Raw genomic sequence first — 57,433 nt, forward strand, 5'->3', positions numbered from 1 at the left:
GATCCATTTGAAAATGAACAACATCAGGCTTTTCTTCCATACAAATACCTCACCAGTTTGAATTGATGAGGTAAGTGTAGCGCGCTAAATTGTTGCTGAAAATCCGTCATTTGGTTGGGTGCTTACGCCCGCACTTAGCGGTGGATGATATAAGGCGAGATGACGTTTGGGCGGTTTATGCCCAAGCGGCGTCACGACTTATATCACGCTGCGGCAAGCACGGACTTGTTGGCAAGGCCCGGCCAGGTGCTGCTTCGGCGCGTGGTGCGGCAAGCCGGCGCAGGCTGTGCGGCCGGCTGCAACCGCGCTGAGAAACGCGCGTTTTCCGCCTAAGTTTGCAGCCCCGCATCGCTGCGCTCAACGCGGGTCTGCAAACTTGCCGCGTGTGGTGTCGAGAAAGCCTCGCATCTAGCTGCGCTGCGCTTGCGTCGACGCGAGTCTTCCTAGACACCACACGTTTCACGGCCTGACCGGCTTGCCGTACCGCGCGCCTATGCAACACCTGGCCTACTGTAGCTGAATCAGTATAGTCAGTGGGGTAAACGGGATAGCGGCGGGTATTTGTTGCCAGCGGATCAATTGCTAAGCGACACGATGATTGCTGGCCTGCTAATCGTGATTCAAACAACAGCTACTTGATTGAAACGCCAGGTCGCATGCAGTTACGAAATGATTGCGATATCGTGGTCTGATTTTTTTAAGTTTAAACAATGACTTTTTTGTGCGCTGAAGACGCGACGGTGTTGATCTTACATGGTGTTTTCATTCAGGCGGGGCTTGCTGTTACAGTATCTGACAGGGGTCGCGAAAAAAAGCATGAAAACATGTCGCCAGTTTTCATAAAATATGACTATACCAATATGTTTAAGAAATACTATACCAATAATTTTTTTCTTTGACAAAACCCCGTCAACTGGATATAGTTATAAATGTTCTACAAAGTACCAATAAAAAAATAAGGTCTATTCCAATATTGGGATAGCGTGAAAAGGATGTTAAATTTATGTGTGGAATTGTTGGTGTGATCGGTAAAGCTGATGCGACACAAGTGTTGTTGAACGGGCTGGATAAGTTGGAATACCGCGGCTACGATTCTGCAGGTATTTATGTCAATGACCAGCAGGGGTCTGATTATTTGATCAAGCGCGTTGGCCGCATCCAAGCGCTTAAAGATGCCGTTGGCCCTGAAGCGCAAGGCACGATGGGCATCGGCCATACGCGTTGGGCAACCAATGGCGGCCCAACTGAAGCCAATGCGCACCCGCATGTTTCAAACGACAAGCGTTTCTATTTGGTGCATAACGGGGTGATCACCAACGCGGCTGCTTTGCGCAACAAGTATTTAACGGATGTTGAATTACATTCCGATACCGATACGGAAATCGTGGTGCAATTGATTGCCCTTTTTGCCAAGCAAGACCACCTCGATGCCAAGGCAGCACTGCACAAGACCTTGAAGCTATTGGACGGTTCTTATGCCTTCTCCTTGGTTGACCGCGAGCATCCAGATGCTTTATATGTGGCGAAGAACAAGAGCCCATTGTTGATTGGTAAAGGCGATGGCTTCAATGTGGTTGCTTCTGATGCATTGGCCATGATTTCTGAAACCGATCAATACGTTGAACTCAAGGACCAAGAAGTGGTGACCTTGACTAAAGACGCCATCGAAATTGAAACCATGGATGGCACGCCGGTTTCGCGCGACCCATTCAAAGTCGTGATCGATGACGCGGATTTAGGCAAAGGCACGTATCCGTTCTATATGCTCAAGGAAATCGACGAACAGCCAGTCGTGATGCGCCGCTTGGTTGAGAAGTATACCGATGGCCAAGGCAATGTGGTGCTGCCAGATGACTTGATGGCCGCTTTGCAAGCAGCCGACCGCTTGTATATCGTCGCTGCTGGTACCAGCTACCACGCCGGCTTAGTCGGCAAGCCGTTGTTTGAACAGCTTGCCGGGGTGCCAACGGAAGTGGAATTGGCCAGTGAATTTGGTTATCACATGCCGCTGTTGTCCAAGAAGCCGTTCTTTATTTTCCTGAGCCAAAGCGGCGAAACCGCCGATATTCGGCAGGTGCTGGTCAAGGTCTTGGCCAAAGGCTACCCGACTTTGACGATTACCAACGTCGGCAGCTCGACGTTAGCGCGTGAAGCAGACTTCTGCTTGGAACTGCATGCCGGCCCTGAAATCGCCGTGGCTTCCACCAAGGCTTACACCGGCCAAATCGGTTTAGAAGCGTTAGTCGCACAAGCGTTAGGCATCAACAAAGGCATCGACAAAGCCAAGCACTTTGACGCCGTGCATCAACTTGGTTTGGCCGCAACTGGCCAACAAGCGCTGATCGATCAGAAGGATCGCTTGCACGAATTGGCCACGGATATGTTCAAGACGACCCGCAACGCCTTTTATATCGGGCGGGGGACGGATTACTATGCCAGCTTGGAAGCGGCTTTGAAGCTCAAAGAAATCTCTTATGTGCAAGCTGAAGGCTTCGCTGCCGGCGAATTGAAGCATGGCACGATTTCCTTGATTGAAAAGGATACCCCAGTGGTGGCTTATATTTCCGATCCGGTGACAGCTGCGCACACGCGCTCTAATGCCGACGAAATCGCCGCTCGTGGCGGTAAAGTGCTGCGTATTGCCAGCGCTAGCCAAGCGGAAGCTGAAGATCAACTGGTGGTTAACGATATCGATCCGCTGTTATCCCCACTGTTGACGATTGTACCAGGCCAATTGCTGGCTTACTTCACCAGCTACGATCGCGGTTACGACGTCGACAAGCCGCGCAACCTGGCTAAGTCCGTCACGGTAGAATAACCCCAGAGCGAAGTGGCGCGTATTTAGCGGTGGATATAAGGCGGGATGACGTTTGGGCGATTTGTGCCCAAGCGGCGTCACGAATTATATCACGCCGCGTTGCGCCACGCAGCTCGACGATACCCAAAGCGAAGCAGCCCGCATTTAGCGATGTGTATAAGATGGCCTGAGCTAATGGCGGTCTTTGCCATAAGCTCGGGACAGCTTATACGCAATCACGTTGGGCTGCGCAGCTCGACGATACCCCAGTACTGTTTAATCACCTCTGCAGTGACGACTGCAATGCTTAACGGCTGACGAAGATGTCAGCCGTTTTGTTTTGTGGTAAGCTGGAGGCTACGTGAAAGGGGCAATCATCATGTTACAAACTATTCGTCGTTACCGGTGGCTGTTATTGGCACTGGTTGTGATTGCGACGTTATTCGTCAGTTCGAGCATGACTTATCAACAGCAAACCAGCGTGCCATTCCTCGAACGGTATCTGCCAAATCAACCATTCAAGCAGGCATTATCTGCTATTTCCTTCAGCTATGCTGGTGACGTGGTGAGCGTGGCCCACAGCGGCTATTTTGCTTTCGTTGAGTTCTTCATGCGCAAAGCCGCGCATGTGGGGACCTATTTTCTCATTGGGGTCTTCGCTAGCTTAGGACTGCGCGAGTTTGTTAAGCCGACTTGGCTGCGCAGCGTTTTGGTGATCTTGTCGACCTGCGGCTTAGCGGCGATGGACGAATTTCATCAGATGTTGACCGGCGATCGACAGCCGACGTTCGACGATGTGATGCTTGATACTTGTGCGGCAACGGTGGCAGTGGTGTTGGTTTTGCTGGTCAGCTGGCTCAAACACCGCAAGCACTAGCGAAAAAACCGGTGTCAGCGTTGTTCTCAGCCGGTTTTTTTGGTACACTGTTAACGTTTATGAACTGCTACAAATCAGAAAAGAGGGTTTAAATTATGTCAGGACATTCCAAATGGCATAACATCCAAGGGCGTAAGAACGCTCAAGATGCTAAGCGCGGAAAAATTTTCCAAAAAATCTCCCGTGAGCTTTTCATGGCTGCTAGGCAAGGTGGTTCTGACCCCAACAACAACCCGTCGCTTCGTTTGGTCATGGACAAGGCCCGCGCGGCTAACATGCCTAAAGACAACGTTAAGCGCGCTTTAGATAAGGCTGATGGCGGCGACGCTACCAAGTATGATGAAGTGACCTATGAAGGTTACGGGCCTGCTGGGATCGCGATCTTGGTTCATGCTTTAACTGATAACAAGAACCGCACCAGCTCCAGCGTCCGCGTGGCGATCACCCGTCACGGCGGCACCATGGCCGGCGCCGGTGCCGTCGCATACATGTTCGATCGCAAAGGGATGTTTGTGATCGATCGCGAAGGCCTCGATGTGGATGAAGATCAAATGCTTGAGGCTGTGCTTGAAGCCGGTGCAGAAGATCTGCAAACCACCGATGAAGAATTCACGATTTACACAGATGCCAAGGACTTCACCGCTGTGCGCGATGCCTTGGAAGCACAAGGTTTCACCTTTACGACCAGCGAATTAACGATGGTGCCTGAAAACAAGGTGCCGATTCCTGAAGATAAGCTTGAAACCATGCAAAACATGCTCGACGCTTTGGAAGACGACGATGATGTGCAGAATGTTTACACCAACGCCGAATGGCCTGAAGAAGAAGACGCCGAATAATCATGAAGAAGACGCTTGCGAAATGTCGCAGGCGTATTTTTTTTGCCCAGAGCGCAGCAAAGCGTATTTAGCGGTGGATATAAGATGGGATGACGTTTGGGCGTACTTTGCCCAAGCGGCGTCACAGCTTATATCACGCCGCGTTGCTTTGCGGAGCTCGACGAAAAAACCAGAGCGCAGCAAAGCGCCTTTAGCGGTGGATATAAGGCGGGATGACGCAAAGGCGGTTTGTGCCTTGGCGGCGTCACGACTTATATCACGCCGCGTTGCTTTGCGGAGCTCGACGAAAACCAAAGCGGAGCAGCCCGCCTTTAGCGGGTGACAGGAACCTTATCCACAAAAAATTCCTTGTGTTTGATGAAATTTGGCATTTTATGGCGAATTCATTATACAGGAGGGGATGCTTGTGGATGAACTGATGGATTGGCTTAAACAAGCCCAAGCTAAATTGGCCAGTGATGTGTATTTTCTGCCGCAAGCAGAAGATTACGCCGTATATTTCCGAGTTGCGGCGCAGTTTCAACTGCAGCAAAAAGTGGCAAGCGCTGATGCCATCCGCTGGATCAATAACTTGAAATTCTCGGCAGGAATGAATGTCGCAGAGCATCGCCGGGTGCAGCTTGGTGCCTTGCGCCTGCCTGAAGCAAAGCTGGAGTTGCGCTTGAGCAGTGTGGGTGACGTCAATAACCGCGAATCGCTGGTGGTACGGCTGCTTTATGGCATTCCACCATTAGACGCGGCTGCCGCCCAAGTGGTCGCGCGGCTCAAGGCTGTGATCCAACGCCGCGGGATGTTAGCGCTAAGCGGTGCTACCGGCAGCGGCAAAACGACGCTGCTTTATCAATTGGCCGATCAACTGGCGGCATCAAAGATGGTGATGACCATTGAAGATCCAGTTGAGATTTTACATGCGGCATTCTTGCAACTGCAAGTTAATCCAGCGGCTGAAATGACTTATGCGGCGTTGTTAAAAGCGGCCTTGCGCCACCGCCCAGATGTGTTGTTGATCGGCGAATTACGCGATCAAGAAACGGCGCAAGTAGCTTGTGAAGCGGCGTTGTCTGGCCACATCGTGTTAACGACAGTGCATGCGCGAGAAGCAGCGTTGGTGCCAACGCGCTTGATCGCCATGGGTGTGCCGCGGGCCTTGGTGCAAGCAGCGCTAACTGCCAGTGCCCAGGTGAATTTGGTGTGGAAACCGCAAGTCCATGCTGATATTGAGCTGGTTGTTTGGCAACAAGCGCAAGGAGGCAACGCATGAAGCGTCAGTTGAAGTTGGCTGCCCAGTTGCGGGCATGTCGGTTACTTGCGGAATTGTTAGCGGCAGGTTTTTCGTTTAATGACGGCTTGCGGTATTTGCAAGTGGCGATGCCGGCTAACACCCGGCAATGGGCGCACCTGCAGCAAGTATTGGCTGCAGGCGGTGGGTTGGCGCAGGCGCTGCAGGAAGTTGGGTTTCACCCGTTGATCGTCAGTCAAGTCCAGCTGGCTGAGCTGCACGGCCGCTTGGCTGCCAGTTTGCAACAAGCGGCGGATTATTTGCAATTACAGGCGCAAAATCGCCGCCGGTTGCAGCAGCTCATGGTGTATCCGGCGGTTTTACTGAGTTTGCTGGTGATCGTGCAGTTGGTGTTGTGGTTTGCGGTGTTGCCGAGTTTGATGATCGCGCCTAGTCAAACTTGGCGCTGGCAATTGCTGGGGCTTGCGGCGATAGGGATTGTTAGCGCAGGCGCTTTGCTGGTGTATGCCAAAGCCTCTTGGCACCTGCGCTTTGCCTTAAGTCGCTTGGTCCCAGGCATCCGCGGTTTGGTGATGTTGTATTATCAATATCAATTTGTCGCCGGGGCGAGTCATTATCTGGCGGCAGGCTTGGAGTTAAGCGCCTATTGTCAGCGCTTGGCCAAACAGCCGCCAAGTGTGTTGCAACATCTTGGACGGCAGATCACCCAGGCGCTGGCTGATGGACAAGAACTCACGGTCGCCATGCAGCAGAAGCTGGTGTACCCGCCATTAAGCGAACTGTTGGCATTAGGTCAAAGCGAAGCCATCGTGCGCACCGGGGCGAAGCTGTTTGCGCAAAGTCTGTTTGCTGAATTACAGGCGCGTTATCAGCGCTTGTTGAATCTGGTCCAACCGGTGATGTTTTTGTTGATTGGCGTGCAAATCGTAATGGTATATATGGATATCTTAGGGCCGCTGTATAACAGCGTAAGGAGTTAACCATGACAAAAGGCAAAACCCGCAAGCGCGGCTTCACGCTGATTGAGGTGTTGGCGGCGTTAGGAATCATTATTGTGTTAACGATGACATTGTTGGTGACGATCAAAAGCCAGCTGGATCGCGCCAACGCCGAAAACCGCTCAGCGATGTTGGAAACGGTGAATATGCAAATTGAAGTGTCTTTTGATCAACCGAGTAAGAAGGCTGGTGATTTCAACACGGTGGACAACTTGGTGAAGGCCGGGATTATTTCATCTGCTCAGCTTGATGGATTGGGGGCTTTTGAGTTTAAACCCGGTAGTCCGCCAGCTTTTGCGTTGAAATGAGGCGGCGGGCCGGCTTCACCTTAATCGAGGTCATGGCTGCTGTGCTGATCAGTGTGGCCAGTTTATTGATGGCGGCACAATTAGGGCGGCGGTGGTGGCAATATAATCAAGAAGAGCAGTTTTTCACTGCTTTTGAAGCGCACTGGCATGCTTTGATGCAAGAAGCGCAAGAAGCGCAAGGCGCATTTAAGTCAGTGACAATGATTTATTGGGACAACACGCGCACGCTTGAGTTTCGCCGCGGCAATCTGGTGACGGCAGGCAAGCGGGAAATACAGCTGCCTAAGGGCATGATTTTCAATATCAATGACGTTGAATCAAGCAGCGAGCAGTCACTGAATCAAACGTCGGTGACATGGGATTTTGTCAATGATAAGCACTTTACGCAGATGCGCACGATGACCTTCACGCGAAACAACGGTGATCAAGTGCACTTCACCACACAACTAGGCTGGGGGGTGTTGATACGACAAAACGATTAAGCGGTTTGGTGCTGGCTGAACATTTGGCGGCGCTGTTGGTCGTGGCCTTGATCGTGGGCTGGATCACGGTGTTGGCGCGGGTGTATCAACAAACTGTGTTGCCCAAGCGCTTGGCAGCCAGCGCCTATTATGCGGCAAACGTGGCCTTGGTCACCCATGATCAAACGGTGGTGGTGGGCCAAAACACCTGGCGAGTCACAATTACCAATGAACGAATCGAGGTGGTGGGCAATGGGCAAACCTACACGTTTACGCCCAGGCACGACGCTGATTGAAACCCTGGTGGCCTTGGCTTTATTGGTTGGCTTGTTGGCCATGCTACACGCGTTAGGAAAAGCGGCTTTGAAGTATCCAGCCACCGATTCGCAACAACAAGCGGCATTTGTGTTCAACCAAGCTTTGCAACAAGAAGCAGCGTCGGCCATTCGCATGGGGGTGAGTACTAATGGTGAAGAACTGACCTTGGTGTATGCGACCAAAGCCGGGGAGCAGTCCTTTCTAGTCGAAGAATATCCCAAGACAATCGGCAGTCGCTCGATGATCCGCTTGACCAAACTGGTAAAAATTAACAATCAGCTCACCAAACAAGGCCATGAGCCGATGTTGGATTGGGCTTATGCGTTGCGCTTTGAAGCACATGTCGGGTATGTGGTTTATCACTTCACAATGGGTGCGCAAGGTTTGAAGTATACAGGGGTGATCTTAGGTGAAACGAATAAAAGGTAGTGCGCTGTTATATGCATTAATCGTGTTGGGGTTAGTAACAATGGGCTCAGTGTTGACCTTGCAACAATATGCGCAATGGCGCGCCGGCTATGTGCGCGAGATCCGTACCCAAGAAACGCTGATGCAAGCGCGTTATGCACGCTGGCTTGACGAGTCATCAGATTAAAACTTACTGAAAAGCACCAGGGATAAGTTGAAAGTCGGCCCTTTGATGAGTAGAATTGAGAGAACATTAACAAGGGGGCAGACTTTTTTTGGCAAATGAGCAATTAAAGCAATTATATGACGGCTTGGAAGAATCCACGACGCTTTTGCGCCAAGCCTTGAACAGCAGTTATTTGGATGCGGCAATCGAGTCTGGTGAGAACTTAATGGCCAATGCGGTCCATCAAGAAGACGGCTTGCCTAGCGACACCGCTAAAGCCAAGCTGGAAGCAATTTATGCGCCGCTGGACTGGCACGCTTATTCGGCAGAAGAGCTGCGCCAGGCGTTACAGTTGTTGCTGGTTAAAGCGGTGCAAGTCGACGTCATTGAAGCCAATAAGCAGGTGACACCAGATGCCATGGCCAGCTTAGCGACTTTTGTGGCGACGACTTTCCACAAGCAGATGCCCAAGGAACTGCTCATCGCCGATCCGACGGTGGGCAGCGGCAATTTGTTGTACGCGGTGATGAATCAGCTGCACAATGCCACTAACGTTGAAGTCAAAGGCGCTGGGATCGATAACGACGAACGCTTGTTGGCGTTTGCCGGGATGTCTGCGGCGCTGCAGCAGCTGTCAGTGCAACTGTATCACCAAGATGCCTTGGATACGCTGTTGGTGCATGATGCAGATATCGTGGTGGCTGATTTGCCCGTGGGTTATTATCCCTTGGATGAACGGGCCAAGAGCTTTGCTACAGCGGCCAAGTCCGGTCATTCTTACGCACATCATTTGCTGATCGAGCAAAGCCTGAAGCTGCTTAAGCCAGGTGGTTTAGGGCTGTTTTATGTGCCGGCTGGGGTGTTTCGCAGTGAAGAAGCCAAGGGGTTGACTGAGTGGATGACCAAAGCGGCGATGTTCCAAGGCCTCTTGAATCTGCCTGAGAACTTCTTTGCCAATAAAGCCGCGCAGAAGGCCTTGTTGGTGCTGCAAAAACCTGGGGCAGATGCCAAACAAGCCACCAAAGTCTTGTTGGGGACCTTCCCGGATCTTAATGATCGCCAAGCCTTCACCGAATTCATTGCCTCGGTGCGAGACTGGGCGAAGCAGAACCTGTAGGAGCCGCTTATGCCGAAAATTCTAGCGATCAATGCAGGCAGCTCCACCTTGAAATGGCAGCTTTTTGAAATGCCGCAAGAACAAGTCTTGGCCAAAGGGTTGATCGATCGCATGGGGATGCGGCAATCGACCATCACCATGCAAGTGGCAGGGCAAACCGTCATTAACCGGCCGCAAGATCTGCCGACGATTTCAGCCGCAGTGGCGGCGGTGATGAACGCCTTGAAAGAATCTGGTGTGGTGCGGCATCTTTCTGAGATCCAAGGGGTCGGCCACCGAATCGTGGCTGGCGGGGAAGCTTTTGCCGACTCTGCGGTGTTGACTAAGGCTGCCTTGGCCAAAGTCGATGCCTTGGCGGAATTTGCGCCATTGCACAACCCGCCAGAAGCTGCGGCGGTGCGCGCTTTTGCCCATCGCTTGCCGAATGTGCCGCAAGTCGGTGTGTTTGATACGGCGTTTCATCAAAGCATGCCAGAGTTGAATTATTTGTATGCGATCAAGCACGAATATTATGAACAATATGGCGCGCGCAAGTACGGTGCTCACGGCACCAGCCACCGCTATGTGGCAGCGCGGGCGGCGGCGGTATTAAACCAGCCGCTTTCAAACTTGAAGCTGGTGTCGATGCATCTGGGTTCAGGTTCTTCGGTGACCGCCATTGCCCATGGCCGCTCTTATGACACGTCCATGGGTTTTACGCCGGTAGCTGGGGTGGTGATGAGCACGCGCAGCGGTGATATTGATCCCAGTTTAGTTGCCTTCTTGATGCAGAAGCTGCATCTGCGCGATCCGCAGAAAATGGTTGATTTACTCAATCGCGATTCGGGCTTATTGGCGTTGTCCGGCTTGTCGCCTGATATGCGCGAATTAGAAGCTGCTGCCAGCAGCAATCACCGCGCGCAGTTGGCCTTAGATGTGTTTGCCAATCGGGTGGTGAAATACGTCGCCGGCTATATCGCTGAAATGCAAGGTGCTGATGCGTTGATCTTTACCGCCGGCATTGGTGAAGCAGACGCGGCGATGCGCAAGCGGATCATTGATGGTTTGGCGGTATTTGGCGTGACACTTGATGAAACAGCCAACGCTTCGGCTCATGGCGAAAGCGTGTTGTCGACGCCAGATTCGCGCATCAAGGTGTTGATGATCCCAACCAATGAAGAATTGATGATTGCCAGAGACGTTATGCGTTTGACGTAGTGTATGATCAGCCGGTTCCTGAAACCGCAGTTGTGGTTTCAGGAACCGGCTTTTGCTTGGCATCATCAACAAGGCGACAGCGCAGCAACGGTGATTGTTGTGCTGGCAGATAAATGCGATAATTAATCAAATAATACGGGAGGATTAGAGATGAGTATACTCAGTGTGGTTTATATCGTGATCGTGATCGCGGCTTTTGCGGCCAGCTTGTGGGTGCGGCATTTGATCAAGGTACCAGCGGCGACCAAGTGGTTCTGGCGGCTGTTTTATTTGGCGGCGGCCATTATGGTGGCGGTAGTGATCACCATTGGCACCCGCGACTTGAATGCGATGATCTCTGGGTATTTCATCGCCGCGATGTTTGTGGTATTTGCATTCTGGCAAAGCGGCTTGAGTGAAACCAGTGTCATTAATAAACTATCCAGCGTGCGGCAGTTTCAAACCCTGAGTGCGATCCAATTGGTGCCGTTGGCCAGCGGCTGTCAACTGCAGGCAATGGTCGGATCGATCGTGGTGATCCGGTTGCGCTTCATGCAGTCACCGACTGATGTGGCGCAGTTCTTGCAAGCGCGCATGGAGCCTAAGCGTGTGGTGATCGTGCAGTGATCGTTCGGAATCTCATGCTTTTGCACAGTGGTATACCATGTTTGCGGAAAATGTGTTTTAAATACGCGAACAGTCGTGTATAATTCTTGGTATGTCTGGAGGGCGATCATGCAAGAAGAAACAAAACAAGAATTAGCACGGCACTTAAAAAGCCGGCACATTCAGCTCATGGCCATTGGCGGCACGATTGGGACGGGTCTGTTTCTAGGGGCCGGCCAATCGATCCATTTGGCTGGACCATCGATCCTGTTGGCCTATTTGCTGGCAGGGTTGATGTGTTTCATGCTGATGCGGGCGTTAGGCGAATTGTTGATGTCAGATCTGAGTCAACATTCTTTCATCGATTTCATTCGCCAATACTTAGGCCGCGATTGGGCCACGGTAACTGGTTGGACATATTGGATCTGCTGGGCCGCTTTGGCAATGGCAGAAGTCACCGCTGTGGGGACTTATATTCGCTTCTGGCTGCCTGGCGTGCCGCAGTGGATCCCAGGCTTAGTGACTTTGGTGGTCTTGTTGTTGGTCAATATGATTTCTGTGGGCTTGTTTGGTGAAGCAGAGTTCTGGTTTGCGCTGATCAAAGTGGTGGCCATCGTGGCTTTGATCGCCATTGGGGCGGTGTTGATCGTCACCGGTTATCGAACGGATCATGGCCATGCGAGTTTGATGAATCTGGTCAATTATGGCGGTTTCTTTCCCAGAGGCGCCAGCGGGTTCTTCATGGCGTTTCAAATGGTGGTGTTTTCCTTTACCGGCATTGAGCTGGTGGGGTTGACCGCCAGCGAAACTGCCGATCCGAAGACGACGATCCCAGATGCAATCAACAAGCTGCCGGTTCGGGTGATCTTATTCTACATTGGGGCTTTGCTGGTGATCATGGCGATTTATCCATGGAACACTGTCAGCCCAAGTAACAGCCCGTTTGTGACGGTGTTTTCAAATATCGGGATCAATGCCGCAGCAGATATCATTAACTTCGTGGTGTTGACTGCAGCCGCTTCGGCATGTAATTCAGGCTTATATTCCACCGGCCGGATGCTGTTCACCATGGCTTTGGAAAGCGACGATCCAAAGCTGCATCGCTGGTCTCATTTGTCTCGGCGGCAAGTGCCTGCCCGGGCGCTGATTGCTAGTGCGGCGGTGATCGCCGTGGCGGTGGTGTTGAACATTTTCTTGCCGTCATCAGTGTTCACCTTGGTGACTTCGGTGGCCACGATCAGTTTCTTGTTTGTGTGGGTAATGATCACCTTGACGCATATGCGCTTTCGCAAAGCCCATCCACAAGGCGCTGACTTCAAGGCGCCGCTGCATCCGCTTGGGGATATCTATGTGCTGGCATTCTTGGCCATGGTGGTGGTTGTGATGCTGTTTAGCAAGGAAACTGCGATTGCAGAAGGCTTAGCCGTGATTTGGATCGGCGGCCTTTATCTGAGTCAGCGCCGGCGCAAGCATCAAGCGAAGGACTGACGAGCCATCAAGCAGTACTGGTTGGAATTTGCAACCGGTACTGCTTTTTACGTTCAATCGTTTGACGCCAAGTGGCACAGCGGCGTTGCGCCACGGTTTTGGCGCTTGAGCGTTTCAGAAAATGATTTCCCGGGCAATGTTGTTGATTGGCTCATCAGCCTTGAATTGCGCTTAACACCTAAACCAGCCAGTGCTTGAGCTGCTTTGACCGCTGCCAGATCCTGCAGTTAAAGTCGTTTGCTCAAGGCCTAGGGTCAGTGAGGGCGCAACAGAATGAGGATCAATCCAGCGTCGACTTCAAGTCGGCGCATTTTTTTGTACCAGAGCGCAGTGGCGCGCATTTAGCGGTGGAGATAAGACGGGATGACAGTTGGGCGGGCTTTGCCCAATTGGCGTCACGGCTTATATCATACCGCTTTGCGCCGCGGAGCTCGACGACCAGAGCGCAGTGGCGCGCATTTAGCGGTGGAGATAAGACGGGATGACAGTTGGGCGGGCTTTGTCCAATTGGCGTCACTGTGCGTTGTGCAGGCCGCGCAGGTAGGCCTGCATAGCCAATTTCTGGAATACTGACGCCGACGTCGTAGGCAAACCACCCAAGTTGTCATAAATAATTTAATTTCTCACACCAGAATGCTTATGAAACGGCAAAATTTGCACAATCAGAATATTAGAGTTAACATAATCTTGTACAGATTTTTCTGAAAGGGGCCTCGTATGAACACTGTCTCGTTAAAAGTCACTGATGACGCAATCATGATCACCAATCAAGCGGATCACAATTCACCGCAGCATGTTGCCATCGCATATGCACCGGATCAAAGTATCGGTGCCAACTTAGAAAACATTCGTGTGCACCTGGTGGGCATCGATTTTGACGCCATCATCATCAATAATCCTTTGCAATATCCGTTCTCTGATACGGTGGTGGGGCTCAACCATCAGCGCATTGACATCGGCTTGGCGCTGATGAACATGTTTAACAAGCCTGTTGTGGCTTTGCCTACCGTGCAACGCAAAGGGCTGCAGGCGGCCGTCGCACAAAAGCGCGACTATGCAGCGTGGCATTTGGATTATTACGGGCAATATCAAGGCAAGCGCAACTTCGGTCAAGAAGCCATGTTGACGATCGGCAATGGGTTTATGGCCCTGCGCGGCGCTTATGTTGAAGCGCATGCTGATGCGGATAATTACCCAGGGCTTTATATCGCCGGGATGTATAATCAAAACACCACCCCAATCAATGGCAAAGCGGTGGTGAATGAAGATTTGGTCAACTTGCCTAATGCCCAGTATTTGAGCTTTGGCATTGATCACGGCCAGCCGTTTACCATCGACAAAGCTGATATCAAAGATATTTATCGCAGCTTGGATCTGCATACCGGCCAGGTGACTACAACGATGCTGGTGGCATTAGGCACAGGGCATCAGTTGTTGATCGAAACCACTAAAGTCGCCGGTATGACGCAGTGGCATCATTTGGCGATCCGCTACCGCTTGACGCCGCTGAATTTTGCCGGCAGTTTGCAGATCTATTCCGGCATCGATGCCACGGTGCAAAACCACAACGTGCCGCGTTATGACCAATTTGACGCCCAGCACATCACCGTCAGCGGCATGAGTTCCGACCGTGCCCAAGCGGCGGTGTTCGGCAAGTTGCGGCACAATGATTGCCGCTTTGCCATTGGGACGCGCTTAGATGGGGTCGATCCCAATCTGGTGAAAACGACCACGCACAATCAGCGGCTGATTCAAACTGTTGACTGCATCGCCAAGCCGCAACAGCCGATCACACTCGACAAGCGCATTGTCGTGTACACCAGCCGCGAAACCGCTGAGCCAAATACGGCAGTGTGGCAAGGCCTTGAAGCAGGCGGCTTTGAAACGGTTGCACAAGATGCCAAGCACTTTTATGCACAAGTCTGGCACGACGCTGATATTCAAGTGGCTGATGATTTGATCAGTCAGAAATTATTAAGAGTCAATATTTTCCAGATGTATGTGGCTGGTGCCGCTTTGGCTGACGGCACCTTGGATGCGTCAGTGGGCGCCCGCGGGTTGCATGGCGAAGCCTATCGCGGCCATGTCTTCTGGGACGAAATGTTCATGATGCCGTTTTATGCCCAACACACGCCAAAGCTGGCCAAAGCGATGCTGATGTATCGCTACAAGCGCTTGCCGCAAGCCCAAGCCGCGGCTAAGCAGCTGGGCTTGGCTGGGGCAATGTATCCTTGGCAATCTGGGGCCAGCGGCGATGAACAAGCGCAAGCACTGCATCTGAATCCGTTGACGAATCATTTTGATCCAGATGAATCACGGCGTCAGCGGCATGTCAGCTTAGCCATTGCTTATGACATCTGGTTATATGACCACTTCAACGCTGATCAGCAATTCATGCAAGACGCTGGCATGCCAATGTTGGTGGCGATCGCGCGCTTCTGGTTGAGCTTGGCGACCAAAGATGAAGCCAGCGGTCGTTATCATATCGCCGGCGTCATGGGCCCGGATGAATTCCATGAGAATTATCCCAACGCCAAGACCAAAGGCTTGACGGACAACGCCTACACCAACTTGATGGTGGCGTGGCTGTTTAAGCTGTTGACCAAGCTCAAGCCTGAGGCGTTAAGCCAACAAGAACTCACCCAGTTGGATGCGGTGCGGCGGCACTTGAGATTGGATATCGATGATGCCGGCATTATCGGCCAATTTGCCGGCTACTTTAAGCTGCCGACTTTGGACTTTGAGCAATATCGCAAGCAATACGGCGATATTGCCCGGATGGATCGGATCTTGAAAGCTGAAGGCAAGACACCTGATGCTTATCAAGTGGCTAAACAAGCCGATACCTTGATGGCTTTCTACTTGCTTGACGAGCCGACAGTCACGACCTTGATTTCGGAAATGGGTTACCACTTGCCGGCAGATTATTTCAGCCAGAACTTGGCTTATTACTTAGATCGCACCACGCATGGCTCAACGCTGTCACGCATTGTGTATGCGGTGTTGGATGCGCGAGCTAATCACCGCGATCAATCTTGGCAGCTGTATCACCAAGCTTTGTTGTCAGATTATTACGACATTCAAGGCGGCACCACCGCCGAAGGGCTGCATCTAGGCGTGATGGGTGCGACCTTAGACGTGGCGGCACGGGTGTATGCCGGGGTGGATGCTTTAGGCGACACGCTGGTCGTCAAGCCGCAAATGCCTGCACATTGGCACACGATGCACTTGCGCCAGCATTATCGCGGCATCACTTATGATTTTACGATCGACAAGCATGTGTTAGTCGTGCAGGCCGATCATGATACCACGATTCAAATCGGTGCCAAAAAACAGCAGCTGATCGCGCATCAGCAAACACGATGTGCCATATAAGAAAGGATGACGAAGATGGCAGAAATCACAGGTTTCTTGTTTGATTTAGACGGGGTGATCACCGACACGGCGCGCTTGCATTCCCAAGCTTGGCAACAAGTGGCCCAACAAGTCGGCGCCACTTGGACACCTGAGTTGCAAGCGTCATTAAAAGGCGTCGATCGTACGGAATCGTTAGCCAGGATCCTCCAAGCTGCCGGCAAAGCGGATGCGTATTCGCAAGCTGAGAAGGACGCCTTAGCCGCCACTAAGAACCAGCATTACTTGGCACAAGTCGCCAAGTTGACCCCAGCTGATATTCTCCCAGGCATCAGCGATTTCTTAACAGATGTGCGCAACCATGGCTATCAACTCGCCTTGGCATCGTCTTCTAAGAACGCGCCGACAGTGTTGGCGCATTTGGGATTAGCGGACACTTTCAAAGCCATTGTGGATCCGGCAAAGCTGCAACACGGCAAACCAAACGGTGAGATCTATCGCCAAGCCGCAGCGTTGTTGAACTTGCCGCCACAAGCCTGCATCGGCGTGGAAGATGCCGCCTCTGGGGTGGCTGCGATCAATGATGCACATGCCACAGCTGTTGGGATCGGGGATGCGAGCGAATTACACGATGCGGCGCTGGTCCTACCGAATACTGAAGCATTAACGCTGGCGAACTTGCAGCCGCTGTTAGCAGGTGTGGCCATTGGTTAAGGCAATCGTGTGTTTTGACCTAGATGGTACCTTATTGCAAGATGACAAAACTGTGGCCAAAGATTCCTTACAAGCCATTGCGACGCTTGCCGCCAATGGCAGCTTGCCGGTAGTGGCAACTGGCCGCAACCGCTTTGAAGTGGCGGATATTTTGGCGCAAACCAACATCGATACCGTCGTTGCCGCTAACGGCAGTGAAGTCGTGTTTCGCGGTCAAACCCAGCAGCAAGTCGTCTTGCCAACTGAACTCGTCGCGGCGTTCACGGCGTTTGCTGCTGCGCATCACGATCCAGTTGGCTGGTACAATGCCAACGGCTTTGCGTTAAGCGCTGAGAATGCTGACACCAAGGAGAACTATCAACTGCTGCATCTGAATGCGCATGTTGAACCAGACTGGTATCAACATCACCCAGTCAACTTCATGTTTGTCTTTGATCGCGGCAATGAAGGGTTGTTTCAACAGCACTTCGAGCGCGACTTGAGCTTGGTGCGCAACAATGTCCGCGGGTTAGATGTGATGAAACGCGGGGTGTCGAAGCAAACCGGCTTGGCTGACTTGATCAAAGGAGCGCATTTAACTGGCGTGCCGACTTATGCTTTCGGGGATGCGGCCAATGATCTGCCGATGTTTGATTTTGTGGATCATCCCATCGCCATGGGCAATGCGACCCCAGCCGTCAAAGCCCAAGCTGAATATGTGACCACCAGCAACATGGCGCATGGCATCAGCAACGGGTTGATGCAATATGGGCTGATTTAATCACAAGCTGACAATGGGAATGAGACATAATCCCCATAGTCGCGAGACATAAAGCAACGCCAAGTCACACAAACGCCCAGATACCGCGATTCAAAGTGCAGAATCGTGGTATCTGGGCGCTTGTGCGTTTGGCTAAAAGCGCTTTATGTCTCAGCCTAATTTTTGTTATGGTCAATCTTCAGTTAGGAACACGAACTTGGTTGGGGTGGATAAGTCAGCGGCGTAATGATAGCGCGGGTGATCAAAGTTGACGATCGAAGCCGGATCGCTAAGTTGGTGTTCAGCGATATAGCGCACCATGGCACCGCGCGCCAGTTTGGCTTTGGTGGCGCGCGTCTTCACCACGCCATTGACAAGATGGCCAAACACCACATCGATCATGGTTTCTGCCGGGGTCAAGTAAGGGCGCACAGCTTTGGCGTATTCGACTGAAGCCAAGTTTAACACTGGAAACGTCAATGCATCATGCAAGCGCGGGCCCCAGAATTCATATAAGTTCGCCGCTTCGCCAATGGCCAGTTTGGCGCCCATTTCCAAGCGATAAGGCATGATGCCGTCAAACGGACGCAACACCCCATAAAAGCCGGACAAGATCTTCAAATGGGCGCTGATGTATTGTAAAGCCGGCTCGGTGAATAAGTCAGGCGCCATGGCTTGATATTGCACGCCGACATAAGCTAATACTGCCGGTGTCAACGGTTGTTTGAAGTCAATGGCAGCCAGTTGCCCTTCGGCTTGAGCGCTTAGCTTGTCGCTTGCGGCCCAAAGTTTCTGGCGGTCCTCAGGCGAAAGCGTCTTAAGCGCAGCCAGCAAGGTTTTGGTTTGAGGCAGAAACTGCGGGTACGCTTCAGGGTAGAAGGTATCATAGTCGGGTTTCATTTGTTTGGCAGGCGAGATAATAATATCCATGATTCACTCTTTCATAGCGAAGGCGGCGACATGTCAAATAATCTAACGAGTTTTACTAAAAATATGATGTGATATAGCAAGGAACTATGTTAGAATTCAATTAAAATACGGTGATGAATCACTGCGTTTTGAACATGATACCAGCTTCTGAAAGGAGCGAATGCGAATGGCTAAAGAATTATCAGGCGATGAATTACGGATCCGCAGTCATGTCTATGATGGCATCGTCAAATCGTCCAATCGGGCGATGATGCGCGCCACTGGAATGAAAGATGAGGATTTCAAGAAACCGATCATCGGCGTCATCAGTACCTGGGCGGAGAACACGCCTTGTAACATGCATTTGGATGGCTTAGGCAAGCAAGCCAAGAAAGGGGTCCAAGAAGCAGGCGGCTGGCCGGTACAATTCGGCACCATCACCGTGTCTGATGGGATCTCCATGGCGACCCCTGGGATGCGTTATTCCTTGCCTAGCCGCGATATCATTGCCGATTCCATGGAAGCGGCAGTAGGCGGCCATAACGCCGATGCCTTTGTGGCAGTCGGCGGCTGCGACAAGAACATGCCAGGCAGCTTGATTGCCATGGCCAACGCCGACATCCCAGCCATTTTTGTTTATGGCGGCACGATCATGCCAGGCAAATTAGACGGCGAAGACATCGACTTGGTGTCAGTATTTGAAGCGGTTGGCGCCATGAACGCCGGCAAAATGTCTGAAGCGCAAGTGCGCCGTATTGAATGCAATGCCTGCCCTGGCCCTGGTGCATGCGGCGGCATGTATACGGCTAACACCATGGCTTCGGCGATTGAAGTGATGGGCATGAGCCTGCCAGGTTCAGCATCGCATCCAGGTGATTCTGAAGCCAAGCGCCAAGACGTGGAAGCTGCTGGCAAAGCGGTGGTCAACTTGTTGAAAAAAGGCATCTATCCGCATGACATCTTAACGCGTGAAGCCTTTGAGAACGCCTTGACGGTGATCATGGCCTTAGGCGGCTCCACCAACTCGGTATTGCATCTATTGGCCATTGCCCATGCGGCTAATGTTGACATGACCATCGACGACTTCAACACCTTCCAGAAGAAAGTGCCACATATCGCCGACCTTAAGCCATCAGGCAAGTATGTCATGTATGACTTGTATAAAGCCGGCGGTGTTACTGCCGTGGAGAAATTGTTGTTGAAAAACGGCTATTTGCATGGCGATTGCCTAACCGTCACTGGCAAAACGGTGGCGGAAAACCTTGCCGATTTCCCAGATCTGACGCCTGGTCAGAAAGTCATCATGCCGCTGGAACATCCGCTGCGTGAAGACGGGCCTTTGATCATTTTGCATGGGAACTTATCTACTGAAGGCTGTGTCGTTAAAGTTTCCGGCTTAAAGGCGCGCCGGCATGTGGGTCCGGCGAAGGTCTTTGACAACGAGCAAGCTGCCATTGATGCCGTCATGGCTGATGAAATCGTGCCAGGCGACTGTGTGGTCGTGCGCTATGTGGGGCCAAAAGGCGGACCTGGCATGCCTGAAATGCTGACTTTGTCTGGCTTGTTAAGCGGCAAAGGCCAAGGCGAGTCTGTTGCGTTATTGACTGACGGACGCTTTTCCGGCGGCTCGCATGGCTTTGTGGTGGGCCATATCGCCCCAGAAGCCCAAGACGGTGGCAATATCGCGTTGTTGAAAACTGGCGACACGATCATCATCGATCAAGACACCCGCGAATTGACCATGGATGTGTCTGATGAAGAACTTGCCGAGCGCCGCAAGCACCTGGTGATCCCGCCACTGGAAACCCGCGGGGTCTTAGGCAAATACGCGCATTTGGTTTCATCTGCGGCCACTGGTGCCACCACTGATTTCTGGAAGAAGTAACCCTTGGAAAGGACAACACATATGCGAGACGACATTAAAGTAAACGACCAAGCCCAAGCGCTTGGTGACCAGTTGCAAGCGCGCTTTGAAACGATCATGGAACCGGAATTAGGCGTGGATATTTATAACCTTGGCTTTATTTATGCCGTTGATGTGAACGACCAAGGGCATTGTGATGTGGTCATCACGTTCTCGGAAATGGGTTGTTCCTGCATCGCCGACGTCCCAGAGCAAATCGTCAAGGAACTCAAGACGATCGATGGCATCGATTCCGTCAAAGTTGAGGTGGTGTGGGCACCATCTTGGCAAATGACGCGGATCTCGCGCGTCGGGCGGATGATGCTGGGCATCAGCGTTCATTGACTGAAAGCCCGATAACAGTCGCCAGTATTGCGATGTTGCATACTGGCGGCGGTTTATCGTACCACTATTTGTGGACATGCTTTTGCTTTTCGTTAAGCATGGCTCGATGAACACAAGTCATTAGGTCTGCGACATTCCTAGCGGTTGGCACCACGGGCACAACGTTCTTGCAGACGTTGTGCCTTTTGATTGCACAAAAATACCGCATAGCTTGCAGACTATGCGGTAGACGATAATGAATACTCTCGATACTCACATCGTATCATGATCACTCAGAATGTCAAAACCACCGCCATAATCTAGATGTGGCGCAGTTTGTAATGGCGTGAAGCAGGACAGGTACAAAAAAACGCGGTGCCACAAGCTTGCTCAGCTCGCACACCGCGTGAAATGGGACTTTCTGGAGGTGAGGAGAATCGAACTCCTGTCCATCAACCCCGCTACATATAGCTCTACACGTTTAGCTCCACTATTTGAATTTCGCCCACCAGCCGCGCCGTGAATCAAGGCTAACGCCAATGGACTAACCTACTGTCTCTTAAGTGACCCTCAGGTGGCAGGCCGCTTCGTAGCTCAATTAGTTTGAGACCGCTGAATATCCCTTGAGCGAAGATATGGCGATCACGCTAAGCTGTTATTAGGCAGCTAAAGCGTAAGAATTGTTGTTTTTTGCAGTTAAATAAACTGTTTTGCGTTCTTGACGGAGCCGACCCTCCGGCGTGCACCACATGCGCGAGCGTCAATGTCGAGACCATTACACCCCCGTAGTCCCTAAATAATAGCATGAAAGTCAAAACACGTCAAACCAACCACACCGTCACCAGCCCGGCTAATACCAATCCGGCGATCAGACAAACCATCCCAATTTGCCGCTTGCGCCTAAGCGGTTGCGGCGGGTCATCAGAATGGTCTTCAGCGACATAGAACTGATTATCGTCATAGTATGCCATTTTTACCCTCCTGATCCATTATAGCCCGCAAGCGCTTTATTTACGATGCAAGATTCGTAAATAATCGTGACAAAATATCGTCACAATTAATGCGACTTTCGTTCATTGTCAAAGGGCAAGTTGCGTGATACGCTGAACATAGCCGATGTTTAAGCTGATTTTATGGTCGGCGGGGTACACTCGTTATACTAACTACGCGAGGATGATAACAATGAAAATTTTAATGATCGAAGATAATGAAAGCGTCGCTCAAATGATGGACATGTTCTTTAAGAAAGAACAGTGGGAAGTAGTCAACGCCTATGATGGCGAATCCGGCTTGGCGGACTTCAAGCAGGCGCCGAATGACTATGATATTATCACGCTGGACTTGAACTTGCCGAAGATGGATGGCATGCAAGTGGCTCAAGAGATCCGCAAATTGTCTAAAACCGTGCCCTTGATCATGTTAACGGCGCGCGATACCGAAAGCGACCAGGTCTTGGGTTTGGAGCTTGGGGCAGACGATTACGTCACGAAGCCGTTTTCACCGATCACCTTGGTGGCACGGATCAAAGCCTTGCACCGGCGCGCGGAAGTCGAACCGGCTAACAATGAGGCGCCGGCAACGAAGGTAGATGAAGACTTTGATGTGGTCACCAGCCACTTCAAATTGTCCACCAAGACACGTGAAGCATACTTAGACGATACGCCGATCGAAGGCTTGACCCCTAAGGAATTCGACTTGCTGCACACCTTGGCGCAAAACCCCAAGCAAGTCTTCTCGCGGGAACAGTTATTGCAGCTGGTGTGGGATTATGAATATTATGGTGACGAACGCACCGTTGACGCCCACATCAAGAAACTGCGTCAGAAAATTGAAAAAGTCGGCCCGCAAATCATTCAAACCGTTTGGGGGGTCGGCTATAAATTCGACGACACAGGATTGGATCGTAAATAATGAAACTCCTTTACCAACAAATGTTGGCGTTTTTTGGCGTAATCGCGGTGACCTTGTCGATTGTCACAGTCTTGTTCATTCGCAGCACCACCAACACCGTGTGGCAAAACAGCTTCGATCAACTGGAAGAATATACCGATGTGCTTAAAGACCGTGCTGTAGACAGCGACACGTATTTGATCAACACGCAGTTCATCCAGCATGCCGAAGAGATCTTGACCAAGCAGAATGTCCACTTCATGATCTATGACGCCACTAACACCGCGCGCTATCCTAACATGCCAGGTGCCGCCCCGCAAGCCATTGCCAGCAAGTATTGGAAACTCCTAAAAGCCGGCAATACTGTGGCTTTGCCAGAGCTGACCACCAACCCGCAGAATGGCAAGCAGCAGCGCATGACGATTTATTACAAGCCGGTGTTCTTAAGCCAGAAGCTGTTATTTGTGATCGCGGCTTTTGCTCCGGTGGAGAATATTCAAAGCTCGATCCAACAAACCGAAAAGAACCTGGTGGTGGCGTTCTTGCTGTCGCTGTTGGCGGCGATCGTGGTGTCGTATTTCCTGGCGCGCTTTCAAGTCAATCGCATTAACCGCTTGCGCCAGGCGACGCATCAAGTGGCAGAAGGCGACTACTCAGTTGAAGTCAAGTTCGACCAATCCGGCAAAGATGAAGTCGCTGCTTTGGCCAATGACTTCCAAGACATGGTCGATTCCCTGCGTGCTTCACAAAAAGAGATCCACCGCCAAGAAGAACGGCGCCGCCAATTCATGGCCGACGCTGCTCACGAAATGCGCACGCCGCTGACCACCATCAATGGCTTGCTGGAAGGCTTGGCTTATGATGCGATTCCAGAAGAGTCCAAAGGCGAATCCATTGCCTTGATGCAGAAAGAAACCAAGCGCTTGATCCGCTTGGTCAATGAAAACTTGGATTACGAGAAGATCCGCACCAATCAGATCTTGTTGAACAAGCAAACCTTTAACGCCACCGAAGCGCTGCATGATATCAAAGCACAACTGCAGCAGAAAGCCGAAGCCTCTGGCGATACGCTGGTGCTTGACGCTGAAGCTGACGTGCCGGTATTTGCCGATCACGACCGCTTCGTGCAAGTGCTGTTTAACGTCGCGCAAAACGCCATTCAATTCACGCAAAATGGCACCATCACCCTCAGCGCCAAACAAGGCTATCACGAAACTGAATTCAAAGTCCAAGATACCGGCATCGGCATGAGCGAAGACCAAGTCAAAAACATTTGGGAACGCTACTACAAAGCCGATCCGTCGCGCAAGAACACCAAATACGGTGAGTCTGGCCTCGGTTTGGCCATCGTGCATCAGCTGGTCACGCGCCATGGCGGTACCATTAAAGTTGATTCGACGCTGAACAAAGGCACAACGTTTACCATCACCTTCCCAGACGAAGAAACCGCGCCTAAACAAGCACCGATCACGCACACCAAATAAAAGTCTTCAAGATCCAACAAGGTCCCGTACAGGCTCAGAATCATGTCTGTACGGGACCTTGTTGTCGTTGCGGCTAGGAGTTCGATTCTCCTCATCTCCAGCGTGTCATCTTTGGTGTTGCGAATGCGCCGCGACTGTTGAACATTTGATGCTGATCGCGGCAAGTTCAAAGACAGGCAAAGTGAGCAAAGCGAGCGCCTGGCTTTGAACTTAGGCGTAAAACACGCGCACTTTGCGTGGTTGAAGTCGGCCGCACCGCCTGCGCCGTCTTGCTGACCCCCGCGCGCCGAAGCAACGCCTGTCCGGGCCTGTCCAAGCCTCTTACACTGTGGTCTTCGTCGAGCTGCGTGGCGCAACGCGGGTGCAATTAGCCTAGCCCCCGCACTCGCGGCAAAGTACGCCGCAAATACGAGGGCTAGGCTAATTGACCCGCTAAGTGCGCGCCACTCCGCTCCTGGTTATTGTCGAGCTGCGCAAAGCAACGCGGCGTGATATAAGCTGTGACGCCGCCAAGGCAAAGAACGCCTTTGCGTCATCCCATCTTATATCCACCGCTAAACCCGCTTTGCTCCGCTCTGGGGTTATCGTCGAGCTGCGCAAAGCAACGCGGGTGCGGTTAGCTACGCCATCGAACTCGGGGCAAAAAGCGCCCCAAGCCCGATAGCTAGGCTACCCGACCCGCTAAGTGCGCTTTGCTCCGCTCTGGGGTTTTAGTGCGGCAGGATGTTGTGGTTATTGTGAAACGGCAGCATCGCGCCGACTTTTTCCATGAATTCTTCGTTGATAAACGACACCGTTGACCCAATCAAGATGATCACCACGCCGATCACTGTTGTTACAGCGATTTGTTCATGCAAGATGATCATCGCCATGATCGGCGCCAGGCCTGGCTTGATGAAGAACACCAAGCTGGCAGTAGACACATCAGAATGTTCCATCGCCAAGAAATAAAAGGCAAAGCCCAAACCGGTCACGCCAATGCCGATATACGCCAGCAGCGGCAAGTGGGCCAAGTTGATCCCGGCAGTGACTGGAATATTGGCGAAAGGCGAACGGCTGCCTAACGCTTGTGCAGCAATCGGCAAATGCGACAAACCGATCAGCACCAACAACTCCAAAGCACCAGCCAAGAAGGTGCCGGCAGTCATCACGATGCCGTTATAGCCATAGCGTTGTGAGCCAAAGCGCGACACGATGCTGTACAAGCCGAACGTGATCGCCGAAGTCAACGCCAACACCAAGCCCATGGGATGGCTGAGGTGCGCTGGATTGATGATCACCAGCAAGCCGATCACTGAAATCACCACCGAAATGATACTGGAGCGCGACAGCGACTCATGTAAGATCAGAAACGAGAACAATAAAGCGAACACTGGATTGATCGAAAACACCACCGCGACTGTGGCGGCTGGCGCGGTAATGACCGCCAATTGATACAAAGTCATGCTGACAACCACACAGATCGCACCAGTTGCTAGGAACAGTGGTGTGTGGGCAAATAATGGCAAGTGGTGCTGGTGCATGAAGCTGATCGCCAATGGCGTCAGCATCACGCCGCCAATCAAGAACCGCAAGAAATTCAACTGCAGTGCCGAGAAGCTGGCACCGGCCAACTTCAAAGCGATTTCCATCGAGCTGAAGAGCAACGTCGAGAATAAGACATAGCCGAGGGCTTTTTTCACAAGATTCATCTCCAAAATGTATAACAGATGTTTCGTATTATACCACTCGTCAAAGATGAGAACACGATTAAAGATTAGTGAGCGCTTTCTTTTTTGGAGGATTCTACTGTATGCGAACACCTGTCCATGTTACAATGAATGCATTGAGATTGAAGGAGGCTGTTGCGTGGATAAATATTATATTGTCGATCGCTCGATCTTGCCAGACGTTGTCGCTAAGGTGATCGAAGCGCGGAGCTTGATCGAAAACGGCCAGGTGCGCCAAGTATCAGAAGCCGTCAAGCAAGTCGGCATCAGCCGTGGCACCTATTACAAGTACAAAGACTACGTGTTCTTGCCTGACACCGGCGTCAACCAGCGCAAGGCCGTGATCGCGTTGATGCTGCATCATGACCGCGGAATTTTGTCAGAAGTGCTCAACACGATTTCCGAAGCCAACGCCAGCATCATCACCATCAACCAGAACATTCCGATCCATGATTGGGCCAGCGTGGTGATTTCGTTTGATATTTCCAACCTCAACGGCTCGCTGGACGATTTGCTGCAGGCGCTGAAACAATCCCGCGGCGCCACAGACATTCACCTGGTTTCTGTCGAATAACGAAAAAAATGCGCCGTCATCGCGATTTGCGATGGCGGCGCATTTTGCTAAGCTCCGAAATACGGTTCCGGCGCGTTTCTGGTGTGCAAGAAATTCTGGTAGATCGCATTCAAAGCGCGCGAGTAGTCGGTTGTGGCCACGCCGATCAACAAGTTGGAATCCCCAGAGTTTTGGCTGACTAAGCGCACCGGGATGTTGTTGTCGTCTAAATAAGCCAACAAGCGCCCGGCAATGGCCGGCCGGGTGGTCAAGCGCTGCGAGATCGTAGAGATTAAGGCGATGTTGCATTGGATCGCCAAGTCATCGGGTGCACAGGCGCTGACCAGCTCTTCGGCCAGGCGGCGGCGTTCTTCTGAGTCGATGGTGCCATGGGTGATCAGATTCAACGTATCGATCGACGTGGGCATGTAGGCGACTTTGAGTTGATGCTTGGCCATCACGGTTAAGGCTTGTTGGATCACGTCCAAATGCGCGGCCAATTGATATTTCTTCAAGGTGATCACGGTGTAATGCCGCCGCCCTGCAATGCCAGTCAGCGGCCCGTCTAAATTCGTGGCCCGCACCACCAGCGTACCGGGATCTTGCGGCCGGTTGGTGTTTAAGATGCGGGTGGGGATGCCTTTGGCGCGCACCGGCTGTACCGCGTCGGCTTGAAAAACGCCGGCGCCCATGAAGGTCAACTCGCGCAACTCAGCATAAGTCAGCTGGGTGATCGCCCGCGGCGCATGGACGATGCGCGGATCGGCCATTAAGATGCCGGACACATCTGTCCAGTTCTCATATAGCGTCGCGTTGAGCAAGTTAGCCAGCCAAGCGCCGGAAATATCCGAGCCGCCGCGAGGCATCAAGTGAATATTGCCGCAACCGTCGCCGCCGTAAAACCCTGGCATTACAAAGCGGCTTGGCGCATCGGCAAAAGCCTTAAGCGAAGCTTGGGCATCGAAGTTATCGGCACTAAACAGCATATGATCTGCCGCGTCGATAAACGGCCAGCCTAAGAATTCAGCCAGCATGCCGGCGGTGAGGAATTCACCGCGTGACACTAAATAGTCATGGTCATGGTGGGCTTGCCACTGCTTTTGGATGTCATCAACGGCGCCGCTGACATCATAGGTCAGGTTTAATTCGGCTTGTAAGGGCTGCAGACGGGCTTTAACTTCGGCAAACAACGACTGATCGTCACTGGCGGCGATGCGCAACAAGAGGTCAGTCAACTTCACCGGGTGCGCTTGGTCTTTGCCTGCGGCTGATACTACGACGTACTGCCGCTTGGGATCGGCTTGCAGAATCGCTTTGACTTTCTTGAATTGCTCAGCGTTGGCCATTGAGCTGCCGCCGAACTTGCAAACTTTTGTCATTAAACACGACCTCCTTTCCGATGCGTAAGGCACAAGCAGTTGGATCTTGCGCCAAACGAATGGCGATTTCACCATTAGTCGCGTTAGGGATAATAGTGGTGTCAGCACCTGAACGCCAAACGTAATCGGCGCGCAGCAACTCAGCATCGTTGATCAACTCGCGGTTGAAATGCCGCGGCAGGTGGCCGACGTGATCGACGATGTCCAGCAAATCTTGCACAATGGCATGCGCCGTCGGCAATTGGCCGGCGCCTTGCCCGTAGAATTGCAAGGCACCGATGGTTGGCCCCACTAAGCGGATCAAGTTATTGTTCGCCAAGCAGCCGGCTTCCAAGCTATGGGCGGGGACTAACGTTGGGGCGATCACTGCCGCAAAGCGCTGGCCTGAACGCACCGCAGTGCCAAGCAGGCGAATGGCCAAGCCTTGCGTTTTGGCCCAGGCGATGGCAGCGGCGTCAACGTTGCGGATGCCAATGGTGGGCAAAGCAAAGTTTGGTGCGGTGTTGTAAGCAATGGCACTGGAAATGCGCAATTTGTTAGCAACATCGATGCCGTCGATGTCGGCAGTCGGGTCGCGCTCGGCGTAACCCAGTGCTTGGGCTTGAGCCAAGGCTTGAGGGAATTCATCGCCGGTTTGCATCATTTGATCCAAGATATAATTGGAGGTGCCATTGAAGATCCCGCCTACTTCAGAAAGGTCGTCGACGCGCACGGCATTCTCCAAATTCTTCAGCCACGGGATCCCGCCGCCAGTAGTTGCTTCATAGTAGAAATGCACACCGTTGGCTTCGGCGGCTTCGGTGAAGTCGCGCAAATAACGGGCAACGACGGCTTTGTTGGCAGTGACCACGTGTTTATGTGCTGCCAAAGCTTGCATGATATAGGTGTGCGCAGGTTCAATACCGCCGATGGTTTCCACGACGGCATCAAGCTTTGGGTCGTTGAGGAGCGTTGCAAGATCGCTGGTCGCTAAAGGCGAGAGGTTGGTGTCGGCAGGCCGCGTCAGCAGGTGGGTCACCGTGAGTTGTTTCGTTTGGTTGGTTTGGCGGGCAATGATCTTAGCGACGCCACTGCCGATGGTGCCATAGCCTAGGATTGCGATTTGCATACGAGCCTCATTTCTGTGTTTTTGAACAATAAACACTTGTATTTGAATACTGAACAGATTATCATAGCAAGTATTCAAATGCAATGAGAAATCGCCATGTGATTTTAACTTACGCGATATTCTCTCAGAAATTGAGGCGAAACCTATGTATACCAGCACCCGCAACTCCGATCTTTCCTTAACCAGCCAACAAGCGCTTAAAGCAGGCTTTGCCTCAGACGGCGGTTTATATGTGTTACCAGAATTCCCTAAATTAGACTTGGCCGCCTTGTTGACGCAAACTTATCAACAACAAGCCTTGAGTGTGCTGTCGGCTTTGCTGCCTGACTTTACCCAAGCTGAGCTGCGCGATGCCATTCAAGCGGCATATGGCAAGCAATGGGATGATGCGGCGATTACGCCGCTGCATACCGTGGGCGCAACGCATTATTTGGAGTTGTTTCACGGGCCGACATCAGCGTTTAAAGACATCGGTTTGCAGCTGCTGCCGCGCTTGTTGGCTAAAGCCTTAGGGGCTGATGATCGCCTGTTGATCTTAGCCGCCACTAGCGGCGATACTGGCAAAGCGGCGTTGGAAGGTTTCAAAGACGTGGCGCAAACTGGGATCGCGGCATTCTATCCAGCCGGCGGCGTCAGTCCCATTCAAGAAAAGCAAATGACCACCACCGGCGGCAACAACACTGCAGTGGCAGCAATCAAAGGCAACTTCGATGATGCGCAAACCGCGGTGAAGCAAATGCTCAACAACGCTGAATTAGCCGCCAAACTCGGCTCGGTACAGTTGTCAGTGGCCAATTCCATCAATATCGGCCGCCTGGCCCCACAAGTGGTGTATTACTTTAATGCTTATCAGCAATTAGTTGATGGCAAGGTGATCAAAGCCGGGGAAGCGGTGAACTTCACTGTACCGACCGGGAATTTCGGGGATGTGTTGGCAGGTTATTACGCCAAGCAATTAGGCTTGCCGGTGCGCAAGTTCATCGTGGCGACCAACAGTAATTCTGAAGTCGCTGATTTTATCAATACCGGCGTATATGACCGCAACCGGCCGTTCTTAAAGACCGTGTCGCCTTCGATGGATATCCAGATCTCATCAAATCTTGAGCGGTTGTTGTTTTATAAGAGCCAAGGCAATAGTGCCTTGGTGGCAGACTTGATGCAGCAGCTGCAAGATGTGGGGCGCTATCAGGTGCCAGCGGACTTGTTGGCGGCGATCCAAGCTGACTTTGTGGCGGGTGCAGCCAGTGATGAAGCAGCAGTCGCAGCCATTGCTGCAGTTGCCGCTGATCACGGCTATTTGATGGATCCGCACACCGCCAATGGTTATGTGGTGCAGAATGCCTTGGCAGAACCTGGCGTGACGGTGCTGTTAAGTACCGCCAGCCCGTATAAGTTCCCACAGGTGGTGGCCCAAGCTGTGTTGCATGAGACTTATGCCGATGGCTTTGCGGCAATGCAAGCCTTGGCGCAATACAGCGCCCAGCCGCTGCCTAAGGCTTTGGCGGCTTTGCCAGGCTTGCCGGTGCGCTTTGATGACGTGATCGCGCCAGAAGACATGCCAAGGTATGTGGCCGATCTTGCAAAGAAGGTGTTGTGATGTTTAAGTTATCAGTTCCAGCAACCAGTGCCAATCTTGGCGTGGGCTATGATGTGATGGGCTTAGCGCTTGATTTGTACCTTAATGTCACTTTTGAAGCGATTGATGATGGGGTGCAAATTGTCGGCGGCGATCCGCGGTTCCATAATCCTGACAACTTGATTTACCGCGCCTTTAAACAAGGCTGTGCGGCGCTGAATGAAGCCGTGCCTGGCGTGCGGTTAACCGTCGCTTCACAGATCCCAGACGCGCGCGGGTTAGGCAGCTCAGCGGCGTGCATCGTGGCTGGCTTAGCCGGGGCGAATCGCTGGTTTGGCTCACCCTTGGATAACACGGCGCTGTTGGCCTTGGCTACGGCGATGGAAGGCCATCCGGACAATGTTGCCCCAGCGATCTTCGGCCAACTGACGGCGACGATCATGTGCGATGACATGCCGGTGGTGGCGCATTATCATTTGAACGACGCTTGGCAATACGCGGTGGTGATTCCAGATACGCCATTGGCGACTGCTGAAGCCCGCGCCGTTCTCCCAAAAGAAATGACTTATGCGCAAGCCTCATACCAAATGGGCCATTGTACCTTAGCCTGCACGGCATTAGAGCGCGGTGATATGACCATGTTGCAAGCTGCCGTGCAAGACAAAATGCAAGAGCCATACCGCGCCAAGCTGATCCCTGACTTCACCAACTTGAAGGCTTTAGGCAAGCGGTTAGGCGTGCTGGTGATGATCTCTGGCGCCGGCTCGACGATGCTTGCCATCACCCAAGACAAGCGCGCCTTGCAGCGCTTCTTGCATGAAGCCCGCATCAGCCATCCCCACTGGCAAGCTCAAGCGCTGGCGATCAACAGCCAAGGTGTGGTGTTTGACCGCGCTGAAGCCTTAGCAGAATAACCACAAAGCCCGCAATCACTTGTTTTACTCAAGTGACTGCGGGCTTTGTGGTTAGTCAAGCAATTTGACATAGAAGTGATCCATCACGGTGTGGGGACCGGGATGCAGCGGTTGGGCAATGCGGGTGTAGCCGGCAGTTTCATACAAGTGAATGGCCACTGGCAAGTTGGTATGCGTTTCTAAATACAATTGCCGCCAGCCCAGATGCTTGGCTTGTTGTTCGCAATATTCAAGCAGCTGCCTGCCGCGGTGCTGGCCGCGGGCACTAGGCAGCAGGTAAAGTTTCTGCACCTCACAAATGCCCAAGGTCCGGTCATAATCGCCAATGCCGATGCCGCCGATCACTTGGGCTTGTTGGGTAGCGACGAAATACGCACGATCAGGCGCCGCAGCATAATAGGCGCTTAGGTGGTCGAGTTCTGGGTCATAATAGGCGGTGCCAGGCTGATCTAAGCCGGCCGCTTGCAAACAACTGCGTACGATGCCGGCTAAAGCGGCATCATCGGCAGGGGTGATGGGACGAATGGTCATGAATTGTGCCTCCAACAAGCAAGATTGCGCCTAGTGTACCACCACCAAGCGCCTAGCACAATTACACGCTGATGCGGCTGAACAATTCCGGCGGCGTGCGCCAGCTGGTGGCGGGGTTGGCTGCGATCAGTTGCGCATCGGTAGTCAACACGATCAAGCAAGCATCAGCTTGGGCCACGGCGGCTTTGGCGTAATCTAAGAAAATGCGCCGCTCTTGCAGCGTCATCGCCGCCGGAAAATCACTCATCACCAAATATGTTCGCCCGGCCACCAGCCCGCGAAAGAGTTGAATGTACAAACTTTGCGTGGCAGTTAGGCCATCGGCTGGGGTGTCTAGAAACGTTGTGTCTTTGCGCAAATGTTCAGGCACCAAGTCAAACGAGCGGTGCTGGCCGTTGATCAAGATGTTGCTGCGCACCGTCAAATAAGGCACGATCGCCGCATCTGGTAAGGTGATCATCCCCAACAGCTTGGTGTTGTTGGTACTGATGAACTGGCGGCTGATCATTTGAAAGCCGGCGGCGACGGCAGTTTGGTCGGGGTATTGGATGTAGGCCAGGGTTGCTGGTGTGAATAATTCTGCCAGGCGTGCTTGGAACCCTTCAGTTTGCCGCTTTTGAAAAAGAACCATAGGCCACTTCCTCCTTAATTAGGCGCGATGCCGTAATTGCCGGCGCTGGTGCCAGACTGCAACGCCAAACACCAGCGCTTGGGTGACGATGATGCTGAGTAAGCCGCTGACTAAACTCACCGCAAAGCCTGCGACGTGATTGGCCGCCGGATGCAAGCCCACCGGGTGCGGGAACATCAAGCCTTGACTCGAGAAATCGGTGAGGCGGTGGTTGAATAATTGCTTGATCAAGTCTTGATAAGCGCGGCTTGATACATTGTCGGCCAAGTAATGATCAAACAAATGCTGATTGAGGCTGGTCAATTGATTGGTGATCATGCCGCCAAAACACACTGCCAACCCGCAGGCAATCACAAAGCCAACCAGAAACACCATGATGTTCTCAACCAGGTATTGTGCCACGATATCTACCGGGCTTTTGCCGACTAATAAGTAGGCAGTCGTTTCTTTGCGCCGCATCAACGCGCTGATCACGGTGAAGGCGACGCTAAGCAAGGCAAAGCCTGCCACCAATAGCCACCAGGTTGTTGTATAGTCATGGTCGACTGCCAGGTAGGCTTGTTTGATGACGGCGATCAAGTGGTCGGCGGAGCGCACCGCGCTGGTGTCAAACTGAGCCAGCCGATTCTGAAAGTGAAGCTTGGTGTTGATGTTGAGCTGGCACGCTGTTTGGATGATGACGCTAAGCAAGCTAAACAAGACGACACCGATCATCCCTGCCACATAAGGCCGGCGGTGATAACTGAGTGCCTTGATCGCTCTTTCCATGAACCGCATGACGTCACCTCACTAATTAAATTCAGTATAGCGGTGAGGTTTGAACAAAATATGAACATATCGCGAAATCTGCACGTCACCTGTGATTCGACAAAAAACCTCCGCCGGTTTGGCGAAGGTTACAAGTGAGACTATTTACTGCTGGAAGCGGCGCTTGACTGGCTTGATGAAACGTCTTGTTGCTGTTTCAAGACGCTTTTGGGGAACTTAGTCAAGGCGCTGCGATTCTTCTGGACTTCCGGGGCGTCGGTGTGGAAGTCGCTCACTGTGCTTTGGTCGTGATGCTGGCTGTACAACGAAGTCGAGCGGTCCCCAAGTTGATTCTGGGTGTTGAGCACACTTTGCAAGCTGGTGGTGTAATCGTAATTGCTTGGGTCGACTGGGGCAAAGCCTTCAGGCACGTAGAAGCGCAATAAATTCTTGGAAGCGACGTTGTCTGAGGCGCTCAGTTCGGCGTTGACCTTGCTTTGATCGGCAGTTAGCTGTTGTTTGAGGCTGGTATTGGGGTGGATCACTTCGCCGGTGCGATTCAGATACACGGTATCGCCGATCACAGTGTAGCGCGGCGTGACAAAGTCGTGATTGCGAAAGGCCACGGTTTGATCGTGCTGGGCCGAAAGCAGATCGGTACCAAATTGGACATAAGGCTTGGTGTTGACCCCCAACAGATGCAGCAGCGTCGGCAAGACATCGATTTCACCGCCATAAGTGTGCTTGATTCCGCCAGGCAAGTTTGGCATATGGAAGATCAGCGGCACGCGCTGCATGCTGGCATCGTCGAAATCATTCCAGCTGTTGGCGGATTTGCCTAACAGTGGCGCCAAAGTCTGGTTGCGGTCATTGGAGATGCCATAGTGATCACCATACATCATGATCAATGAGTTGTTATACAGCCCAGAGGCTTTGAGATAGGCGAAGAATTCTTTAAGGGCCGCGTCTAAATAATGCGCGGTGCGGAAATACCCGTTGATCGACGCATCACTGGTGCCGGCATCGGGAAAATCGCTGTCGACGTCTGAGATGTAGAACGGGAAGTGGTTGGTCGTGGTGATGATTTTGGCGTAGAAAGGCTGCTGCAGCCGTTCCATGTACTTGATGGTTTCGCCAAACATCAGCTTGTCTTTGATCCCATATTGGGTGGTTTGATCTGTGCCTTGTCCGTAGTAGCTGCCGTCAAAGAAATATTGATAGCCCAAAGACTTATACACATTGTTGCGATTCCAGAAGGTGCCGTTGCCGCCGTGGAACACCGCGCTGGTGTAGCCGTCGGTTTGATTCAGAATCGCCGGTGCGGCTTGGAAGGTGTTATCGGTGCCCAAGCTTGAGAACAAGGAGCCGGATTCCAGTCCATACATCCCGGTTTCCAGCATGTTTTCGGCATCAGAGGTTTTGCCGGCACCGACTTGGTTGAAGAAGTTGTCAAAGGACAAGGTGTCTTTTTGCTTGACCAAGCTGTTGAGAAAAGGCGTCACTTCTTGGCCGTCGACTTTGAAATTGATCAAGAATTGCTGGAAGGATTCCAGGTGAATGATGATCACGTTCTTGCCTTTGGCCACACCGGCATATTGGGCATTCGGTGCGGCATAGTGGCTTTGCACCTGCTGCAGCACGGTGTCCATGTCACTGGCGTCAGCACTGGCACGCACTTGCGAGTTCTGCGCGGCTTTGACCCCGTCATATAAGGTGAAAGGCGCCAAGCCGAGGTATTTCACGATGTAAGTATGATCAAAGGTGCGCGTCAACAAGTTGGGCCGATTCAATTCAGAAATCGCCATGTTCACCGCAAATACCGCCAGCGCCACTGCAGTGATCGCCTGTGCCAGGTGAAAGCGCGGCGCCTTAAGCTCAAGCTTGAAGCCAAAATGCGGCCAGCGCAGTTTCTGGCCTTGCAAATAGCGCAAGATGTTTAACACCGCATATATCAACACCACAGCCAAGACGATCACCCAATCAAAGCCATACACCAAATCGCGCGGTGTTAACATGCTTAAGGTGCTGGCGCCTAAGCCGTGAGCCACAGTGGTTGCCCCAAGCATGGTGGCAATAGTCAAGAAATCCGAGAACTCGCGGTAATACAAGACGTTGGCAAATAGCAGCAAGTTCAATAACGCATACACCACCACACCTAGCACATAGGCGCGGCGCGGCTTGCGCGGATACATGGCCAAGCTCAACAACAAGGCACTGGTGCCAAGGGGATTTAAGATCAGCAGGCCTTGTTGAATGATGCCTGAAGCGCCGAGGCTGAAATCGACGTGATAAGCAAACAAGGTCTTGGCCCACAACAGCGCGAGCAGAATGGTGATAAAGCCCAGTCGCGTTGTGCGCAGGCGAGAGAATTTATGCACGTGTGGCGCCTCCGTTCCATTAATGTCCTCATTATTGTACCCGTGTGACTGCCGGTGGGCAAATTTGAGCAGTGACTTTAACAAAGCTTATGGCAGTTGGATTAATTAATAGAATGGTAAAGTTCGCCCACGCGCTGTCGTGGAGCTGGCAAGCTCTGGTACAATCAAGTGGAAGATAAGTCGAGAATGTGGATGTAGGTGAACGATGCTTTTTCTGGGACCGGTGTATCGCTTCGTCCAAGCCAGTTGGTTTGGTTCGGTTAATCACTGGCCGTTGTTGCGGCTGGTGTTTTACTCATTAGATAAATCATTACTGTACCTCTTGGTGTTTGCCGCGCTGCGCATCGGCTATTTGCTGTTGAAGCGCCAGCGGCCGCATGTCGGCCATGAGGCGCGGGTATTTGCGTTTGTTTTCTACCTATTGTTGTTGCTGGCGCTGACGGTATTTCGCGACGTGTATTACCCTTGGCAGCTGGTGCTGCATTGGCATCGCAGCTTAAGTGTCATCAACTTCACGCCGTTTGTGGAAACCTTGAAGCTGCGCCAAGGCGTCAGTCAGTTTGATTTCTGGTATCAATCGCTGGGCAATGTCATGTGGTTTCTGCCTTTTGGCTGGGGGATGGCTGCATTATGGGGCAAGAAGCATTTCCTGGCGGTCACCTTTGCCGGCATCGGCTTAAGTGTCATGATCGAAACCCTGCAGTTTTTGTTGATTTCCGGCGTGGCAGATATTGATGATGTGATCTTCAATGTCACCGGCGTCGTGGTTGGCTATATCAGCTATCGCATCACCCAACACCGTTAAGACCGCTTGCCGGTCTTTTTTTGTTTTCAGAAAGCCGAAAGTTTTCATGACCGGTTATGAAACAATTCGGTTGAATTGGCCCTTAGCCCTAAGAAAAAGGCAAGTGTCACATGATTTTTTGCAAAAAAATGGCCTACTGTAAAATTGTCAGTAGAATGGCGGCAATTGGGCGCTTATGACGTGTCGTGACCGGAATGATCTTAGTGTGTGAGCGGTTGCGGTATTCGCTTTCATAGCAAGAATGCTGATATTATGCGGTTGAATTGAAAACGAAATCACGATAAACTAACTACTTGTGTATTTAGATTGAACACAACAGATAAACGGACGTTAAACAATTCCAATTGAAAGAGGAGACGAAATGGCAATTATCATCGCACTGATCCCGGCAATCGCATGGGGGTCCATCGGTTTAGTCAGCGGCAAGTTAGGCGGTAACGCTTATCAACAAACATTAGGGATGACCATCGGCGCCTTAGTCTTTGGCATCGGTACTTGGGCCTTCGCCCATCCAGTGATGGATACCAAAGTCTGGGTCTTAGGCGTGTTGTCCGGGTTGTTTTGGGCCTTAGGACAAAGCCAACAGTTCCAAGCCATGAAGTATGTCGGCGTGTCAATGACGGTGCCGATTTCCACTGGGATGCAACTGGTGGCCAGCACTTTAGCCGGCGCTTTGTTGTTCGGCGAATGGAAAACCGGCAAAGACGTCACCTTAGGCTTGTTGGCCTTGGTTTTGTTGGTGATCGGGGCGACGTTGTCTTCGCGTAAAGAAAAAAGCCAAGACGCAGGTGCCGCCACTTCTTATGGTGCCGGGATCCGCACGCTGCTGATTTCAACGGCAGGCTATGCCGGCTACACCATCGTCGTTAACGCCGGCCACTTAGGCGCTACAGCAGTAGTATTGCCGCAATCCGTGGGGATGTTGATTGGGGCGGTGCTGTTTTCGATTGGGCATCAGGCCTTTGCCAAAGCCACGGCCAAGAATGTGGTCACCGGTTTGCTTTGGGGCACCGGGAACGTGTTCATGTTGATGGCGATGAGTTCAGTTGGTTTGGCGATCGCTTATTCCATGTCGCAAATGGGCATCGTCATCTCCACGTTTGGTTCCATCTTCTTGCTGGGCGAACGCAAGACCCACAAGGAAATGACCTGGGTCACATGGGGTGCGATCTTGATCATCGCCGGTGGCGTCGTGTTAGGGATCATGAAGTAAACTTGCACTGCCGGAATCAGTTGACAGCTTGATTAGGCTGATCGAGACAAACAGGTGAGCAAAGCAGGCGTTTGGCTCGATTCTTAAGCAGAAACCGTGCGGCGACATGGCGCGCAGCGGAGCTAGTTGCGCCGCTGCTTGTCCACAGCGTGCAGTTTTACTAGTCCGGCCATATACCCTGATTTCTGTAAATTATTATCATATTTGACGCCGTCTGTGAACATTTTCATATTTTCAGATGCGGCGTCTTGCTTTTTCAAGGTATTGTGGGTAAAGTTGAAATGTGTTTTGAAGTGAAAATTAGGAGGAACGCAGATAATGGCTACAATCTCATTTGATGCATCAAAGCTTGATAAGTTCGTTGCCCCACACGAACTTGGACAGATGCAAGCATTGGTTACCGCAGCAGATAAAGAATTACGTGAAGGTACAGGGGCCGGCAACGACTTCCGTGGCTTCTTAGACCTGCCAGTCGCTTATGATAAGGACGAATTCGCCCGCATCAAAGCGGCAGCCAAGAAGATCCAAGACGACTCCGAAGTGTTCGTTGCTATCGGCATCGGCGGTTCTTACTTGGGTGCGCGCATGGCGTTTGACTTCTTGTCACACACCTTCCGCAACAGCGAACCAGGCCGCAAGTTGCCAGAAGTTTACTTTGCAGGTAACTCCATTTCCGGGACTTACTTGGCTGACTTGATCGAAATGATCGGCGACCGCGACTTCTCCTTGAACGTGATCTCCAAGTCCGGTACCACCACTGAACCTTCTATCGCGTTCCGCGTTTTGAAGGCTAAGCTGATCGCCAAGTATGGTGAAGAAGCAGCCAAGGGCCGCATCTATGCCACAACTGATCGCGCTAAAGGTGCTTTGAAGACTGAAGCCGACGCTGAAGGTTATCAAGAATTTGTTGTGCCTGATGACTTAGGTGGCCGTTACTCCGTGCTTTCTGCTGTTGGCTTGTTGCCAATCGCTGTTGGCGGCGGCGACATCGACAAGTTGATGGAAGGCGCCGCAGCCGGCCGCGAAGCTTATGCTTCTGCTGACTTAACTGAAAACGAAGCCTACCAATATGCGGCATACCGCAACATCTTGTACCGCAAGGGCTTCACCACTGAATTGCTTGAAAACTACGAACCTCAATTGCAATACCTTGGCGAATGGTGGAAGCAATTGATGGGCGAATCCGAAGGTAAAGACCAGAAGGGTATCTACCCATCAAGCGCCAACTTCACCACCGACTTGCACTCCTTGGGCCAATACATCCAAGAAGGTTTGCGCAACTTGATGGAAACCGTCGTTTGGGTCGAAAACCCAACCAAAGACGTTGAGATCCCTGTCGAAAAGGGTTCCTTAGACGGCCTTGAATTCCTTGAAGGCAAGAAGATGTCTTACGTCAACCGCAAAGCCTACGAAGGCGTGGTTCTGGCGCATACTGATGGCGGCGTGCCTGTGATGACCGTTTCCATCGACAAGCAAGATGCCTTCACCTTAGGCTACTTGATCTCCTTCTTCGAATATGCTGTTGCCATTTCTGGTTACTTGAACGGGATCAACCCATTCAACCAACCAGGTGTTGAAGCTTACAAGAAGAACATGTTTGGTTTACTCGGCAAGCCTGGTTACGAAGACTTGACCAAGGAATTGAACGCGCGCCTGTAATCTACAGCGCATTCTGACGTCCCTTTTCGGGGGCGTCTTTTTTTTGACAAAAAAAGCGCATATCAGCATTTGCTTGCCAATATACGCTGCGGGGTGCATGAAAAAGAAGGTAAGTGCATGAAAGTTCCTAAGTCAAGCGAGCTGTTGTGTGATTTTACGGTCAACATAGGCTTCCTAAAGCTGAGGTTCCACATTCAGTGGTAACGCACTGACCGGTGGGCTGGTCGGACAGCCCACCTCTTTGGTACACATTTTTCGATCATGAAATTGAAAGGGGAGTTAGCCATGAAGCTTGAGTCCAAGCTGGGCAGCGCAGGTGGCTACGTCGAGTTGTCTAAGCCGACTCGCCACGAACCGTTGAAACAATAATTGGGTTGGCAATAGTGTCAGTGATTGTGATTGCATGGCGGTTGATACGATGAGTGAGCGAGTGAGCCGAGTCCAGCGCCGGGCGAATGACAAGTGGAAAGCCGAACATGCCGAGCGAAGCAGATACATTAATCAGCGCTCGCAAGCATGCAGCTTTATCCGCCATCGAGCCACGCTGAACGATTTGGACGAACTGCAACAGCTGATCGACGAGATGCGGGAGAAGTTGTAAGCATCCACTTAGGGACAGTCGCCTGAAGGTTCAATTTTGTTTGATCAGGAGGCAGAGGAAAAATTGTGGCTCATTACGCAATACATCGTCACTAAAGCAGTGAAAGCTAATCCATCAGAATTAGTTTTCATTGTTAACATCAGACTGGATAGCAGTTATTTATACTGCGTAATACCGGCAGGGCCAAAGATCTCTGTATCGTTTCTTTGCTCAGAAACTGAGATCTTGAAGGTGTTTAGCTTGGGTGCTGTCGTGGAAAGCAAAATAAATTTTCCAGTCGTTGCAGTGCCCGGTTGTACATCACCGTTTGAGTTTTCATTAAAGCCGAACGTGTCAGTACCAGAATCCGTAAATTCGACACCGGTTGCGTCAACAACGTGTGCTTGCATATACCCGAGACCAAACGGTTTTGTGCCCACGTTTTTCAGTTGATAGCCAATAGTTGTCCGGTAATATTGTTTTGGAAAATTTGCAATATCATCAAAATTGTACTCGGCGTTGGTATAGTTGGCTTCCTTGTTTGTGACTTTTTCAGTTCTAATGCCTGTAATCGTGTATTGGGCGACACCAACTTTGGCGAGCGTGACGTGTTTTGTGCTCGACGATTCCCCTGAAGCAGCTTTGATTTGGTGTTGCAAGCTGGCGTTATCTTGCTTTAAAGATGAAATGGTGGCGGCATCCTTGCTGCTGGCGGAGTCATTGTTTGAGCTGCAGGCGGCCAGTAGCAATCCAATTAGCGCAATAGCGCCTATTCCCAGAGATTTATGCATCATGTGTCCTCCAAATAGCGCCTTGCATGTTGCGTGAAGCAGCCATGCGGTTTGTTCAATTAACGGTCAATTTAAAGGAGATTGGTGAATTCATTTCGTCTGTTTGATATTCAAGCTCAACTTTGGACCCTTTTGGCGTGTTGTCGTTAAAATTTACCCAAAATGTTGTGGATGCAGTATGCCCCTTGGAGACTTTTGTTTGGCCGTCTTGTTGATCGACGATTTGTGCTGCGGTGCCGGCTGCATCATATACTGCAATGTCGTAAAGGCTTGGTAAAAAGCTTTCAGCAGCATTGATGTTCGTGTAGCTAATGGTAAATTGAACTGTTTTTTCATTGCTGATTTCGATAGACAAAGTGCCTTCATCCCTCAGCGTTCGTCCCCATTCGTTAAAGGATTTTGTGACGGAAGTGACGGTAAGGCTGACTTGCGGATTATTAGCGCTATCCAATACGGTTGCTTTCTGGTTTAAAGTGTATGATTTGTCACTTGTCGTGGTTGTCTTCGTTGTTGTAGCAGTGTTCGTTGAAACGTCAGTAGATGCGTCATCGCTGCTATCATTAGCGATTGACGGTGTATTAGTACCCGCCTGCTTAAGTGAGCTATTCTCGTCTTGCAAGTTGCTGTTAACTGCCTTCAGTGATGAAATTGTGGCCGTATCCTGATTTTCGGTTGAGCCTTGACTTAGTCCTACAAGTACGACCGCCAAAGTCATGACGCCTGCGCCGCTGGCTATGGTATACAGCCAGGGCATTTTGTCGCTTTTGCGGATCAATGCAACAATCAAACCAACCAAACCCACGCCAAATGCCACGATCGCAATCAGTGCAAGTATCCCGCCAAATGTTTCCATCGTTGATTCCCCCAAACCTCACAGCTTTTAACGTCAATCAGGATTTGGACGTGAACGCATGGGTGCCACAACGACATGCATGCGTTATGTAGCCATTAAGGATCTGATCAGGTGAGAATAGGGGAGGCGTTGGGTTATGCGTTGTCAGCGGTGTGCGGTTGCTGGACCAGCTTGTCCCAGAAAATCTGAGTGATGGCCAAGTTCAGCTTGGCTTGCTCAACGGCGGTCAGCTTGATGCCGGCAAAGTTGAACTCCGGACAAGGCCTGCCATCCAAGACATCTTTGAGATCAAGCACACCAAGCTCAGTTGCGTCTTTGCCAAGCAGGTAATCGGCAGTCACATGGAAAATGGCCGAGAACTGGGCTAGTTCTGCTGCAGATACTTTCCGCGCGCCAGATTCGATCCGGCTCAGGCTGCTGTTATCGATCCCGATTTGCTTGGCCACGGCAGATTGTGACAAACCAGCAGCCTCACGCAGCAAAACCAAGCGTTGTGCCAATAATTTAGACAATGCGGTACCTCTGTTTGTGAATTTCACAATCAATATCGATTGTGTTGCCTTTTTATAGCACGTAATGTGGGCAGAATCAAGTTTTTCTTGCGATATTCACAAAGCTTTGTGCAAAGTTTGCGGATGGTTGCTTGCGGGGTACGGGGAGAATGCTGCGAATTGCCAGCACAGCAATACCAATTCTTATATTTACTGCCAAGTTCGCATCGAAATGCTTGTCACCCCAAGGCTTGTGTGCTAGCGTGGAATTATCTAAAGAAACGGGTGATCATATGTTAAATGTTGGCGTTATCGGCCTGGGGGGCATTGCCCAGAAGGCTTACTTGCCAGTGTATGCACAGCTTCAAGACCAGGTCCAATTTTATTTGCAAAGCCGCGACCTGCAGAAAGTCACACGCTTGGCCAACCAATATCACATGGTGGCCGCAGGCACGGAACTGGCCGATTTGGATGCGTTGCAGTTGGATGCGGTGATGATCCATGCGGCGACAGAAGCCCATTATGAATTGGTGAAACATTTTCTTGCCCGCAATGTTAACGTTTTCGTGGACAAGCCGTTAGCCACGAATATGGATCAAGTCACAGAATTGTACTTGTTGGCGGCGCAACATCAGAAGTTGTTGACGGTAGGGTTCAATCGCCGCTTTGCCCCGGCGTTGAAAACGCTGATCGACTTGCCGGAAAAGAACTTGATCCAAGTGACCAAGAATCGCGTGGCTGATCCGCAGCCGCCGCAAACGGCGATTTTTGACTTGTTGATCCATCCGCTGGACACGGCGTTGGCGTTGGCAGGTTTTCCTAGTGAACCCACGGCGCGTTACGCGTTGCACAACGATAAATCCGGGCAGCTCGAACAAGCCAGCATCACGTTCATGGCGCAAGGCATCCGCGGCGAAGCGGCCATCAACATGGTGTGCGGTACGAACCTGGAAGAAGCCACAGTCGGCACGCCTAATGGGCTGTTTCGCGTCGAAGACTTGGCGCTGAGCCACACTTACCACGGCACCAGCCACACCACCATTGCCAGTCCTGATTGGCAGCCGATGCTGGAGACGCGCGGTTTTGCGCCGATGATCCGCGCTTTCTTTGATGCGGTGGTCAATTCCGGGGAGAATCCGGTGTCACCAGCGACTAGCCGCATGACGCATCAACTGTTGTGCGACATGGTCGATCAATTACAAGCGTAGCAAATAAGGGTCCCACCATGACGGTGAGACCCTTTTATCCGTGATGACTTCTTCACCGACGGGCTGCCCACAGTCGATTTCTGTCGGATAGCCATTGTTTGCATAGTAGGCTTCAAGGTCAAAGCCTGCAAAACGCTGGGCCAGGTTTGATTGTGGCTGATCAGTCATTGAGAATCCTCCGCGCCTGCATAGCGAGCTTGGGCCTTGTCCTCAAGCCAGCGGGCCATGTCAACGGTGATATACGCGATGCTTTCAGTTGGTTCCAGGTGCCATTGAGCGGGATCTTGGACGGGCGGGTAAGGCTCGCCGTCAAGCATGGTGGCGATGGCATCAACGGCTTGTTCTTCGGCTTCTTTTCGGGTATCCCCTTGCGTCACCATGCCGTCAATATTGGGGCTGAACACGGTGAAGTAGTGGCCGTCTTCGTCGTTGTTTTCATGGATGATCACCGGATAAGTCAGGACTTCTTGTGCGGTTATCTGACGATCTTGGCGAAAATCGTAGCCGTCAAATTCCCCGTTTTTCCAAGGGTTGGTGTGGGCTGACGGGCGACTTTGGCGTTCAGCAAAGGCTGCCATCATGTCAGCGTAGTCGCGTTCAGTCATGACAACGACATCTTCAGACGGATCATCGGCGTCGGCAACTGTGAGTTGTTGATTATGGCAACATGATACCATGAGTGGGGATGCGATGGAACGCATCAGTGTACCGCACCACGATAACACATAATCTGGATAAGACAGCAGAAGCACCGTAACCAGTTGGCCACGGTGCTTCTTTTGCTTTACAGTCTAAGAATTGCAAACTGATCACCATACTTGCCGTTCAACCGCTGGTAACCACGGTCCACCAGGAAGATGCAGCCGGTGGTGAGCATGCAGATGGGTAACATCTCTGGCGGCAGGAACATAGTTGCCATCACGCCACCAGCAACCAGCGGCGACTCCAGAATCGTCGCCCCCATGCTAATGGCACAAACCGCAATGACAAAGATGGGATCAAGGTGCGGCAAGAGGTGGCTGAGGGCAATGCCCTGCGCCGTGCTGGCAAAGAGCACGGGGAAAATGTCTCCGCCAAGCCAGCCAGTGTTCAAACAAATCGTCAGTAACCCCAGTTTCAGAAATGATCGCACCAGTAGGAACGTGCCTGGTTTCTGCTGCCAGCTTGTTGCGAGCAGGTGGAAATTGTGCATCCCTGAGAAGTTGATGCTGGGGACAAACAACGTTGCCAAATAAATCGCGAGGCCGCCAAATACAAGCAGACTCCAGTCGTGAGTGAAGCAATTAGTGATGATGTGGCGCACACCCACCATCAGGCGCAGATAGATACGCCCCGCCAGCCACGCGCTCAGCACAATCGGCGGCAACCAGAGCAAGTCGCGCATCCGCCAGGCAAAATGGCCGAGATAAACGATTACAGACGGCTCCCCGCCCCACTTGCAGGTCAGGTAGAAGGACAAGATTCCGCAGGCGAAGAAGCTGATCATACGCAGTGTCCACAGACTTTTGTGCTTGGCAGTTGGAAAGCGGCGCAACAGGTAATGATGCGGTGTGATGAGGATGCGCAACAGCCGCCCCAAGCCTTGCTGATGAATCGCCGCCCAGTTGTGCTCTAGGTAGCGCAACTTATCACCGAGCCAGATGCCGAACAGACAAGTAGAACTCACCAGCGTGGCTTCCGGCCCCAGACTCGTGCCGCTGGTGAGCATAAGTGCCGGCACGAGCATTTGCAGGGGCAGATAACGGTAGCTCGATGTTCCCGTCGCGGCGAGGTCCGCCCGGATCAAACCTAACGCTTTGGGAAACTGGCCGGTCGTGCGCTGGGTCAGGTAAATCACTGCCCCAACCACAGCGATCCAAACGGCGTTGAATACTGGCCTAAATGTTGGCCCTGGCCAGACGACGTCAATCAGCCAGCCTTGCAGCAAGTAGAAGCCGCCGAGAATGGCACCAATGATGAGCGCACACAAAAGGCCATAGCTATTGATGATGAACTTTTGCCTGTGCGCCACCTGACTGCCTCCGTTCTGCCAACACGAATCTAAAATCACGACAGTCACAAGCATAACGGTTTTGAACAAGGCGCGTCAAATCGTTCAACGTGATGTTGAAGTCGTGCGATTGTTGCGGCACGGCAATATTTGCGATACTGGCATCCGCGATGGAATAAGTGACACCATTGATGTGGCCAGCAGGGGGACATTGGGAACGTTTGTCCAAGATGGTTCACCGCGCTCATTAGGAATTCGAAAAGAGGCCCATATTCCGTCTTCCTGCTTAAGCACAGCACTTATATCAGGGGTTACAAAAAGGAGCCCAATTTTACTTATATTTCAAGCACAACAAAAGATATGGTGAATCAGATTCGATTCAGTAACAGCCGCCAGTGAGAACTTACAGTTGTAGCCCAGGCTGATCAGAATGATTGCCAAGTCAAGCTTGAGCAGAAAAACATCATAGACCTGGATGGGTAGGCAGTAAAAGTGATTGAACAAAACTAAATATGTTGCGCTGCCTGCCAACGAAGAAAAGAAGAAGAAATGGCCGATAAATCGCCAACCAATTAGCAGTATCGCAATCGTCAGGATGTTGGTGAATACAGCAACCGAAAGCGGGAGCAGATAGCTGCAGGTTAAAGCAAAACTGGTGACATCACCATTAATGATCTTTAGTGGTATCACCAGTGTTGCATATGTGAAAGCAAGCAGAACATTGCCGAAAAATATCTACAGCGTATCCTTGTATATATTGCCTTCTCTACTAGTTTGATGTCAATCAGGGACCCACCACGACGATGGGTCCCTGATTGACGTGCTAATGGCGTTTGAGGTGGGTCGCTTTGACGATCACGATGATCCCGCTGGCCAAGCTTAATGCGCCTGATACCAGGGTCACCGCGCCGCTAACGGTGGCGACGATGCCCCAAGGCCGAATGTGTTTTGGCATGATTTTCTCCTAACGATGATATGGGGCTAAGGTTTGTTGCCACAAGCTGAAATCAGGTTCCGGCAGCCAGTCGGCGATGGCGTCAACGACATGCACTTCGCCGTCTTCGTCGACGCGATAATCAACAGACAAAGCCGGCACCGGGTCGTCGCCGTCTAAGACGCTGACGATGTGGCCCATGTGGCCAGGGCGCAAGTGCTCGACAAAATGCGCAATTGCTAAGCTCAACGGTAACTGAATATTGTCTGCTAAATCAGAACATATATATTCCATCAGCGCCTCCTGTGAAACTTAATTTACTTATAGTGTAGCAGGTCGCTGGCTGATAGGAAAGCGAATTCACAGGTTATCGATCGCCGTTTGCGGCTGTAATTTATTGGCCATGAAAGTGAAAGTGAAACCCAACGCCATTGCCACTAACATCGAAATGGCAAAGCCCAACCAATTGTTAGACATGGCCGGCCCCAAGAAGGCCGGGACATAAGCGGTGCCGCGCGCGTCAAAGATCCCGACCACCGCGCCGGATACTGTTGAAGCGATCATCATCCCGGCAAAAGTCAGCTTATTGGCAAACACGAAGGGGTAAACCGATTCCACATAAGTTCCGAACAACAAGTTGATCGCCAAGCCTGGCGCGGCCAAGGCGCGATCGCTGGGGTGGCGGGGAAACAGCACGCTAGCCAAGTTGATGCCGGCAGCGACCATCACCAAACCGCACATATCAATGGAGCCTAAGAAGCTGTTGCCGTATTTGGACATTTGCAACATGATGATGGGTAAGAACACCGCGTGATAGCCGCCAATCATCAGCGCCGGCCAAATCAACAAGCCGCCTACCGCACCAGCCACGATCGGATTGATGGCAATGGCACCGTTGATCAGCATTTCCAACAGGTTGCCTAATTTCTCGGCCAGGCCTGCCACCAAATAATACCCGATCAAGCCGCTGATCAACCCAGCGCCAGCGCCGGCCACAATATTCGCGGTGGTGCCAGGAAAATGCCACTGTAAGCATTTATCAAACAATAAGCGCACCAACACGCCGGCCATGATCCCGCAAACGATGCCGCCGATCAAGCCGCCGTTGGTGGAAAATAACCCGGCAATGACGCCGGCACAAATGGCCACTTCACCTAAGCCGGAGATTTGCTTGGCGGCAACTCCGGCAATGATCACAGGCAAGCCGTTCATCACCACGTCAAACAACTTGCTAGTGGATTTGGGCATGCCTGGAATTCTGGCAATCAACAAGGTGATCGCCATGGTGATAAATGCCGGCAGCGCCGCCATCAGAATGCCGCGCAAGCTGATGTTGTGCCAGACGCTGCCGTTTTGTTGGGTGGTGCCGCCGCCAATTTGCGGGTGGAACTTCTGGCCCCAGGCTTTGCACAAGGCGTACATGGCGCTGACGGCACGGGTTTGGTTGTTGGTGCCGGTGGTGCCAGATACCGCCACGACTTTCAAGCCGGCTTCTTGAGCGTTAGCCATGGAGGTGCCGCCGGTGCCAGCGGCGATGACATCATGAGCGATCGCGGCTTGGATCGCTTGGCGATTGTTGCCAGTTGGGTCGGCACTCATTAAGATCAAACCGTCGACTTGACCGGCATTGATCAACGCTGCCACTTTGGCATCGTTGGCTTTGGCCGCCTTGTCCATTTCGGAAAGCGGCCCTTCGGCGATGATCACCGGCTGGCTGCCATCGTAGCCCCATAAGTGGGCAGGGGTGGTGGGTTTGGCGAAGTCCAGTGAGGCGTCGACGCCCATGAATTGAATCGTCGCCACGTCAGCGTCGGCGGCGTTGATTTGCTTGATCGTTTCGGCTAATAAGCTGGCCGGGTCCTTGCCGCCCATGGTGTAAAGGTTGCCGCCGGAGCTGCCGAGAATTGCGATATGTTTGCCCATGATGAATCCACACTCCAATCAGGATGTTTATCGAATATGATAGAACTTTTTGTGTCTACACACCAGAGCTTAATCATTCAAATCAAAAACTAATTTATTCAGAAAGCGGCGCAAAGGTTGACAACCACGGCGTTAATCGGGTATCCTAATATTCGTTGTGATGCAACTTATTGGGTAGTAGCGAAGTGGTAACGCAGTGGACTCTGAATCCATAATCATAGGTTCGATCCCTATCTACCCAAGAATATCTATCATGGGCTGTCATAGGCGTTCAAAAACGCTGATATGACGGCCTTTTCTATTTTTATATTTCATGGGCTTTGCTGGAATTTATATTAATTCCCACACGATTCCCACATGGCTCCACATGATCCACATACATTAAACTGCTAGGCAGGCGGTGATTTCCTCAAAATTAAGGAGATTATCAACTTTTCGCAAATCGTGATGAGTTTGATATTTTGATTTCCTTGACGCTGGGGAAATTATTTTTTTGAGTTCATTCTGATAATTGACAGAGTGACGTACTTTTCATATAATGGTTACATGCTTTTGTTAATGGGTATTAGCGAAGTGGTAACGCAATGGACTCTGAATCCATAATCCTAGGTTCGATCCCTAGATACCCAAGAGCTTTTAGAAGTCGCCTGTTGGCGGCTTTTTTTGATGGTTCTGTTTGTTCTCATGTTCCCCAAAAACAAACATTTTGGAGGTCTCCTTAAAAATAAGGAGACCCTCTAACAGACTTTTGATTCCTGATGATTAGGCGTTCTGAGCTGCATAAGACTAATAACTATTCATCATAAGCTCTGAACTCGCCTCAGAATCCAGTCTGACAACATCGAATAACGCTATATACACGAAAAAGCGGCCTGACCAATATATAACTACTAGTCAGACCGCTTAAAATCACAATTTTATGTATGCAGCAGATACTTGCCTCAAATATCTACCAGCTATGTAATGTTGTGTGCCTTTTCCACGACACACAACACTCAATTAAAAATGCAAAGGAATTTCGTTCAGCCCAAGGATCATTGGAACCCATTGAACCAAACAAGTACACAAGGATGGTGAAAACCAAGTGAACGAATCACACATAACCTTATGTAACAAGCCACGTCTCAATAACGCAGCTTGGCATATCCATGATATGTAATCGCGCACGCTTAAATGGAGTGCGCGACAATTGAAAAGTTTGAGTAAAAATCTCAAGGGCTGGATGAAGGCCCCACAATCGGGATGTGTGAAAAAAGAATGGATGAAAGTCACACCCCTATGTAACCGCTGGAATAACCAGCGGCAGAAGGTAATAATGAAAACAATACACACAGGAACCAAATTCAGGAGGAAACACACATTATTCATTTCTTACAGTTACTTTATAGGCATAAAGAACTTGTGTGACAAAAGAAAATGATATTTATTCTGTAATTTATTTAGTGGCGACGATTCCGCGCAGTTGCTGGATCATGCTAACAACTTGATACGGTGTGCCCTTATCCGCGTTCTGAACGTCACCACGGGTCATATACCAGAATTCGACTAATAGGGCTACGGCCATATCAAACTGTTTGTATGCAGCAAAATCAGCCACCTCAGCAGTGCTATCAACTGCATCTTTTACAAATTCTTCAGCAGCAGGAATATAGGTACCTAATAATACGGTGTCAGCCTCTGAATCTTCTTCTAGATTGAGGCTTTTTATGATCAGATCAGCAGTTACAGCCATTTGACCATCTCCCTTCTATGTATGGGCGATTACTCGCCCGTGCCTATCACCTAAGCAGATAACACAGCCTTATCAGCTTGTGCTACGTCTGCTTCAGGTGTTACGCCGCTTTTGGGTCTGTGGTTTGACCAGTAGCAGTAGCCGCTGCTGGGGCAATTTCCACATATTCGGCGGCCTTGTCGTCAATCACTTCAAAGTCATTGCGGATCACAACGGCCAGACCTTGGCTGTAATTGTCAAACACTTGCCAATTAGTTTCAACTTCGTTCTTCTGGGCAACAAATACAGACTGTGCCAGATCACCGATAACTAACGGGAATGCGCCACTAGCTGGGGTTGCCAACAACTTATTAGATACAACAATCACTTGAGCGCCAAATAATTGCTTACCAGTTGGCGCAGTGACACTAGGTTGCAAGAGATAACGGCCTTCAGAATCTTTCAGAGTATCTAAGTAGTTGTAACCATCTTGATTAGTGATGACTGACAGAGCTAACGCTGGATCTAAGTCAACATTAAACACGTGCTTCAAATCATCCAAAGTAGACGCTTGAACCTTGGCAAACTTAGAATCATCAGCCGTGAACAACTTAACGATTTCTGCATTATTCGTGTTGCGTACAAGCTTCTTCAATTGCGCCTTGATTTCAGCAACAATATCAACTTCAGAATCTTCTACGATTTCATTAGTCAAAAAGATCTTGCCAGCACGGGTTGCAACCTTGTAATCAACACCCTTGAATAAGCTGGCGTCAATATCACCAATTTCAGCAGCTTCTTCTTTAGTGGCTAACGTGCTTTCATTCGTCAAAGCAATGGGGTATGTGCCCACTGGCGTACCAACTTGCTTCACGGTCACATATTGAGCTAGATCATATTCAGCGTGCTTTAAGTCCATCACATCATTGATAACTTGAGTTGGTACCACAACACCAGCGGTTGTAGTTGTCACACCATCACGTTGTTCGCCATGTGAGCGAATATAATCTTCATAGGAACGGGTTTCAGTTTGTGCTGCATCAATAGTTTTTTTCAAATCATTATCTTCTTTCTTTTCAGTGTCTTCAGAAATTTGCTTTTCTTGTTGTGCTGCCAGCCATGCGGTATAGCTCCGCTTAGCAACAGCAACATTAGTATCGTCATATGCGGGAATTGCCACCGTTGAAACGTCGAACAATGATTTCACGGCTTTAATCGTGCGAATCACCTGACCGTCATCATCCTTGGAAAATTCGTCACCGTCTTCAGCAGAAATAAAGCTGAAGCTCATTGCTGACAAATTGCCAGCTTCAACATTCTTGTATACGTCATCCGCTGTGGTGGTTTCAGTTAAATCAGCTTCAAAGTGTAATCCTTTTTCGTCAACATCTAACTTCAACGTACCGGCCTTAGTGCTTGCTAAGACTTGACTCATATCGTGGTTGTTTACCAAATATACGTCTGACAGATCAACGCCATTAAACGCATCAGGGGCGATAACCTCTTTGAATCCACCTAGATCTTTGCTAGGTGAGTTGAAAACAACTGCGTAGCCTGATAGGTGTTTTGCAGCCTGATCCTGCTGGGTATCGTCTTCTGGCTTGGTTTCATTAACGGTTAGATTAGCATTTGTATTTAGCCGCTTTTCTTGTGTATCAGCCATTATTTACCTCATTTCCTTTTGTTGTGTGATTATTTTGATAATTTGCTAAATTACTTAGTGGCGTGTAGTTCAATGACTCCATGACTTCGTTACCACCATCAACAGGCGGTAAGCCTAATTTTTCACGGGCTTCATTAGTGGTATAAATACCGCCTTGCAAACCTTCAGCAGCAAGCTTCAACATGGATTCTGGATCAGCACTAAAAAGCCGGTCAGTATTAAAACTGAACCGGTTGTCACCTGTACTAAGTTTCATATCCAATTCTGAGCTGAAGGCTGCAAAGTATTGCGTTAATGTTTGTTGCAGGTATGCCACGTTACTTTGAGATTGATTACTGTGCTCATTCTCAACGCCAAGTCGTTCAGGTGGCAGGCCAAAAGCCTTAGCAACCTGTCTAGTTGTCCAGTCAGAGCTATTGGCGTATTTCACAACGTCTGTATTGACCTGAAGTGTTGAGTAATCAGTGTCTTCATCAAGAACGATTGTTTGTAATGCGTTATCGCCGCTGTTGGCAGCTTGAAACTTGTCCCGAATGGCTTCCCGTGCCTTAACATCAAGGTTAGACTTGTTAATCTTTAGAATGCCTGTACCTTGTACGCCGCTTTGGAAAAAGCCACGAATAAGCTTGTTACCAGTCTTTTGAATGGCTAATTCATCACGCAATGAAAATAGTGGGCTAATGCCTTTATAACCATCTTGGGTGAAAGCCTTGAAATGCAGTACATCCATAGGATTCAACTTCTGGGCCTTGCCATCTGTTGGCGTATACGTATACTCAGGCGCTTCGCCGTCATCATCATATGCAACCACCATGCAGCTATTCGGGATTAGCTTGAGGCCAGTCACCTGACCGCTATTGTTGCGTTCGATACGTGCAAAGCTGTTACCATTCAACAACATGTTTGCTGCCAGACTAAACTTAAACGCATAAGCGGTCATAAAATCATTGGGATTTTTGTTTAACATGGTAGCGATATGCTTATCGCTGTATTCAATCGGGTTTGCCGCCAGATCACCAGCAATGATCTTCACGGCAGCCATAATATCGGAATTGCGCAGGGCGCTCACACCAACGTAGCCACCTGAGTCATTGCTTGTCATGCTGATAACAGCATCAAGGAACGGCTCTGAATTGTCTTCCCGTGGCGGCGCATCATTCGTTAGAAAACTCACTTCTTATCACCTTCATTTTTGTTCACAATTAACGCCAGAATGATTAACACCACACCGGATGCAATCAAACCAACGAAAAGGCCCGCAAGCCCAAAAATACCCGCTACAACAAGGATTAACCCAAGTAATAGCAGGTATGTTTGAACATTAAAAGCCAAAATTTTCGCTTTGATAATACTCATTATTCGCCTCATTTGTATTTTGATCCATTGCCTGAGTGTATGCAGTCATCAAGGCGGCAACAGGGTCAATCTTGTTGCTGTTCTTTGTCTTATCAATAATCGGGTTGTTGTTGCTATCGTAGCGAATAATCGCGTTGTTGACGGCATAGGCCAACAACTTGTTATCAGCATGTTTGATTTTCCCGTTGTACAGTTCATCTCTGAATTGAACCGTGGGAATGCCTAAGAATCGTTGCCATTGCTTGACTTCAACAAGCGGCATATCACGTTTTTCAAGCTCTGGAATAAGATACCCCATTGACCACGGATCATAGCAAATAGCTTTCACATGCCAGTCATTGGCGTTGATCATATTCAACAGGTAATGAAGTACCTCATCATAATCAATAATGCCGCTATCTAGCTTAGTGATAGAACATTCACCACGGCGTTCACCAGCACGATAATCAAACCCATCATTGCGAATCTTTTCATCTAAGCCATACTTGCTGGCAACAAATGAATGGCTACCGGCATATAGTCCATAATCCTGCGGAATCAGCCAGCTAATAGCCGTTAAGTCAGATGACTTAGACAGATCTAATCCGATATACACGTCACTGCCGGTGGTATCAGGGGTTAACACAGTAGCTTTCTGCCAGTCTTCAGCTTTGATATAGCTATCTTTGCTGGCAGCGTGCCACATGTTAAAGTTCTTGACCAACAGCATGTTCATATCGCCTTTTTTACTGGCATCATCAACATCTTCTTGCAGGCTTGGAATCATTGTCTTTGCCCGCTCACTGTTAGACAGCAAGGGATTACTCTTGATCCATGTTTCAGGTTGATAAACTTCATCCTCAGAATCCTGTTCCCACACCGCAATAAAGTATCTAGGCGCTTCCGCCTTGCCATTTAAGACACCAGACACAAAATCATATTCGGCTTTCATTGGGCCGTTAAGATTAGTACCAGTCGTGCTGATAACCGCCAGCAATGAATTATCGCTGTTGATCTGGCCTGATTTCAGAGTCTTCAATATATCCGCAGAACGGGCTAACGCAAATTCGTCAATAATCGCAAGGTCTGAGGCGTATCCATCTAATGAATGCAGATCAGAAGCAAGCGGCTCAGCAATGCTATTGGAATCCAGATCACGAATCGCGTCACGGTTGATTTTAAGCCGTTCTCTGATTGACGGTGATACACGGCTCACTTGACGCAAGCCACTCGCCAGCATGTCAAAAGCTAGGTGAGCTTGTTGGCTGCTATTAGCGGTGAAAATCACTTCACGATTCATAGCAGGCTTGTTCTCCATCAATAGATAAATCGCGCCCAGATCACTCATTAGAAATGACTTGCCGTTCTTGCGGCTCATACTGATATATGCACGGTCATAACGGCGGTTTCCCGTGTCTTTCATCCGCCAGCCAAACAACTCACTGACAATCCACTTCTGGGATAATTCCAGTTTCATCTTTGATCCATCACGGGCAGGCATTAACTCACAAAACTGAATAGCCCTGTTGGCCTTTTTCACATCAAAATAAAAAAGGTAGTCATCTGATTGACTATCCTTTAGATCACGCTGATAACGGCGTGCAGCTTGTTTAATTTTCTCACCGGCAATGATCTCACCAGATAAGACTTTGTTTGTATATTCAGTTGCCCAATTAATCATCATTCATCAACTCAGCAAAAGGATCATCAACAGTCTTACCATTGCCCTTAACATTGAAATTCAAACGGGCGTAAGGGGTCAGACCTAAATCTCTGGAAAACTTTTGCATTTGCGCTGTTGCATCATTTTGAACTCTGATAGCTGGATTAGGTTTCATGCCGCCTGTGGTTGTTTGAACCATGAGGCCATGCTTGTTAATCTCAGCTTGTGCAGCCTGAATCTTGCTAACGGCCATGCAATAGCTTGCCACAGATTGCAAATCTAAGGCGCTTAGTGGCAGATTTTCGCTCATTAGTGGAATTATACGCTGCCACTCTAAAGTCGCTGTATCGTCCAGCCATGAGGGCACAGGGGCATTCAGTGGCGTATATTGATTCATTGCTTTTTGAGCATCTTCACGGGCAGCTTTTTCGTTCTTGCTCATGTGGCTCTTTAAGTCGTCTGGATTCTTATATCTATTTGCCATATCTAGTGATCCACATCCTTTCTTCAAATTTTATTTAATTAGTGCTACTATATTCGTAAATACACCGATACACGACAAAAAAACTAAAATTAACGGTATTTTTCGTTCTCTAGAGTGGGCTGTGTATCTACAAATAATTAACTACGGCCCCATATTACTTTGAGGGGTCTTCTTTTAGTGGTGTTAAATGATACTTTTTAATATCATCCTGTGTCTTTAGCACGTGGCAGGCATGGCACAACGATTGTAAGTTGTCATCGTCTAGCCGCTTATCCCAGTCAACTCTAATAGGCGTGATATGGTCTACCACATCCACAGGAATAATCTTTCCTTGCTTTAGACACCATTCACAACATGGATGGTCTAACCGGTAAGAATATGATAGCTTTCGCCATGGCTTGGAACGATAGAATTGAAAGAACTTACCGCCATCATGCTTATGTTCTAAGTATCTAGCGTGTCCTTCAGTCTTTGTGAGGCGTTGTTGTTTGTGCTTGTCACAGAACCTCAGATCATAGTCGATCAATGTTCTGCAACCGGCATGAGCGCATAAGTGTTTAGGTTTTGCCATTCATACCATCTCACTTCTGATTCTTTTGGCAGCTTGAATACGACTTGTGTTCTTCAGCCATCATGTCCATGGTTGCTTTAGTGTTGAGCAGCATATCATTCAGAACCATTAAGATACGTGCGTTAATCTCAGCTTCAGGTGTCACATCATCTTCATGTGCAAGCCTCTTGGATTCAGTCAATACCTTATCGGCAGTTGATTTAGATCTATTCATATGGATTACCTCCTTTCAAATTTATGCCTCTATATACTAAGGTGCGTAACTCAACAAAAAAGGCCATGTTTTTAGAAACTGTAACAATTTGTAACATAAGACGCATATGTTCTAGTTTGTTCCAAAAGGTATTGGAACACTGTTCCAGAAAATAACGGCTGTATCCCCTGTGGCTCTAGGGGTGTTCCAACGTTCCAGTAAAAAGCTGATTCTATTTACTTTTCTCAGTTTTTTATGTAGGTATTCACCACACAGGATCATAGTGAACATGGTATTCAATAATCATCATTTTTTTCAAAACTAAGAAAAATACTGGAACACTGGAACAAAAACGCTCTAACCGTTGTGGCTAGGGCGTTTAGGCCGTTCCAATATTTAAATATTGACCGGAACACTGTTCCAACTTACTGGAACGCATTGTTTAATCAAATGATTCTACTTGTTTCAATCCTAAGTATCTGGACATATTATTATGGTCATCACCAAAACCCATATGGCATTTTTTCCGTGTTACCCCCATCTTTTCTAGTTGTAACTTGAGTTTTGGTTGAGTTGGTTTATCGTCATAGCCGTTTGATATGCAGTACGATTTAAACTCATCAAAAAACGTCTTGGCAGACTCCCCACGGTCACCATTTGGTGTAACTTTGTAATACTCATTAACGAATTCGGCTAGATGGTCATTGGCTTGAATCCATTCACGACTTGCTTGGATGACACTATCAGGCTTGGTGAATCTCCTAGCTGTAAGTGCTTTGGCAAACTCTTGCATACACTTCATTGCAAACTGTGAACGTTCATCATCAATTGCTTTAAAATCAAAGTCATCCCAAAAACTGGGATCATCACGTGCATCACCATTAATAAGCTTGATTACCATTACACGGTCAGCAAATCCGCGACTATGATCAGTAAACGTTGGCATGGTGTTTGAACTGAACAGAAGCTTTGCATAGTTGGTGAATGTGAAGTGTTGCAAGCCCTTGAATTCAGCTTCTAATCCATCACCACCAGTCACAGACTTAATAATATCCGTATCTTTTAACTTGGCTTTACCAACATCAGCCATAATATTAGCTTCTTTACCGTACAAATTGGAAATTTCAAAGCGGCGGTTGCTATCAGCCAAGATTTCGGGTTTAACATGTGAAATATTCTCCTCTTGAATCACATTGGTTATACGCCGAATAACTGTGCTCTTGCCCTCGCCACCGTCACCATATAGCCATAAAAACTCTTGGAAGGGAACGTGTGAACGGTACAGCATATATCCAACAAATTGCTCAAGCGTGATATACGCATCACCCATCATTGCATTCAACCATTTTTCAGTCTCAGGACACTCATTTTCTTTTGGATCAACAGAATAATCATGGGTATTAAGCATATAATTTTCAGCTTTGCTTTTCTCCATCTTGCCCGTGAGTATATTATACGTGCCGTTCGCAAAAGCAACTAGCTCAGGCCGTTTGTTTTGGTCGAATGGAGAATTGTTCCTGAATTTATCATTGAATGTTTCCAGCTCAATATAACGCCTTACGGCAGAAACATCCTTAGGACTATACAATCCCCATTTTTCAATTTCATGATGTGTATAGCTTTCCACTATTAATCTGAATTCACCTTTTCCAAGCGTGCGCCACGTTCCTAAATCGGATTGATAAATTGCGCCATTCATCAACGCTGGAAACACTGCAATAGGA

At 50.3% G+C, this 57,433-nt stretch carries 58 protein-coding genes, 2 tRNA genes and 1 other RNA gene (1 of these 61 cut by a window edge); 32 read left to right on the forward strand and 29 right to left on the reverse strand.

What is annotated here, in order from left to right:
- The first annotated feature begins 1,003 nt into the window (after positions 1-1,003).
- The 18 genes from glmS (at position 1,004) to ACGG90_RS11115 (ending at position 17,627) form a co-directional block, all read left to right on the forward strand.
- A complete protein-coding gene (gene glmS, locus ACGG90_RS11030) occupies positions 1,004-2,818 on the forward strand; it encodes a glutamine--fructose-6-phosphate transaminase (isomerizing) (RefSeq protein WP_390409405.1) in 1,815 nt (604 codons plus the stop codon).
- 358 nt (positions 2,819-3,176) lie between these two features.
- The gene (locus tag ACGG90_RS11035) at positions 3,177-3,674 is read left to right on the forward strand and encodes a VanZ family protein (RefSeq protein ID WP_390409406.1); all 498 of its coding nucleotides are present in this window, start codon (positions 3,177-3,179) and stop codon (positions 3,672-3,674) included.
- Between the two features lie 95 nt (positions 3,675-3,769).
- Positions 3,770-4,513 (forward strand): YebC/PmpR family DNA-binding transcriptional regulator, encoded by a 744-nt coding sequence (locus ACGG90_RS11040; RefSeq protein WP_390409408.1) that lies wholly within the window; start codon positions 3,770-3,772, stop codon positions 4,511-4,513.
- A gap of 406 nt (positions 4,514-4,919) precedes the next feature.
- Positions 4,920-5,774, forward strand: coding sequence for an ATPase, T2SS/T4P/T4SS family (locus ACGG90_RS11045; RefSeq protein ID WP_390409410.1), 855 nt, complete (start codon positions 4,920-4,922; stop codon positions 5,772-5,774).
- On the forward strand, positions 5,771-6,733 hold the full coding sequence (locus tag ACGG90_RS11050) for a type II secretion system F family protein (RefSeq protein WP_390409412.1): 963 nt from the start codon (positions 5,771-5,773) through the stop codon (positions 6,731-6,733). Before ACGG90_RS11045 ends, ACGG90_RS11050 begins: the two co-directional genes overlap by 4 nt.
- Before the next feature lie 2 nt (positions 6,734-6,735).
- Entirely contained in the window at positions 6,736-7,059 is a 324-nt protein-coding gene (locus tag ACGG90_RS11055; RefSeq protein WP_390409414.1) for a type II secretion system protein, read from the forward strand.
- Positions 7,056-7,541: a prepilin-type N-terminal cleavage/methylation domain-containing protein gene (locus tag ACGG90_RS11060; RefSeq protein WP_390409416.1), complete on the forward strand. Its 486-nt coding sequence runs from the start codon at positions 7,056-7,058 to the stop codon at positions 7,539-7,541. Before ACGG90_RS11055 ends, ACGG90_RS11060 begins: the two co-directional genes overlap by 4 nt.
- 8 nt (positions 7,542-7,549) lie before the next feature.
- Positions 7,550-7,816 (forward strand): hypothetical protein, encoded by a 267-nt coding sequence (locus ACGG90_RS11065; RefSeq protein WP_390409418.1) that lies wholly within the window; start codon positions 7,550-7,552, stop codon positions 7,814-7,816.
- Positions 7,773-8,267, forward strand: coding sequence for a hypothetical protein (locus ACGG90_RS11070; protein WP_390409420.1), 495 nt, complete (start codon positions 7,773-7,775; stop codon positions 8,265-8,267). Before ACGG90_RS11065 ends, ACGG90_RS11070 begins: the two co-directional genes overlap by 44 nt.
- A complete protein-coding gene (locus ACGG90_RS11075; protein ID WP_390409422.1) occupies positions 8,248-8,433 on the forward strand; it encodes a hypothetical protein in 186 nt (61 codons plus the stop codon). Before ACGG90_RS11070 ends, ACGG90_RS11075 begins: the two co-directional genes overlap by 20 nt.
- A gap of 88 nt (positions 8,434-8,521) precedes the next feature.
- Positions 8,522-9,529, forward strand: coding sequence for a class I SAM-dependent methyltransferase (locus ACGG90_RS11080; protein WP_390409424.1), 1,008 nt, complete (start codon positions 8,522-8,524; stop codon positions 9,527-9,529).
- A 9-nt stretch (positions 9,530-9,538) separates the two neighbouring features.
- A complete protein-coding gene (locus tag ACGG90_RS11085) occupies positions 9,539-10,726 on the forward strand; it encodes an acetate/propionate family kinase (protein WP_390409425.1) in 1,188 nt (395 codons plus the stop codon).
- Positions 10,727-10,876: 150 nt separating this feature from the next.
- Complete coding sequence (locus ACGG90_RS11090; RefSeq protein ID WP_390409427.1) at positions 10,877-11,332, forward strand: hypothetical protein; 456 nt, start codon at positions 10,877-10,879, stop codon at positions 11,330-11,332.
- A gap of 108 nt (positions 11,333-11,440) precedes the next feature.
- Positions 11,441-12,799: an amino acid permease gene (locus tag ACGG90_RS11095; RefSeq protein WP_390409429.1), complete on the forward strand. Its 1,359-nt coding sequence runs from the start codon at positions 11,441-11,443 to the stop codon at positions 12,797-12,799.
- A gap of 21 nt (positions 12,800-12,820) precedes the next feature.
- Positions 12,821-12,997 carry a hypothetical protein gene (locus tag ACGG90_RS11100; protein WP_390409431.1) on the forward strand — a complete coding sequence of 59 codons (177 nt, stop codon included), beginning with the start codon at positions 12,821-12,823 and terminating at the stop codon, positions 12,995-12,997.
- 519 nt (positions 12,998-13,516) lie between these two features.
- Entirely contained in the window at positions 13,517-16,174 is a 2,658-nt protein-coding gene (locus ACGG90_RS11105; RefSeq protein ID WP_390409432.1) for a glycoside hydrolase family 65 protein, read from the forward strand.
- Between the two features lie 15 nt (positions 16,175-16,189).
- Positions 16,190-16,867, forward strand: a complete 678-nt coding sequence (pgmB, locus tag ACGG90_RS11110; RefSeq protein ID WP_390409434.1) for a beta-phosphoglucomutase — start codon at positions 16,190-16,192, stop codon at positions 16,865-16,867.
- Positions 16,851-17,627, forward strand: a complete 777-nt coding sequence (locus ACGG90_RS11115; RefSeq protein WP_390409435.1) for a Cof-type HAD-IIB family hydrolase — start codon at positions 16,851-16,853, stop codon at positions 17,625-17,627. The genes pgmB and ACGG90_RS11115 overlap by 17 nt, the downstream gene beginning before the upstream one ends.
- Before the next feature lie 171 nt (positions 17,628-17,798).
- Here ACGG90_RS11115 and yaaA read toward each other — a convergent pair whose 3' ends face one another.
- The gene (gene yaaA, locus ACGG90_RS11120; protein ID WP_390409436.1) at positions 17,799-18,536 is read right to left on the reverse strand and encodes a peroxide stress protein YaaA; all 738 of its coding nucleotides are present in this window, start codon (positions 18,534-18,536) and stop codon (positions 17,799-17,801) included.
- A 166-nt stretch (positions 18,537-18,702) separates the two neighbouring features.
- Here yaaA and ilvD point away from each other — a divergent pair, with 166 nt between their 5' ends.
- Together ilvD and ACGG90_RS11130 are read left to right on the forward strand one after the other, a co-directional pair.
- Positions 18,703-20,400, forward strand: coding sequence for a dihydroxy-acid dehydratase (gene ilvD, locus ACGG90_RS11125; RefSeq protein WP_390409437.1), 1,698 nt, complete (start codon positions 18,703-18,705; stop codon positions 20,398-20,400).
- A 21-nt stretch (positions 20,401-20,421) separates the two neighbouring features.
- Positions 20,422-20,763, forward strand: coding sequence for a metal-sulfur cluster assembly factor (locus ACGG90_RS11130; RefSeq protein ID WP_390409438.1), 342 nt, complete (start codon positions 20,422-20,424; stop codon positions 20,761-20,763).
- Between the two features lie 398 nt (positions 20,764-21,161).
- On the opposite strand, the gene ssrA is transcribed toward ACGG90_RS11130, so the two are convergent.
- Positions 21,162-21,527: a transfer-messenger RNA gene (gene ssrA / locus ACGG90_RS11135) on the reverse strand.
- Between the two features lie 36 nt (positions 21,528-21,563).
- Positions 21,564-21,713, reverse strand: coding sequence for a hypothetical protein (locus tag ACGG90_RS11140; protein WP_390409440.1), 150 nt, complete (start codon positions 21,711-21,713; stop codon positions 21,564-21,566).
- Positions 21,714-21,924: 211 nt separating this feature from the next.
- On the opposite strand from ACGG90_RS11140, the gene ACGG90_RS11145 reads away from it, so the two are divergent.
- On the forward strand, positions 21,925-22,653 hold the full coding sequence (locus tag ACGG90_RS11145; RefSeq protein WP_390409441.1) for a response regulator transcription factor: 729 nt from the start codon (positions 21,925-21,927) through the stop codon (positions 22,651-22,653).
- Positions 22,653-24,116 carry a sensor histidine kinase gene (locus ACGG90_RS11150; RefSeq protein WP_390409443.1) on the forward strand — a complete coding sequence of 488 codons (1,464 nt, stop codon included), beginning with the start codon at positions 22,653-22,655 and terminating at the stop codon, positions 24,114-24,116. The genes ACGG90_RS11145 and ACGG90_RS11150 overlap by 1 nt, the downstream gene beginning before the upstream one ends.
- A 710-nt stretch (positions 24,117-24,826) precedes the next feature.
- Here ACGG90_RS11150 and ACGG90_RS11155 read toward each other — a convergent pair.
- Positions 24,827-25,798 (reverse strand): DMT family transporter, encoded by a 972-nt coding sequence (locus tag ACGG90_RS11155; RefSeq protein ID WP_390409445.1) that lies wholly within the window; start codon positions 25,796-25,798, stop codon positions 24,827-24,829.
- Positions 25,799-25,964: 166 nt separating this feature from the next.
- Here ACGG90_RS11155 and ACGG90_RS11160 point away from each other — a divergent pair, with 166 nt between their 5' ends.
- Positions 25,965-26,399, forward strand: a complete 435-nt coding sequence (locus tag ACGG90_RS11160; protein WP_390409446.1) for an ACT domain-containing protein — start codon at positions 25,965-25,967, stop codon at positions 26,397-26,399.
- A gap of 47 nt (positions 26,400-26,446) precedes the next feature.
- Here ACGG90_RS11160 and ACGG90_RS11165 read toward each other — a convergent pair whose 3' ends face one another.
- Together ACGG90_RS11165 and ACGG90_RS11170 are read right to left on the reverse strand one after the other, a co-directional pair.
- On the reverse strand, positions 26,447-27,757 hold the full coding sequence (locus ACGG90_RS11165; RefSeq protein WP_390409448.1) for an amino acid kinase family protein: 1,311 nt from the start codon (positions 27,755-27,757) through the stop codon (positions 26,447-26,449).
- A complete protein-coding gene (locus ACGG90_RS11170; protein WP_390409450.1) occupies positions 27,711-28,865 on the reverse strand; it encodes a homoserine dehydrogenase in 1,155 nt (384 codons plus the stop codon). The genes ACGG90_RS11165 and ACGG90_RS11170 overlap by 47 nt, the downstream gene beginning before the upstream one ends.
- Positions 28,866-29,010: 145 nt before the next feature.
- Here ACGG90_RS11170 and thrC point away from each other — a divergent pair, with 145 nt between their 5' ends.
- Both thrC and thrB read left to right on the forward strand, forming a co-directional pair.
- Positions 29,011-30,462, forward strand: a complete 1,452-nt coding sequence (gene thrC, locus ACGG90_RS11175) for a threonine synthase (protein ID WP_390409452.1) — start codon at positions 29,011-29,013, stop codon at positions 30,460-30,462.
- Positions 30,462-31,355, forward strand: a complete 894-nt coding sequence (thrB, locus tag ACGG90_RS11180; protein WP_390409454.1) for a homoserine kinase — start codon at positions 30,462-30,464, stop codon at positions 31,353-31,355. Before thrC ends, thrB begins: the two co-directional genes overlap by 1 nt.
- A gap of 51 nt (positions 31,356-31,406) precedes the next feature.
- Here thrB and ACGG90_RS11185 read toward each other — a convergent pair whose 3' ends face one another.
- The 4 genes from ACGG90_RS11185 to ACGG90_RS11200 form a co-directional block, all read right to left on the reverse strand.
- The gene (locus ACGG90_RS11185) at positions 31,407-31,886 is read right to left on the reverse strand and encodes a GNAT family N-acetyltransferase (protein WP_390409456.1); all 480 of its coding nucleotides are present in this window, start codon (positions 31,884-31,886) and stop codon (positions 31,407-31,409) included.
- Between the two features lie 61 nt (positions 31,887-31,947).
- The gene (locus ACGG90_RS11190) at positions 31,948-32,517 is read right to left on the reverse strand and encodes a hypothetical protein (RefSeq protein WP_390409458.1); all 570 of its coding nucleotides are present in this window, start codon (positions 32,515-32,517) and stop codon (positions 31,948-31,950) included.
- An 18-nt stretch (positions 32,518-32,535) separates the two neighbouring features.
- Positions 32,536-33,294 (reverse strand): FtsX-like permease family protein, encoded by a 759-nt coding sequence (locus tag ACGG90_RS11195; RefSeq protein ID WP_390409460.1) that lies wholly within the window; start codon positions 33,292-33,294, stop codon positions 32,536-32,538.
- A 131-nt stretch (positions 33,295-33,425) separates the two neighbouring features.
- Positions 33,426-35,642, reverse strand: coding sequence for an LTA synthase family protein (locus tag ACGG90_RS11200; protein ID WP_390409462.1), 2,217 nt, complete (start codon positions 35,640-35,642; stop codon positions 33,426-33,428).
- Positions 35,643-35,847: 205 nt separating this feature from the next.
- Here ACGG90_RS11200 and ACGG90_RS11205 point away from each other — a divergent pair, with 205 nt between their 5' ends.
- The 4 genes from ACGG90_RS11205 (at position 35,848) to ACGG90_RS11220 (ending at position 39,920) form a co-directional block, all read left to right on the forward strand.
- Entirely contained in the window at positions 35,848-36,447 is a 600-nt protein-coding gene (locus ACGG90_RS11205) for a VanZ family protein (RefSeq protein ID WP_390409464.1), read from the forward strand.
- 361 nt (positions 36,448-36,808) lie between these two features.
- The gene (locus ACGG90_RS11210) at positions 36,809-37,660 is read left to right on the forward strand and encodes a GRP family sugar transporter (RefSeq protein ID WP_390409466.1); all 852 of its coding nucleotides are present in this window, start codon (positions 36,809-36,811) and stop codon (positions 37,658-37,660) included.
- 318 nt (positions 37,661-37,978) lie between these two features.
- A complete protein-coding gene (locus ACGG90_RS11215) occupies positions 37,979-39,319 on the forward strand; it encodes a glucose-6-phosphate isomerase (protein ID WP_390409468.1) in 1,341 nt (446 codons plus the stop codon).
- Between the two features lie 418 nt (positions 39,320-39,737).
- Complete coding sequence (locus tag ACGG90_RS11220) at positions 39,738-39,920, forward strand: hypothetical protein (protein ID WP_390409470.1); 183 nt, start codon at positions 39,738-39,740, stop codon at positions 39,918-39,920.
- Between the two features lie 155 nt (positions 39,921-40,075).
- On the opposite strand, the gene ACGG90_RS11225 is transcribed toward ACGG90_RS11220, so the two are convergent.
- The 3 genes from ACGG90_RS11225 to ACGG90_RS11235 form a co-directional block, all read right to left on the reverse strand.
- Positions 40,076-40,690 (reverse strand): hypothetical protein, encoded by a 615-nt coding sequence (locus ACGG90_RS11225; protein ID WP_390409472.1) that lies wholly within the window; start codon positions 40,688-40,690, stop codon positions 40,076-40,078.
- Between the two features lie 55 nt (positions 40,691-40,745).
- Positions 40,746-41,543: a hypothetical protein gene (locus ACGG90_RS11230; protein WP_390409474.1), complete on the reverse strand. Its 798-nt coding sequence runs from the start codon at positions 41,541-41,543 to the stop codon at positions 40,746-40,748.
- A 134-nt stretch (positions 41,544-41,677) separates the two neighbouring features.
- Positions 41,678-42,055, reverse strand: a complete 378-nt coding sequence (locus ACGG90_RS11235) for a helix-turn-helix domain-containing protein (protein ID WP_390409475.1) — start codon at positions 42,053-42,055, stop codon at positions 41,678-41,680.
- A 272-nt stretch (positions 42,056-42,327) separates the two neighbouring features.
- On the opposite strand from ACGG90_RS11235, the gene ACGG90_RS11240 reads away from it, so the two are divergent.
- Positions 42,328-43,242: a Gfo/Idh/MocA family protein gene (locus ACGG90_RS11240; RefSeq protein WP_390409477.1), complete on the forward strand. Its 915-nt coding sequence runs from the start codon at positions 42,328-42,330 to the stop codon at positions 43,240-43,242.
- Here the strand turns inward: ACGG90_RS11240 and ACGG90_RS11245 are convergent.
- The 7 genes from ACGG90_RS11245 to ACGG90_RS11275 form a co-directional block, all read right to left on the reverse strand.
- The gene (locus ACGG90_RS11245) at positions 43,231-43,410 is read right to left on the reverse strand and encodes a hypothetical protein (protein ID WP_390409479.1); all 180 of its coding nucleotides are present in this window, start codon (positions 43,408-43,410) and stop codon (positions 43,231-43,233) included. The genes ACGG90_RS11240 and ACGG90_RS11245 overlap by 12 nt on opposite strands.
- Positions 43,407-43,847: a type II toxin-antitoxin system HicB family antitoxin gene (locus ACGG90_RS11250; RefSeq protein ID WP_390409480.1), complete on the reverse strand. Its 441-nt coding sequence runs from the start codon at positions 43,845-43,847 to the stop codon at positions 43,407-43,409. Before ACGG90_RS11250 ends, ACGG90_RS11245 begins: the two co-directional genes overlap by 4 nt.
- Positions 43,848-44,026: 179 nt before the next feature.
- The gene (locus tag ACGG90_RS11255) at positions 44,027-45,253 is read right to left on the reverse strand and encodes a chloride channel protein (RefSeq protein ID WP_390409482.1); all 1,227 of its coding nucleotides are present in this window, start codon (positions 45,251-45,253) and stop codon (positions 44,027-44,029) included.
- 321 nt (positions 45,254-45,574) lie between these two features.
- Positions 45,575-45,967, reverse strand: coding sequence for a YitT family protein (locus tag ACGG90_RS11260; RefSeq protein WP_390409515.1), 393 nt, complete (start codon positions 45,965-45,967; stop codon positions 45,575-45,577).
- Between the two features lie 88 nt (positions 45,968-46,055).
- A complete protein-coding gene (locus tag ACGG90_RS11265) occupies positions 46,056-46,187 on the reverse strand; it encodes a hypothetical protein (protein WP_390409484.1) in 132 nt (43 codons plus the stop codon).
- A gap of 9 nt (positions 46,188-46,196) precedes the next feature.
- A complete protein-coding gene (locus ACGG90_RS11270) occupies positions 46,197-46,460 on the reverse strand; it encodes a hypothetical protein (protein WP_390409486.1) in 264 nt (87 codons plus the stop codon).
- 66 nt (positions 46,461-46,526) lie between these two features.
- Entirely contained in the window at positions 46,527-48,089 is a 1,563-nt protein-coding gene (locus tag ACGG90_RS11275) for a PTS sugar transporter (protein ID WP_390409488.1), read from the reverse strand.
- 171 nt (positions 48,090-48,260) lie between these two features.
- Between ACGG90_RS11275 and ACGG90_RS11280 the strand changes: the two genes are divergently transcribed.
- Positions 48,261-48,331, forward strand: a tRNA-Gln gene (locus tag ACGG90_RS11280).
- Positions 48,332-48,648: 317 nt separating this feature from the next.
- Positions 48,649-48,719: transfer RNA gene (locus tag ACGG90_RS11285), tRNA-Gln, on the forward strand.
- Positions 48,720-49,524: 805 nt separating this feature from the next.
- Here the strand turns inward: ACGG90_RS11285 and ACGG90_RS11290 are convergent.
- From ACGG90_RS11290 to ACGG90_RS11330, 9 genes are all read right to left on the reverse strand, one after another.
- Positions 49,525-49,821, reverse strand: a complete 297-nt coding sequence (locus ACGG90_RS11290; RefSeq protein ID WP_390409490.1) for a head-tail connector protein — start codon at positions 49,819-49,821, stop codon at positions 49,525-49,527.
- 100 nt (positions 49,822-49,921) lie between these two features.
- On the reverse strand, positions 49,922-51,463 hold the full coding sequence (locus tag ACGG90_RS11295; protein ID WP_390409492.1) for a phage major capsid protein: 1,542 nt from the start codon (positions 51,461-51,463) through the stop codon (positions 49,922-49,924).
- Positions 51,456-52,637: a phage portal protein gene (locus tag ACGG90_RS11300; RefSeq protein ID WP_390409494.1), complete on the reverse strand. Its 1,182-nt coding sequence runs from the start codon at positions 52,635-52,637 to the stop codon at positions 51,456-51,458. The genes ACGG90_RS11295 and ACGG90_RS11300 overlap by 8 nt, the downstream gene beginning before the upstream one ends.
- Entirely contained in the window at positions 52,634-52,819 is a 186-nt protein-coding gene (locus ACGG90_RS11305) for a hypothetical protein (RefSeq protein ID WP_390409496.1), read from the reverse strand. The genes ACGG90_RS11300 and ACGG90_RS11305 overlap by 4 nt, the downstream gene beginning before the upstream one ends.
- On the reverse strand, positions 52,785-54,476 hold the full coding sequence (locus tag ACGG90_RS11310) for a terminase large subunit (protein ID WP_390409517.1): 1,692 nt from the start codon (positions 54,474-54,476) through the stop codon (positions 52,785-52,787). Before ACGG90_RS11310 ends, ACGG90_RS11305 begins: the two co-directional genes overlap by 35 nt.
- Positions 54,472-54,945, reverse strand: coding sequence for a phage terminase small subunit P27 family (locus tag ACGG90_RS11315; RefSeq protein ID WP_390409498.1), 474 nt, complete (start codon positions 54,943-54,945; stop codon positions 54,472-54,474). Before ACGG90_RS11315 ends, ACGG90_RS11310 begins: the two co-directional genes overlap by 5 nt.
- Positions 54,946-55,099: 154 nt before the next feature.
- Complete coding sequence (locus ACGG90_RS11320; RefSeq protein ID WP_390409500.1) at positions 55,100-55,516, reverse strand: HNH endonuclease; 417 nt, start codon at positions 55,514-55,516, stop codon at positions 55,100-55,102.
- 10 nt (positions 55,517-55,526) lie between these two features.
- Positions 55,527-55,730: a hypothetical protein gene (locus tag ACGG90_RS11325; RefSeq protein ID WP_390409502.1), complete on the reverse strand. Its 204-nt coding sequence runs from the start codon at positions 55,728-55,730 to the stop codon at positions 55,527-55,529.
- Between the two features lie 421 nt (positions 55,731-56,151).
- Positions 56,152-57,433, reverse strand: the 3' portion of a protein-coding gene (locus ACGG90_RS11330; RefSeq protein WP_390409504.1) for a DNA primase family protein. It continues 299 nt past the right edge of the window; only the last 1,282 of its 1,581 coding nucleotides appear in the window; its start codon lies beyond the right edge, outside the window; the stop codon is at positions 56,152-56,154.

The organism is Lacticaseibacillus jixiensis, assembly GCF_042847315.1.
In the GTDB taxonomy this organism is placed as follows: Bacteria; Bacillota; Bacilli; order Lactobacillales; family Lactobacillaceae; genus Lacticaseibacillus; species Lacticaseibacillus jixiensis.

What these genes read in the sequence shown, in the direction of transcription:
- glmS (WP_390409405.1), top strand. Translation starts at nt 1,004, where the DNA reads ATGTGTGGAATTGTTGGTGTGATCGGTAAAGCTGATGCGACACAAGTG.
- ACGG90_RS11035 (WP_390409406.1), top strand. Translation starts at nt 3,177, where the DNA reads ATGTTACAAACTATTCGTCGTTACCGGTGGCTGTTATTGGCACTGGTT.
- ACGG90_RS11040 (WP_390409408.1), top strand. Translation starts at nt 3,770, where the DNA reads ATGTCAGGACATTCCAAATGGCATAACATCCAAGGGCGTAAGAACGCT.
- ACGG90_RS11050 (WP_390409412.1), top strand. Translation starts at nt 5,771, where the DNA reads ATGAAGCGTCAGTTGAAGTTGGCTGCCCAGTTGCGGGCATGTCGGTTA.
- ACGG90_RS11055 (WP_390409414.1), top strand. Translation starts at nt 6,736, where the DNA reads ATGACAAAAGGCAAAACCCGCAAGCGCGGCTTCACGCTGATTGAGGTG.
- ACGG90_RS11060 (WP_390409416.1), top strand. Translation starts at nt 7,056, where the DNA reads ATGAGGCGGCGGGCCGGCTTCACCTTAATCGAGGTCATGGCTGCTGTG.
- ACGG90_RS11070 (WP_390409420.1), top strand. Translation starts at nt 7,773, where the DNA reads ATGGGCAAACCTACACGTTTACGCCCAGGCACGACGCTGATTGAAACC.
- ACGG90_RS11085 (WP_390409425.1), top strand. Translation starts at nt 9,539, where the DNA reads ATGCCGAAAATTCTAGCGATCAATGCAGGCAGCTCCACCTTGAAATGG.
- ACGG90_RS11090 (WP_390409427.1), top strand. Translation starts at nt 10,877, where the DNA reads ATGAGTATACTCAGTGTGGTTTATATCGTGATCGTGATCGCGGCTTTT.
- ACGG90_RS11095 (WP_390409429.1), top strand. Translation starts at nt 11,441, where the DNA reads ATGCAAGAAGAAACAAAACAAGAATTAGCACGGCACTTAAAAAGCCGG.
- ACGG90_RS11105 (WP_390409432.1), top strand. Translation starts at nt 13,517, where the DNA reads ATGAACACTGTCTCGTTAAAAGTCACTGATGACGCAATCATGATCACC.
- pgmB (WP_390409434.1), top strand. Translation starts at nt 16,190, where the DNA reads ATGGCAGAAATCACAGGTTTCTTGTTTGATTTAGACGGGGTGATCACC.
- yaaA (WP_390409436.1), bottom strand. Translation starts at nt 18,536, where the DNA reads ATGGATATTATTATCTCGCCTGCCAAACAAATGAAACCCGACTATGAT.
- ilvD (WP_390409437.1), top strand. Translation starts at nt 18,703, where the DNA reads ATGGCTAAAGAATTATCAGGCGATGAATTACGGATCCGCAGTCATGTC.
- ACGG90_RS11130 (WP_390409438.1), top strand. Translation starts at nt 20,422, where the DNA reads ATGCGAGACGACATTAAAGTAAACGACCAAGCCCAAGCGCTTGGTGAC.
- ACGG90_RS11140 (WP_390409440.1), bottom strand. Translation starts at nt 21,713, where the DNA reads ATGGCATACTATGACGATAATCAGTTCTATGTCGCTGAAGACCATTCT.
- ACGG90_RS11145 (WP_390409441.1), top strand. Translation starts at nt 21,925, where the DNA reads ATGAAAATTTTAATGATCGAAGATAATGAAAGCGTCGCTCAAATGATG.
- ACGG90_RS11150 (WP_390409443.1), top strand. Translation starts at nt 22,653, where the DNA reads ATGAAACTCCTTTACCAACAAATGTTGGCGTTTTTTGGCGTAATCGCG.
- ACGG90_RS11165 (WP_390409448.1), bottom strand. Translation starts at nt 27,757, where the DNA reads ATGACAAAAGTTTGCAAGTTCGGCGGCAGCTCAATGGCCAACGCTGAG.
- ACGG90_RS11170 (WP_390409450.1), bottom strand. Translation starts at nt 28,865, where the DNA reads ATGCAAATCGCAATCCTAGGCTATGGCACCATCGGCAGTGGCGTCGCT.
- thrC (WP_390409452.1), top strand. Translation starts at nt 29,011, where the DNA reads ATGTATACCAGCACCCGCAACTCCGATCTTTCCTTAACCAGCCAACAA.
- thrB (WP_390409454.1), top strand. Translation starts at nt 30,462, where the DNA reads ATGTTTAAGTTATCAGTTCCAGCAACCAGTGCCAATCTTGGCGTGGGC.
- ACGG90_RS11185 (WP_390409456.1), bottom strand. Translation starts at nt 31,886, where the DNA reads ATGACCATTCGTCCCATCACCCCTGCCGATGATGCCGCTTTAGCCGGC.
- ACGG90_RS11190 (WP_390409458.1), bottom strand. Translation starts at nt 32,517, where the DNA reads ATGGTTCTTTTTCAAAAGCGGCAAACTGAAGGGTTCCAAGCACGCCTG.
- ACGG90_RS11195 (WP_390409460.1), bottom strand. Translation starts at nt 33,294, where the DNA reads ATGCGGTTCATGGAAAGAGCGATCAAGGCACTCAGTTATCACCGCCGG.
- ACGG90_RS11205 (WP_390409464.1), top strand. Translation starts at nt 35,848, where the DNA reads ATGCTTTTTCTGGGACCGGTGTATCGCTTCGTCCAAGCCAGTTGGTTT.
- ACGG90_RS11210 (WP_390409466.1), top strand. Translation starts at nt 36,809, where the DNA reads ATGGCAATTATCATCGCACTGATCCCGGCAATCGCATGGGGGTCCATC.
- ACGG90_RS11215 (WP_390409468.1), top strand. Translation starts at nt 37,979, where the DNA reads ATGGCTACAATCTCATTTGATGCATCAAAGCTTGATAAGTTCGTTGCC.
- ACGG90_RS11220 (WP_390409470.1), top strand. Translation starts at nt 39,738, where the DNA reads ATGAGTGAGCGAGTGAGCCGAGTCCAGCGCCGGGCGAATGACAAGTGG.
- ACGG90_RS11225 (WP_390409472.1), bottom strand. Translation starts at nt 40,690, where the DNA reads ATGCATAAATCTCTGGGAATAGGCGCTATTGCGCTAATTGGATTGCTA.
- ACGG90_RS11230 (WP_390409474.1), bottom strand. Translation starts at nt 41,543, where the DNA reads ATGGAAACATTTGGCGGGATACTTGCACTGATTGCGATCGTGGCATTT.
- ACGG90_RS11240 (WP_390409477.1), top strand. Translation starts at nt 42,328, where the DNA reads ATGTTAAATGTTGGCGTTATCGGCCTGGGGGGCATTGCCCAGAAGGCT.
- ACGG90_RS11245 (WP_390409479.1), bottom strand. Translation starts at nt 43,410, where the DNA reads ATGACTGATCAGCCACAATCAAACCTGGCCCAGCGTTTTGCAGGCTTT.
- ACGG90_RS11250 (WP_390409480.1), bottom strand. Translation starts at nt 43,847, where the DNA reads ATGACTGAACGCGACTACGCTGACATGATGGCAGCCTTTGCTGAACGC.
- ACGG90_RS11265 (WP_390409484.1), bottom strand. Translation starts at nt 46,187, where the DNA reads ATGCCAAAACACATTCGGCCTTGGGGCATCGTCGCCACCGTTAGCGGC.
- ACGG90_RS11270 (WP_390409486.1), bottom strand. Translation starts at nt 46,460, where the DNA reads ATGGAATATATATGTTCTGATTTAGCAGACAATATTCAGTTACCGTTG.
- ACGG90_RS11275 (WP_390409488.1), bottom strand. Translation starts at nt 48,089, where the DNA reads ATGGGCAAACATATCGCAATTCTCGGCAGCTCCGGCGGCAACCTTTAC.
- ACGG90_RS11290 (WP_390409490.1), bottom strand. Translation starts at nt 49,821, where the DNA reads ATGGCTGTAACTGCTGATCTGATCATAAAAAGCCTCAATCTAGAAGAA.
- ACGG90_RS11295 (WP_390409492.1), bottom strand. Translation starts at nt 51,463, where the DNA reads ATGGCTGATACACAAGAAAAGCGGCTAAATACAAATGCTAATCTAACC.
- ACGG90_RS11305 (WP_390409496.1), bottom strand. Translation starts at nt 52,819, where the DNA reads ATGAGTATTATCAAAGCGAAAATTTTGGCTTTTAATGTTCAAACATAC.
- ACGG90_RS11315 (WP_390409498.1), bottom strand. Translation starts at nt 54,945, where the DNA reads ATGGCAAATAGATATAAGAATCCAGACGACTTAAAGAGCCACATGAGC.
- ACGG90_RS11320 (WP_390409500.1), bottom strand. Translation starts at nt 55,516, where the DNA reads ATGGCAAAACCTAAACACTTATGCGCTCATGCCGGTTGCAGAACATTG.
- ACGG90_RS11325 (WP_390409502.1), bottom strand. Translation starts at nt 55,730, where the DNA reads ATGAATAGATCTAAATCAACTGCCGATAAGGTATTGACTGAATCCAAG.